This window comes from Mycobacterium sp. SMC-16, assembly GCF_046250085.1.
Classification (GTDB): domain Bacteria; phylum Actinomycetota; class Actinomycetes; order Mycobacteriales; family Mycobacteriaceae; genus Mycobacterium; species Mycobacterium phocaicum.
Map to the genome: position 1 here is coordinate 5,437,932 of NZ_CP176427.1, position 56,543 is coordinate 5,494,474.

At 67.5% G+C, this 56,543-nt stretch carries 55 protein-coding genes, 1 tRNA gene and 2 pseudogenes (1 of these 58 only partly in view); 28 read left to right on the forward strand and 30 right to left on the reverse strand.

The features are described from left to right. Positions 1-6: 6 nt before the first annotated feature. Positions 7-312, reverse strand: a complete 306-nt coding sequence (locus ACJEIK_RS26615) for a WhiB family transcriptional regulator (RefSeq protein WP_020100988.1) — start codon at positions 310-312, stop codon at positions 7-9. A 341-nt stretch (positions 313-653) separates the two neighbouring features. Here ACJEIK_RS26615 and ponA2 point away from each other — a divergent pair, with 341 nt between their 5' ends. The 4 genes from ponA2 (at position 654) to ACJEIK_RS26635 (ending at position 5,582) form a co-directional block, all read left to right on the forward strand. Further along, positions 654-3,089 carry a transglycosylase/D,D-transpeptidase PonA2 gene (gene ponA2, locus ACJEIK_RS26620; RefSeq protein WP_409430590.1) on the forward strand — a complete coding sequence of 812 codons (2,436 nt, stop codon included), beginning with the start codon at positions 654-656 and terminating at the stop codon, positions 3,087-3,089. Positions 3,090-3,191: 102 nt separating this feature from the next. Continuing rightward, a complete protein-coding gene (locus ACJEIK_RS26625) occupies positions 3,192-4,142 on the forward strand; it encodes a metallophosphoesterase (protein ID WP_409430591.1) in 951 nt (316 codons plus the stop codon). Beyond that, positions 4,139-5,212, forward strand: coding sequence for a PLP-dependent cysteine synthase family protein (locus ACJEIK_RS26630; RefSeq protein ID WP_060999414.1), 1,074 nt, complete (start codon positions 4,139-4,141; stop codon positions 5,210-5,212). Before ACJEIK_RS26625 ends, ACJEIK_RS26630 begins: the two co-directional genes overlap by 4 nt. A 296-nt stretch (positions 5,213-5,508) precedes the next feature. Beyond that, a tRNA-Pro gene (locus ACJEIK_RS26635) sits at positions 5,509-5,582 on the forward strand. A 49-nt stretch (positions 5,583-5,631) separates the two neighbouring features. Here the strand turns inward: ACJEIK_RS26635 and ACJEIK_RS26640 are convergent. Beyond that, the gene (locus ACJEIK_RS26640; RefSeq protein ID WP_234785346.1) at positions 5,632-6,066 is read right to left on the reverse strand and encodes a DUF4262 domain-containing protein; all 435 of its coding nucleotides are present in this window, start codon (positions 6,064-6,066) and stop codon (positions 5,632-5,634) included. A 181-nt stretch (positions 6,067-6,247) separates the two neighbouring features. Between ACJEIK_RS26640 and ACJEIK_RS26645 the strand changes: the two genes are divergently transcribed. Next, complete coding sequence (locus ACJEIK_RS26645) at positions 6,248-6,541, forward strand: transposase (protein WP_061001527.1); 294 nt, start codon at positions 6,248-6,250, stop codon at positions 6,539-6,541. 14 nt (positions 6,542-6,555) lie between these two features. Beyond that, a complete protein-coding gene (locus ACJEIK_RS26650) occupies positions 6,556-7,215 on the forward strand; it encodes an IS3 family transposase (RefSeq protein ID WP_409431765.1) in 660 nt (219 codons plus the stop codon). An 86-nt stretch (positions 7,216-7,301) separates the two neighbouring features. Here ACJEIK_RS26650 and ACJEIK_RS26655 read toward each other — a convergent pair whose 3' ends face one another. The 3 genes from ACJEIK_RS26655 to ACJEIK_RS26665 form a co-directional block, all read right to left on the reverse strand. After that, complete coding sequence (locus ACJEIK_RS26655) at positions 7,302-8,117, reverse strand: ExeA family protein (RefSeq protein WP_073694342.1); 816 nt, start codon at positions 8,115-8,117, stop codon at positions 7,302-7,304. Beyond that, positions 8,114-9,559 (reverse strand): DDE-type integrase/transposase/recombinase, encoded by a 1,446-nt coding sequence (locus ACJEIK_RS26660; RefSeq protein ID WP_409429946.1) that lies wholly within the window; start codon positions 9,557-9,559, stop codon positions 8,114-8,116. The genes ACJEIK_RS26655 and ACJEIK_RS26660 overlap by 4 nt, the downstream gene beginning before the upstream one ends. Before the next feature lie 107 nt (positions 9,560-9,666). Further along, positions 9,667-10,080, reverse strand: coding sequence for a hypothetical protein (locus tag ACJEIK_RS26665; RefSeq protein ID WP_064858326.1), 414 nt, complete (start codon positions 10,078-10,080; stop codon positions 9,667-9,669). Positions 10,081-10,211: 131 nt separating this feature from the next. On the opposite strand from ACJEIK_RS26665, the gene ACJEIK_RS26670 reads away from it, so the two are divergent. Then, the gene (locus tag ACJEIK_RS26670; protein ID WP_103850853.1) at positions 10,212-10,502 is read left to right on the forward strand and encodes a transposase; all 291 of its coding nucleotides are present in this window, start codon (positions 10,212-10,214) and stop codon (positions 10,500-10,502) included. After that, a complete protein-coding gene (locus tag ACJEIK_RS26675; RefSeq protein WP_103850854.1) occupies positions 10,499-11,434 on the forward strand; it encodes an IS3 family transposase in 936 nt (311 codons plus the stop codon). Before ACJEIK_RS26670 ends, ACJEIK_RS26675 begins: the two co-directional genes overlap by 4 nt. A gap of 32 nt (positions 11,435-11,466) precedes the next feature. On the opposite strand, the pseudogene ACJEIK_RS26680 reads toward ACJEIK_RS26675, so the two are convergent. Continuing rightward, positions 11,467-11,568, reverse strand: a pseudogene (locus ACJEIK_RS26680) (helix-turn-helix domain-containing protein); the annotation flags it as partial. 201 nt (positions 11,569-11,769) lie between these two features. Between ACJEIK_RS26680 and ACJEIK_RS26685 the strand changes: the two are divergent. The 3 genes and pseudogenes from ACJEIK_RS26685 to lfrA form a co-directional block, all read left to right on the forward strand. After that, a pseudogene (locus ACJEIK_RS26685) lies at positions 11,770-12,051 on the forward strand (integrase core domain-containing protein); the annotation flags it as partial. 291 nt (positions 12,052-12,342) lie between these two features. Then, entirely contained in the window at positions 12,343-12,918 is a 576-nt protein-coding gene (locus tag ACJEIK_RS26690) for a TetR/AcrR family transcriptional regulator (protein WP_409430592.1), read from the forward strand. A 44-nt stretch (positions 12,919-12,962) separates the two neighbouring features. Next, a complete protein-coding gene (gene lfrA, locus ACJEIK_RS26695; protein WP_064857711.1) occupies positions 12,963-14,483 on the forward strand; it encodes an efflux MFS transporter LfrA in 1,521 nt (506 codons plus the stop codon). 61 nt (positions 14,484-14,544) lie between these two features. Here the strand turns inward: lfrA and ACJEIK_RS26700 are convergent, their stop codons facing one another. Beyond that, complete coding sequence (locus ACJEIK_RS26700; protein ID WP_409430593.1) at positions 14,545-15,816, reverse strand: hypothetical protein; 1,272 nt, start codon at positions 15,814-15,816, stop codon at positions 14,545-14,547. Between the two features lie 492 nt (positions 15,817-16,308). Then, positions 16,309-17,454: a cation:proton antiporter gene (locus ACJEIK_RS26705; protein ID WP_409430594.1), complete on the reverse strand. Its 1,146-nt coding sequence runs from the start codon at positions 17,452-17,454 to the stop codon at positions 16,309-16,311. 195 nt (positions 17,455-17,649) lie between these two features. Between ACJEIK_RS26705 and ACJEIK_RS26710 the strand changes: the two genes are divergently transcribed. From ACJEIK_RS26710 to ACJEIK_RS26725, 4 genes are read left to right on the forward strand one after another with little or no spacing between them, the layout of a single operon-like run. Further along, positions 17,650-18,426: a PadR family transcriptional regulator gene (locus ACJEIK_RS26710; RefSeq protein ID WP_133426314.1), complete on the forward strand. Its 777-nt coding sequence runs from the start codon at positions 17,650-17,652 to the stop codon at positions 18,424-18,426. A 15-nt stretch (positions 18,427-18,441) separates the two neighbouring features. Then, the gene (locus ACJEIK_RS26715) at positions 18,442-19,311 is read left to right on the forward strand and encodes an oxidoreductase (RefSeq protein ID WP_133426313.1); all 870 of its coding nucleotides are present in this window, start codon (positions 18,442-18,444) and stop codon (positions 19,309-19,311) included. A 17-nt stretch (positions 19,312-19,328) separates the two neighbouring features. Beyond that, positions 19,329-20,054: a class I SAM-dependent methyltransferase gene (locus ACJEIK_RS26720; protein ID WP_133426469.1), complete on the forward strand. Its 726-nt coding sequence runs from the start codon at positions 19,329-19,331 to the stop codon at positions 20,052-20,054. A 9-nt stretch (positions 20,055-20,063) separates the two neighbouring features. Then, positions 20,064-20,759 carry a class I SAM-dependent methyltransferase gene (locus tag ACJEIK_RS26725; RefSeq protein WP_409430595.1) on the forward strand — a complete coding sequence of 232 codons (696 nt, stop codon included), beginning with the start codon at positions 20,064-20,066 and terminating at the stop codon, positions 20,757-20,759. A 3-nt stretch (positions 20,760-20,762) separates the two neighbouring features. On the opposite strand, the gene egtE is transcribed toward ACJEIK_RS26725, so the two are convergent. From egtE to ACJEIK_RS26775, 10 genes are all read right to left on the reverse strand, one after another. Beyond that, on the reverse strand, positions 20,763-21,896 hold the full coding sequence (gene egtE, locus ACJEIK_RS26730; RefSeq protein WP_409430596.1) for an ergothioneine biosynthesis PLP-dependent enzyme EgtE: 1,134 nt from the start codon (positions 21,894-21,896) through the stop codon (positions 20,763-20,765). Continuing rightward, the gene (egtD, locus tag ACJEIK_RS26735) at positions 21,893-22,888 is read right to left on the reverse strand and encodes an L-histidine N(alpha)-methyltransferase (RefSeq protein ID WP_409430597.1); all 996 of its coding nucleotides are present in this window, start codon (positions 22,886-22,888) and stop codon (positions 21,893-21,895) included. Before egtD ends, egtE begins: the two co-directional genes overlap by 4 nt. A gap of 14 nt (positions 22,889-22,902) precedes the next feature. Further along, the gene (gene egtC / locus ACJEIK_RS26740) at positions 22,903-23,586 is read right to left on the reverse strand and encodes an ergothioneine biosynthesis protein EgtC (RefSeq protein ID WP_226519936.1); all 684 of its coding nucleotides are present in this window, start codon (positions 23,584-23,586) and stop codon (positions 22,903-22,905) included. Then, positions 23,586-24,893 (reverse strand): ergothioneine biosynthesis protein EgtB, encoded by a 1,308-nt coding sequence (gene egtB / locus ACJEIK_RS26745; RefSeq protein ID WP_060998836.1) that lies wholly within the window; start codon positions 24,891-24,893, stop codon positions 23,586-23,588. The genes egtC and egtB overlap by 1 nt, the downstream gene beginning before the upstream one ends. Next, the gene (gene egtA / locus ACJEIK_RS26750) at positions 24,890-26,176 is read right to left on the reverse strand and encodes an ergothioneine biosynthesis glutamate--cysteine ligase EgtA (protein WP_409430598.1); all 1,287 of its coding nucleotides are present in this window, start codon (positions 26,174-26,176) and stop codon (positions 24,890-24,892) included. Before egtA ends, egtB begins: the two co-directional genes overlap by 4 nt. Before the next feature lie 174 nt (positions 26,177-26,350). Further along, on the reverse strand, positions 26,351-26,995 hold the full coding sequence (locus ACJEIK_RS26755; protein ID WP_409430599.1) for a sensor domain-containing protein: 645 nt from the start codon (positions 26,993-26,995) through the stop codon (positions 26,351-26,353). 31 nt (positions 26,996-27,026) lie between these two features. Continuing rightward, positions 27,027-27,863: a mycofactocin-coupled SDR family oxidoreductase gene (locus tag ACJEIK_RS26760; protein ID WP_064857723.1), complete on the reverse strand. Its 837-nt coding sequence runs from the start codon at positions 27,861-27,863 to the stop codon at positions 27,027-27,029. Positions 27,864-27,875: 12 nt separating this feature from the next. Then, entirely contained in the window at positions 27,876-29,048 is a 1,173-nt protein-coding gene (locus ACJEIK_RS26765) for an NADH:flavin oxidoreductase (RefSeq protein ID WP_409430600.1), read from the reverse strand. Between the two features lie 44 nt (positions 29,049-29,092). Beyond that, complete coding sequence (locus ACJEIK_RS26770) at positions 29,093-30,268, reverse strand: MCE family protein (RefSeq protein ID WP_409430601.1); 1,176 nt, start codon at positions 30,266-30,268, stop codon at positions 29,093-29,095. Beyond that, positions 30,261-31,286, reverse strand: coding sequence for an MCE family protein (locus ACJEIK_RS26775; protein ID WP_409430602.1), 1,026 nt, complete (start codon positions 31,284-31,286; stop codon positions 30,261-30,263). Before ACJEIK_RS26775 ends, ACJEIK_RS26770 begins: the two co-directional genes overlap by 8 nt. A gap of 92 nt (positions 31,287-31,378) precedes the next feature. Here ACJEIK_RS26775 and ACJEIK_RS26780 point away from each other — a divergent pair, with 92 nt between their 5' ends. After that, positions 31,379-31,996 (forward strand): TetR/AcrR family transcriptional regulator, encoded by a 618-nt coding sequence (locus ACJEIK_RS26780; protein ID WP_234785592.1) that lies wholly within the window; start codon positions 31,379-31,381, stop codon positions 31,994-31,996. 62 nt (positions 31,997-32,058) lie between these two features. Here the strand turns inward: ACJEIK_RS26780 and ACJEIK_RS26785 are convergent, their stop codons facing one another. Beyond that, positions 32,059-32,526 (reverse strand): hypothetical protein, encoded by a 468-nt coding sequence (locus tag ACJEIK_RS26785; protein ID WP_409430603.1) that lies wholly within the window; start codon positions 32,524-32,526, stop codon positions 32,059-32,061. A gap of 161 nt (positions 32,527-32,687) precedes the next feature. On the opposite strand from ACJEIK_RS26785, the gene ACJEIK_RS26790 reads away from it, so the two are divergent. After that, complete coding sequence (locus ACJEIK_RS26790) at positions 32,688-33,146, forward strand: ribonuclease domain-containing protein (protein ID WP_409430604.1); 459 nt, start codon at positions 32,688-32,690, stop codon at positions 33,144-33,146. Next, positions 33,143-33,418: a barstar family protein gene (locus tag ACJEIK_RS26795; RefSeq protein WP_135355496.1), complete on the forward strand. Its 276-nt coding sequence runs from the start codon at positions 33,143-33,145 to the stop codon at positions 33,416-33,418. Before ACJEIK_RS26790 ends, ACJEIK_RS26795 begins: the two co-directional genes overlap by 4 nt. A 9-nt stretch (positions 33,419-33,427) precedes the next feature. Here the strand turns inward: ACJEIK_RS26795 and ACJEIK_RS26800 are convergent, their stop codons facing one another. From ACJEIK_RS26800 to ACJEIK_RS26815, 4 genes are all read right to left on the reverse strand, one after another. Beyond that, positions 33,428-34,513 carry a DUF4185 domain-containing protein gene (locus tag ACJEIK_RS26800; protein WP_409431766.1) on the reverse strand — a complete coding sequence of 362 codons (1,086 nt, stop codon included), beginning with the start codon at positions 34,511-34,513 and terminating at the stop codon, positions 33,428-33,430. A gap of 35 nt (positions 34,514-34,548) precedes the next feature. Continuing rightward, the gene (locus ACJEIK_RS26805) at positions 34,549-35,586 is read right to left on the reverse strand and encodes an aspartate-semialdehyde dehydrogenase (RefSeq protein ID WP_409430605.1); all 1,038 of its coding nucleotides are present in this window, start codon (positions 35,584-35,586) and stop codon (positions 34,549-34,551) included. A 2-nt stretch (positions 35,587-35,588) separates the two neighbouring features. Next, entirely contained in the window at positions 35,589-36,854 is a 1,266-nt protein-coding gene (locus tag ACJEIK_RS26810; protein WP_061001435.1) for an aspartate kinase, read from the reverse strand. A 141-nt stretch (positions 36,855-36,995) separates the two neighbouring features. Beyond that, positions 36,996-37,496, reverse strand: coding sequence for a hypothetical protein (locus ACJEIK_RS26815; protein WP_409430606.1), 501 nt, complete (start codon positions 37,494-37,496; stop codon positions 36,996-36,998). 249 nt (positions 37,497-37,745) lie between these two features. On the opposite strand from ACJEIK_RS26815, the gene leuA reads away from it, so the two are divergent. Next, the gene (gene leuA, locus ACJEIK_RS26820; RefSeq protein ID WP_409430607.1) at positions 37,746-39,560 is read left to right on the forward strand and encodes a 2-isopropylmalate synthase; all 1,815 of its coding nucleotides are present in this window, start codon (positions 37,746-37,748) and stop codon (positions 39,558-39,560) included. A 6-nt stretch (positions 39,561-39,566) separates the two neighbouring features. Here leuA and ACJEIK_RS26825 read toward each other — a convergent pair whose 3' ends face one another. After that, a complete protein-coding gene (locus ACJEIK_RS26825; RefSeq protein ID WP_135355493.1) occupies positions 39,567-40,235 on the reverse strand; it encodes a TetR/AcrR family transcriptional regulator in 669 nt (222 codons plus the stop codon). 138 nt (positions 40,236-40,373) lie between these two features. Here ACJEIK_RS26825 and ACJEIK_RS26830 point away from each other — a divergent pair, with 138 nt between their 5' ends. From ACJEIK_RS26830 to ACJEIK_RS26850, 5 genes are all read left to right on the forward strand, one after another. After that, positions 40,374-42,209 carry a hypothetical protein gene (locus ACJEIK_RS26830; protein WP_409430608.1) on the forward strand — a complete coding sequence of 612 codons (1,836 nt, stop codon included), beginning with the start codon at positions 40,374-40,376 and terminating at the stop codon, positions 42,207-42,209. Beyond that, entirely contained in the window at positions 42,206-42,391 is a 186-nt protein-coding gene (locus ACJEIK_RS26835; protein WP_061001431.1) for a hypothetical protein, read from the forward strand. Before ACJEIK_RS26830 ends, ACJEIK_RS26835 begins: the two co-directional genes overlap by 4 nt. Continuing rightward, positions 42,388-42,798 carry a hypothetical protein gene (locus tag ACJEIK_RS26840; protein ID WP_409430609.1) on the forward strand — a complete coding sequence of 137 codons (411 nt, stop codon included), beginning with the start codon at positions 42,388-42,390 and terminating at the stop codon, positions 42,796-42,798. The genes ACJEIK_RS26835 and ACJEIK_RS26840 overlap by 4 nt, the downstream gene beginning before the upstream one ends. Before the next feature lie 20 nt (positions 42,799-42,818). Continuing rightward, positions 42,819-44,099: a hypothetical protein gene (locus ACJEIK_RS26845; protein WP_061001443.1), complete on the forward strand. Its 1,281-nt coding sequence runs from the start codon at positions 42,819-42,821 to the stop codon at positions 44,097-44,099. Between the two features lie 74 nt (positions 44,100-44,173). Beyond that, positions 44,174-45,625, forward strand: a complete 1,452-nt coding sequence (locus tag ACJEIK_RS26850; RefSeq protein WP_409430610.1) for a carotenoid oxygenase family protein — start codon at positions 44,174-44,176, stop codon at positions 45,623-45,625. Between the two features lie 70 nt (positions 45,626-45,695). Here the strand turns inward: ACJEIK_RS26850 and ACJEIK_RS26855 are convergent, their stop codons facing one another. The 3 genes from ACJEIK_RS26855 to ACJEIK_RS26865 form a co-directional block, all read right to left on the reverse strand. Then, a complete protein-coding gene (locus ACJEIK_RS26855) occupies positions 45,696-47,093 on the reverse strand; it encodes a DUF222 domain-containing protein (RefSeq protein WP_409430611.1) in 1,398 nt (465 codons plus the stop codon). 108 nt (positions 47,094-47,201) lie between these two features. Next, positions 47,202-48,200 carry a DEDDh family exonuclease gene (locus ACJEIK_RS26860; RefSeq protein ID WP_409430612.1) on the reverse strand — a complete coding sequence of 333 codons (999 nt, stop codon included), beginning with the start codon at positions 48,198-48,200 and terminating at the stop codon, positions 47,202-47,204. A 69-nt stretch (positions 48,201-48,269) separates the two neighbouring features. Beyond that, positions 48,270-48,875, reverse strand: coding sequence for a TetR/AcrR family transcriptional regulator (locus ACJEIK_RS26865; protein ID WP_409431767.1), 606 nt, complete (start codon positions 48,873-48,875; stop codon positions 48,270-48,272). Positions 48,876-48,960: 85 nt separating this feature from the next. Between ACJEIK_RS26865 and ACJEIK_RS26870 the strand changes: the two genes are divergently transcribed. The 4 genes from ACJEIK_RS26870 (at position 48,961) to ACJEIK_RS26885 (ending at position 52,997) form a co-directional block, all read left to right on the forward strand. Continuing rightward, positions 48,961-49,860, forward strand: a complete 900-nt coding sequence (locus ACJEIK_RS26870; RefSeq protein WP_409430613.1) for an alpha/beta hydrolase — start codon at positions 48,961-48,963, stop codon at positions 49,858-49,860. A gap of 70 nt (positions 49,861-49,930) precedes the next feature. Further along, positions 49,931-51,010, forward strand: a complete 1,080-nt coding sequence (locus tag ACJEIK_RS26875; RefSeq protein WP_207546853.1) for an aldehyde reductase — start codon at positions 49,931-49,933, stop codon at positions 51,008-51,010. 56 nt (positions 51,011-51,066) lie between these two features. Further along, positions 51,067-52,293 (forward strand): MurT ligase domain-containing protein, encoded by a 1,227-nt coding sequence (locus ACJEIK_RS26880; RefSeq protein ID WP_409430614.1) that lies wholly within the window; start codon positions 51,067-51,069, stop codon positions 52,291-52,293. Further along, positions 52,290-52,997 carry a type 1 glutamine amidotransferase gene (locus tag ACJEIK_RS26885; RefSeq protein ID WP_409430615.1) on the forward strand — a complete coding sequence of 236 codons (708 nt, stop codon included), beginning with the start codon at positions 52,290-52,292 and terminating at the stop codon, positions 52,995-52,997. Before ACJEIK_RS26880 ends, ACJEIK_RS26885 begins: the two co-directional genes overlap by 4 nt. On the opposite strand, the gene ACJEIK_RS26890 is transcribed toward ACJEIK_RS26885, so the two are convergent. The 3 genes in view from ACJEIK_RS26890 to ACJEIK_RS26900 are tightly spaced (at most 30 nt apart) and all read right to left on the reverse strand, a layout consistent with a single transcriptional unit that may run on beyond the window. Then, on the reverse strand, positions 52,994-53,734 hold the full coding sequence (locus tag ACJEIK_RS26890; RefSeq protein WP_409430616.1) for a GAP family protein: 741 nt from the start codon (positions 53,732-53,734) through the stop codon (positions 52,994-52,996). The genes ACJEIK_RS26885 and ACJEIK_RS26890 overlap by 4 nt on opposite strands. A gap of 30 nt (positions 53,735-53,764) precedes the next feature. Next, positions 53,765-55,648, reverse strand: coding sequence for a propionyl-CoA synthetase (locus ACJEIK_RS26895; protein ID WP_409430617.1), 1,884 nt, complete (start codon positions 55,646-55,648; stop codon positions 53,765-53,767). Continuing rightward, positions 55,645-56,543, reverse strand: partial view of an aspartate aminotransferase family protein gene (locus tag ACJEIK_RS26900; RefSeq protein WP_061000249.1) — the 3' portion only. The gene runs 427 nt beyond the window's last position; the window shows 899 of its 1,326 coding nt (coding positions 428-1,326); the start codon falls outside the window, past its right edge; the stop codon is at positions 55,645-55,647. Before ACJEIK_RS26900 ends, ACJEIK_RS26895 begins: the two co-directional genes overlap by 4 nt.

Consider the following 56,543-nt stretch of genomic DNA (forward strand, 5'->3'; position numbering starts at 1 on the left):
CGTCTGTCAGACCGCGTTGCGGTGCTTGCGCTGGGTCGCGAAGAACTCGGCCCAGGACACCACCTCGGGGTGCTGTTTGAGCAGGGCACGGCGCTGACGCTCGGTCATGCCGCCCCACACGCCGAACTCGACCCTGTTGTCGAGGGCGTCGGCACCGCATTCGACGATCACGGGGCAGTGCCGGCAGATGACCGCGGCCTTGCGCTGTGCGGCGCCGCGGACGAACAGTTCGTCCGGGTCGGCCTGTCGGCACCGGGCCTGGGACACCCAGGCGATGCGGGCTTCTGCTTCAGGTTGGACCACGCCCTGTATCGCGCCGTTTCCGGCCTGGGGAGCGATTGTCGTGCGAACTACTGGCTGTGTACCTGCCACCAGCGATCCCTTCGTCACACCGTCTCCCGACGGCCGAGTCCTCCCGAGTAGGTCGCTGATGCGATCTACGCCACATTGCGGCTAGTAGTGTTACCTAGATCGCATTGTGTGTTCAAGTTAGGTGGTCAGGGGCCTATTGCGCAATGGGTCTGGGGCCGCTTTTTTGGGACGTGTGTCCAAACGTTAATTTTTGCCCGTGTCGCAGCCCCCTAGATGCCCTAAGGACGTGGTAATCGACCAGCACTCAGCTGCTGGCCACCACGGTCGCTAGGCTGTACCCCATGCCCGAGCGACCGCAGAACCGTCCGCCGACCGCGGTCACCGTCATCAAGATGACGTGGTGCGTTCTGCTCGCCAGCGTGGTGCTCGCCGCGATGATGTTCCCGCTCATCGGGGGTGTCGGCCTGATGTCCAACCGGGCATCCGACGTCGTGGCCAACGGTTCGGCCCAGCTCGTCGAAGGTGACGCACCCGCCGTGTCCACCATGGTGGACGCCAAGGGCAACCCCATCGCGTGGCTGTATTCGCAGCGCCGTTTCGAGGTGCCGAGCGATCAGATCGCCAACACCATGAAGCTGGCCATCGTCTCGATCGAGGACAAACGGTTTGCCGAGCACAACGGGGTTGACTGGAAGGGCACCCTGACGGGCCTGTCCGGCTACATGTCGGGTTCGGCCGATACCCGCGGTGGATCCACCATCGAGCAGCAGTACGTGAAGAACTACCAGCTGCTCGTGGTCGCGCAGAGTGACGCCGAACGGCGGGCCGCCATCGAGACCACCCCAGCACGCAAGCTGCGCGAAATCCGCATGGCGCTGACCCTCGACAAGACGTTCACCAAGTCCGAGATCCTGACGCGCTACCTGAACCTGGTGTCGTTCGGCAACGGCGCGTTCGGCATCCAGGATGCCGCCCAGACGTACTTCGGCATCAACGCCAACCAGCTGAACTGGCAGCAGGCCGCACTGCTCGCCGGCATGGTGCAGTCGACCAGCGGACTGGATCCGTACGTCAACCCCGACGGCGCCCTGGCACGTCGAAACCTGGTGCTGGACACCATGATCCAGAACGTCCCGCAGGAAGCCGAGGCCCTGCGCGCCGCCAAGGCCGAGCCGCTCGGCATCCTACCGCAGCCCAACCAGCTGCCCCGCGGCTGCATCGCCGCCGGTGACCGCGCCTTCTTCTGCGACTACGTGCTCGACTATCTGTCGAAGGCCGGCATCAGCAAGGACCAGGTGGCCAAGGGCGGCTATCTGATCCGCACGACGATCGACCCGGACATCCAGAACGCGGTCAAGTCGTCGATCGACGGCATCGCCTCCCCCACCATCGACGGCATCGGCAGCGTCATGAGCGTCATCCGGCCCGGTAAGGACAACCACCAGGTGGTGGCGATGGCCAGCAACCGGACGTACGGCCTGAACACCGCGGCCGGGGAAACCATGCAGCCGCAACCGTTTTCACTGGTCGGTGACGGCGCCGGGTCCATCTTCAAGCTGTTCACCACGGCCGCAGCCCTGGACATGGGCATGGGCATCAATGCGCAGCTGGACGTGCCCGGACGGTTCGAGGCCAAGGGTCTGGGCAGCGGCGGCGCCAAGGGCTGCCCGAAGGACAAGTGGTGCGTCGAGAACGACGGCCGCTACAAGGGCAGCATGAACGTCACCGAAGCGCTGGCGTCGTCGCCGAACACCGGGTTCGCCAAGCTCATCTCGCAGATCGGCGTCCCGCGCACCGTCGACATGGCGGTCAAGCTGGGGCTGCGGTCCTACGCCGCGCCGGGCACCGCCCGCCCGTACGACCCGAACAGCAACGAGAGCCTGGCCGACTTCATCAAGCGCCAGAACATCGGCTCGTTCACCCTCGGCCCGTTCGAGGTCAATGCCCTCGAGCTGTCCAACGTCGCGGCCACGCTGGCGTCGGGCGGCACGTGGTGCCCACCGAATCCCGTGGACAAGGTGTTCGACCGGCACGGCAACGAGGTCTCGGTGACCACCCAGACCTGTGAGCAGGCCGTCCCCGAGGGCCTGGCCAACACCCTCGCCAACGCGATGAACAAGGACGCCATCAGTGGCACCGGTGCGGCGGCCGCGCAGTCGGTGGGCTGGAATCTCCCGGTCTCGGGCAAGACCGGAACCACCGAGGCCCACCGGTCGTCGGCGTTCCTGGGCTTCACGAGCGCCTACGCCGCCGCCAACTACATCTACGACGACTCGCCCACACCGTCCGACCTGTGCTCGTTCCCGCTGCGCCAGTGTGGCCGTGGTGACCTCTACGGCGGCCACGAGCCGGCCCGAACCTGGTTCACCGCCATGAAGCAGTTCACCCCGCCCAACGTCGTGATGCCGCCGACCGACCCGCGCTACGTCGACGGCGGGCCAGGGTCCAGGGTGCCGAGCGTCGCGGGCATGGACCTCGACCTGGCACAGAACCGCATCAAGGAAGCCGGCTTCCAGTTGTCCGCGCAGCCGTCGTGGGTCAACAGCACCGCGCCATCTGGTCAGGTGGTCGGAACCTCGCCGTCGGGACAGACCATCCCCGGTTCGATCATCACGATCCAGGTCAGCAACGGCATCGCGCCGCCGCCTCCGCCGCCACCGCCAGTGGGGATTCCGGGCCTCGACGGCTTGCCGCCGGTGCAGATCGGGTCGACGGTCGTGGAGATTCCGGGCCTGCCGCCCATCACCGTCCCGGTTCTCGGTCCCCCGCCCCCATAGGCCGGCCGAAACCTCAGAACGACCTAAGCCAACCCTGTGGGCTTTCTAACGATGACCAGCGACAACGGGCCAATTACTGCGCTGAGCAAGTAGGCTGCCTGCATGTCTGCCATCGCCCGCAACGCAGCCGTCACCGCCGCCGGAACACTGGCTGCGGGCCTCGCCTACGCGTCGCTCATCGAGCGCAACGCGTTCGTGGTCCGCGAGGTCACCATGCCGGTGCTGACGCCGGGATCGTCGCCGCTGCGGGTGCTGCATCTGAGCGATCTGCACATGATGCCGGCGCAGCGTCGCAAGCAGGCGTGGCTGCGCGAGCTGGCCCGCTGGGAGCCCGATCTGGTGGTCAACACCGGCGACAACCTCTCGCACCCCAAGTCGGTGCCGGCGGTGGTGCAGGCGATGGGCGATCTGCTGGCGGTGCCCGGCGTGTTCGTGTTCGGCAGCAACGACTACTTCGCGCCGAAGCCGAAGAACCCCGCCAACTACCTGTTCAGCAAGCACAAGCGGATCACCGGGCGGCCGCTGCCGTGGCAGGACCTGCGCGCGGCGTTCACCGAGCGCGGCTGGCTGGACATGACCCACACGCGGCGCGAGATCGAGGTCAACGGGCAGCTCATCGCCGTCGCCGGCGTCGACGATCCGCACCTCAACCGCGACCGCTACGACACCATCGCCGGACGGCCCAACCCGGCCGCCAACCTGTCGCTGGGCGTCACCCATGCGCCGTACACCCGCGTGCTGGACCGGTTCGCCGACGACGGCTACCAGCTGGTGCTGGCCGGCCACACGCACGGCGGGCAGCTGTGCGTGCCGTTCTACGGCGCGCTGGTGACCAACTGCGACATCGACACCTCCCGAGTGAAGGGCCCGTCACGCTGGGGCGCCCACACGCAGCTGCACGTGTCCGCCGGTCTGGGTACCTCGCCGTACACGCCGGTGCGCTTCTGCTGCCGGCCCGAGGTGACGCTGCTGACGCTGGTGGCCGCCCCGACCGGCGGCGGGCACGCCGGTATCGGCGCCGACGTGACGCAGCCGGCCATCTCGGCACGGTGAGCCGCGACTGGGTGGACAACGCGGTCCGCCTGATCGAGGCGGACGCCCGGCGCAGCGCCGACACTCATCTCCTGCGTTATCCCCTGCCGGCCGCGTGGAGCGCCGGCGTCGACGTCCAGCTCTATCTGAAGGACGAGAGCACCCACATCACCGGCAGCCTCAAACACCGGCTGGCCCGGTCGCTGTTCCTGTACGGGTTGTGCAACGGCTGGATCGGCCCGCAGACCACCGTCATCGAGGCGTCGTCGGGTTCGACGGCGGTGTCGGAGGCGTATTTCGCGGCGCTGCTGGGGTTGCCCTTCATCGCGGTGATGACGGCGTCGACGAGTCAGTCGAAGATCGCCCTGATCGAATCCCAAGGCGGCCGTTGCCATTTCGTCGAACAGTCGTCCCACGTGTACGACGAGGCGGAGCGCCTGGCGCGCGAGACCGGCGGCCACTACCTCGATCAGTTCACCAATGCCGAGCGGGCCACCGACTGGCGGGGCAACAACAACATCGCGGAGTCGATCTTCTCGCAGCTGCGCGACGAGACCCATCCGATTCCGGAGTGGATCGTGGTCGGCGCGGGCACCGGCGGCACGAGCGCCACGATCGGGCGGTTCCTGCGATATCGGCGCCATGCCACCCGGCTCTGCGTGGTGGATCCGGAGAATTCGGCGTTCTATCCGTCGTGGGCCACGGGCGACCGCGACGTCTTCACGGGTGCGTCATCGCGCATCGAGGGCATCGGCCGACCGCGCGTGGAGCCGTCGTTCCTGCCGGGCGTGGTGGACGCCATGGTGTGCGTGCCAGACGCCGCCTCGGTGGCCGCGGCGCGGCACGTGAGCAAGGTTCTGGGCCGACGGGTGGGTCCGTCCACGGGGACGAACATCTGGGGCGCGTTCGGGCTGCTGGCCGAGATGGTGGCGCAGGGCCGCAGCGGGTCGGTGGTGACGCTCCTGGCCGACAGCGGCGACCGCTACGCCGACACCTACTTCGACGACGAGTGGGTCAGCAGCCGCGGGCTGGAGTCCACCGAGGCCGTGGCGGCACTGGCGGAGTTCGAGCGGTCCGGACGCTGGGGCTGATCCTGGCGGCCCAACCAGGCCGCCCGGTAGTCGGAGGTCGCGAACAGCCACAGCGCCGCCAGTCCGAAGAATCCGCAGTAGAGCAGAGCTCCCAATCCGGTCATGATCTTTCCTCGCTTTCTGGCGTTCGGCTGTCGTTCATCAGAGTTACCCGGTTTAACGCACGTTGCACAAAAATCCATCCCCTGAATGGACGTGATCTTCGCCGCTAACCCCGTCTACCTGCCGCTACCTCTCCCCGTGAGGGCCGTTTGGCTTCTGAGGCCCCCGGTGCGATACGCTGTCGTGGCTTCACACGGGGTGTGGCGCAGCTTGGTAGCGCGCTTCGTTCGGGACGAAGAGGTCGTGGGTTCGAATCCCGCCACCCCGACAAGTGAGCAAGGCCCTGACCAGGGAAATCTGGTCAGGGCCTTCGTCTTTCACGAGGCTGCGTCGCCGTTCGGCTGAGTGCGGACACCAAGGACCGGTTGCCTGCGGCGACCGTGGCTCCAGCCTCTCTCCCACGGCCAGTGGCCACGCGCATCGGTCCACACGAGTTGGAACGCGCGGATTCGCGGGCTACAGAGTTCGACCGCGTACTTCAGATGCACGTCCGGATGTTCGACATCGATGACCTCGAACATGAACTCGCCCTGATAGTCGATATGCATGGCGGGCCGCAGAAACGTACCGTCGTCAACAATCTGATGTCCGAGTGAATTCAGCACCCGGCCGGCCGTCTGCGGCTGTAACCCCGTGACCAGCAGCTCAGGCAAACCCAGGTTGTGCAAACCGATTGTGTACGCGAATGGCCGGCGATTGTCTTCGACAAACTGGACGGCCCAGCCGTGGTCTTTCATGATCCCGCGCAACATGTCGAGGTACTCCTCAGTGGTGCCGTTTGGGTTATCGCATTTCCAGCACATACCCACCCCTTCCCGATTGGTTGGGCCCAGCCTCTACCCGCCCACCGACAAGTTCGGCCGCTGTGGGCTTGACCCCTGATGGTGGACACCTAACTGGTGGGACTGCTGGTCCTGCGGGAAGGATGTCCGTATGGCGGGCAAGCGTAAGAAGTACACCCCGGAGTTTCGGGAGCAGGCTGCCCGCCTGGTGATCGAGACGGGACGTCCGATCGCGCATGTGGCCGCGGAGATGAATCTGGGTGAGCAGTTGTTGGGTCGGTGGGTGCGCCAGGCCCGCGAGTCGGCCGGGGATACTGGCGGGGTGCTTGATGTTGATGAGCGCGCCGAGTTGGAGCGGCTGCGCAAGGAGAACGCTGAATTGCGTTTGGACCGTGAGTTTTTAAAAAAAGCGGCAGCCTTCTTCGCCTCCGAACAGAACCGGTAGATGCTTACCGGATCATCGAGGCGGAGAAGGCGAACTTCAGCATTGTGCGGATGTGCCGACTGCTGGTGGTATCGCGGTCGGGGTTCTACAAGTGGCGTGTGGCCGACGCTGCCGGTCCTACGCCGGCCCAGCAGCGCCGTAAGCGCCTCGACACCGCAGTTGCGGGGTTTCATGCCGACTCCGACGGGGTGAACGGCGCACCGCGCATCCTGGCCGATCTACGGGAGGATGGCTGGGTGGTCTCGTGCAAGACGGTGGCGGCATCACTGCGCCGCCAAGGTTTGTTCGGGATCAGTCCGCGCACTTTCGGTCCGCCGACCACCGTGGCGGACCCGGATGCCGAAGCGATCCCGGACCTGGTCAAACGTCGTTTCGATACCGGTGTGCTCAACGCGGTGTGGACCAGCGACATCACCTATCTGCGGACTGGGGAAGGCTGGTTGTATCTGGCGGCGGTACGGGACGGGCATTCGCGGCGGGTGATCGGTTGGGCGATCGCCGATACCCTGCATACCGATGTTGTCGAGTCGGCGTTGACGATGGCGATCGCGTTGCGTGGCCCGTTGCCGGAGAAGGTGATTTTCCATGCCGATCGGGGCTGTCAGTACACCTGTTGCTCGTCGCTGAGGGTGCAAAGGATGGCGTCATTCTCGTTGCCGGTGATGTCGAAGTGATGAAGGCCCTGCCCGCGTGAGCGGGCAGGGCCTTGGTCGGATCGGTGACGGCGTCGTCGGGTCGGTGACGTCGCGTGGTTAGTGATTCAGTCGTGGCCGGTTTCGGTGACGGCGATGCGAGCTGATTTCTCGTCGACGATCGCTGTCTTGGCGGCGAAGGCGGCGGTCAGGGCGTGTAGGGCGAGGTTGTTGACTGCGCGTGGGTATCCGCGTGCGGCGTTGTGGATCACGGTGATCGCGTCGTCGGAGAACAGCGGGTCGGTGCGGCCGGCGACCTTGGCGTGATGGCCGATGTAGTCGGCGGTATCGGCAGGTGTCATCCCGGCCAGGGCATAGCGCACGGCGATGCGTTGATCGAGTGCGGCCAGCACGCCCAGGCGTAGTCGTTGACGCAGGGTGGGTTGTCCGACCAGCAACGCGGCGAACGGTGACCCGCTGTCCATGTCGTGGTTGGTGAGCATGCGGATGGCTTCCATTTGCGCGTTGTCGAGCAGGTGAGCTTCATCGATGACCACGACCGGGGTTCGGCCGCGTTCGGCGTGCTCGGCGGCCAGCGCGTCGGCGGCTTGCGGGGCCAGGGTAGCGGTGTAGAAACTGGGCACCCGCCCCAGTGCTGTGACGATGTGGTGCAGCATGCCGCGTACTCCGACTGAGGGGTTGGGTAGGTAGATGATGACGTGGCGCGCCGGATCCAGGGCGGCGGTCGCGGCGCGGATCGCCACAGTCTTGCCGGCGCCGACTTCTCCGGTGATGACTCCGATAGCGTGCTGATCCACACACCAGGAGATCCGGGCGACGGCTTCGGCGTGGCCGGGGTGGCGGTGCAGCATCGCCGGGGCCAAACCCCGCCCGAACGGCATCCGGGTGAAGCCGTAATAGGATTGCAGCCGTTCGATACTCATGCTGATGCCTCGTCCTGGTCGTCGATGCCGGTGATGCTCGGTAGTTCGCAGGCTTTGGGGGTGTGGGCGCCGAAGAGAGCGTCGTAGCCGATGCGCCGATCGGCGCGGATCTGCTCATGATGAATAGCCGCGGTCAACTGCAGATAGTCGATCCCTGTCGCCGGCGGCGCAGCATTCTCGGGAGTTTCGGGCCGGGCCTTGGGATGGACGTGTCGAGTGATGTTGTGGGGCAGGGCTTTGCCGTAACTGGTGTCGTGGTAGCGCACTTCGACGGTTTCTAGGTCAAACGGGGAGAACACCAACTCCACTTTGCGTCCCACCAACCCTTGATCGACCTGGAAGGTGTTGCCGTGCAACGACACTGTCGCGGTCTTGGTCACCACCCGGTATTCCGACCACAGAAACGCCTCGGTCAGATCAGCTGCGGTCGGCATCGCCGGGGTCCGTCCCAGCCGGGACCATCCCTGCTGCCAGCGATCGGCTGGGGACTGCCCGGTCTCGGTATGAATCCGCTGGTGGTACTCGGTTTCTACCCACGCGGTCAGCAACCGGTTGAGCTCGATGAGCGCGGTGCGGGCCTCGAGGCCGGCCGCGGCCAGGTCCTCGGCGCTACTGTCGGTGATTTCGACGAGGAACTGCTCACGCACGGTGCGGAAGAACCGCTCGATCTTGCCCCGTCCTTGGGGCCGGTGCGGGGTGGAATGCACCAGCCGAATCCCCAGTTTCGCGCACGCCCGCAGCAGCCAGGTATCCACGAACGCCGAGCCGTTGTCGACATAGACACTGCCCGGGACTCCGCGGCTGGCCAGCGCCGGCTCGAGTGCAGCGCCGAGCCGCACAGCGTCTTCGGCGAACCCGAACCGATACCCACACAGCAGTCGGGAATGATCGTCGATGAAAGCGAACAGATACGTCTTGCGCCCGCCGATACGGGGGCCGTGCAGGGCGTCCCCGGTCCAGCGGTCATTGGGGTTTTCGGCTTCGAACCGGCCGAACACCGCCGGCTGTTCATCGAGGTTCGGGCCGATCAGCTCGCAGCGGCGGAAATGGCGTAGCAGCGTCGATTCCGAGGGCGCCCAACCCGCGCTGATCCGCAGGATCCGCGCGACTTGGGCGGCGGTGCGGGACGGGTTCTCCCGCTTGAGTGCAGCCGCCAACTCCAGGGTCGCGGCATCGGTACGCGGGGCCACCGACCGGGGCGAGGGAATCAACTCATCGAATCCGCCGGCCCGGTAGCGGCGAATCCAACGGTCCAGAGTGTCACGCGAGTAGCGCACCCGGGCCCCGAACGGATCGGTGTGCGCCCGCGCGGCGATCTGGCGGACCAGCCGACCCCGAGCCTTGGTCGATAGTCCGGGATCGAGCGCCGGGCAGATCAACTGATACCGGAACAACCCCACTGCCTGGGCACGTTCACGTCGCTTGGCCTCTTCGCTTGTCAATCCAACATCTCCTCAACAAGTGATGCCGCCCAAACCCGTTGCCGGGCAGCCATCCCCGCGACGATGAACCATTCCCACCGCGCGCGGCAGAGGCAGCTGGTGTTGCATCACCACGCCACCGACGCCGGTGGCCACCCCCGACAGAGCAGCCGAGCACCGCTACCAGCCACAGCCACCGCAGCAGCCGTCACCGCGCCGAGCAGCATCCCCGGCCCGAACCGTGTAGTGATCGCCTCGGTCGCCGTGCTGATCGCGGCCAACACATCCCCGCACCCTGAGCCGGTCGACTTCGGGATCGACACATCCACCCCCGCAGTGAGCGCGATCGTCACGAACCAGTGCCGCACCGCCTCGGCCCGAGCCGCGATGACCCGCAGCCACCCCCGCACCGTGCACGCCGGGACACCGAGTTTTGCCGCGATCCCGCGGTGCCCCACACCGGCAGCCTTGGCAGCCAACGCCTCCCAGATCACCTCCGCGGCATAAGCCCTACGCAGCAACAACGTCACCGGCAACAACACATGAGTCACCGCACACGTACGGCATCGAGACCGCCGCGGCCGCACCGACCCGGCCGTCCCGACCACCCGACGAGAACGGGCATAGTGACCTTCCCCCGAGACCGTGGAGGCATCAGCTATAAGGAGTAGCGATGTCAGAGAAGCGGAAGAAGTACGACCGGGAGTTCCGTGAGGGGGCTGTTCGGATCGTCGAGGAGACGGGTAAGTCGATCGCGGCGGTGGCTCGGGATCTGGGGGTGAACGAGGGCACCCTGGGCAACTGGGTGACCCGGGCGCGGGAAGCGCGGGAAGGTCGCGGTGAGCTGTCCAAGGACGATGTTGCCGAGCTCAAGCGCCTGCGTGCCGAGGTGGCTGAGTTGCGGATGGAGCGTGATGTCCTCAAGCGATCAGTGGTCCTGTGGGTGAAGGAGGCGACGAAGTGAGCGTGGCACGCTTCATCGCCGACCAGAGGACCAAATACCGTGTGCCCCATACGATCACGTGCGCGCTGTTGGGTGTTGGTGTGTCGTGGTTCTATAAGTGGCTTGGCCGGGCCGGCAACCATGATGGGGTGCACACCGACACCGACCGGCGCCGCGTGGCACTCGATGAGGCAGTCAGCACCGCATTTGTCAGAGCAAAGGGGTTGCATGGGTCGCCGCGGCTGGTCGCTGACCTGCGGGATCTGGGCTGGCAGGTGTCGGAGAACACGGTGGCCGATTCGATGCGCCGTCAGGGGTTGGTGGCCCGCAAGATCCGTCGCCGGGGTGGCCTGACCCGCCAGGACCAGACGGCACCGAAGTTCCCTGACCTGGTCAAACGGGACTTCACTGCGGCCGCGCCGAACTGTAAATGGGTGGGCGATATGACCGAGATTCCCACCGAGTGCGGGCAGAAGCTGTATCTGGCGACGGTGATCGACCTCTACAGTCGGCGGTTGTTGGGGGCGGCGATGGGACTGCACCCGGATGCCGAGTTGGCGTGCGCGGCAATCAACATGGCCGTAGCTGCCCGCGGTGGCCGCCAAGCGATCTGGCGCGATGAGGAGTCCGAACGGGTCATATTTCACACCGATCGCGGCAGCACTTATACCGCGAAGGTGTTCACCACGTTGTGCCGGACCTTGGGTATTCGGCAGTCGATGGGCCGTGTGGGGTCGTGTTTCGATAACGCCGCCGCGGAAGCGTTCTTCTCTTCATTGGAATGGGAAGTGTTGTCCCGCAATATGTTCCGTGATACCGTTCATGCGCAGGCTGTGGTGATCGATTGGTGTTACACCTTCTACAATCACCAGCGTCGGCACAGCGCCGCCGATGGGTTATCGCCGGTCAACTACGAGATCAGGGAATCCAACATCACGCCGGAAGCGGCATAAGGAACCCTCCACGATCTCGGGGGAACCACATAGCCCCACCCGGCCAGAACCCCGCCCACACACGACGGACACCGCAACTCCCCAGCGGCCAACCGTGACTCGACGCGCGCAGAATCGACCTCTACCGTGACCATCAGTGCCTTTCGCACTACGCACGGCGCCGCCGGAGAGATCTGCCAAGAATTCAGCGGTGGCGCCGTGCACCCATCAGTTCCTCGTCACACTGACGGTGCAGACCACCAAGATCAAACCCACCCCAAAGCCCGTCCCCGCATCGGCAGAATCAACGACGACTCCAAGCCTCATGGTCGTCACGCCCAGAGACGCTCAACAACACCTCGGCGCAGCTGGCTCGGTTCGCCCGGGAGAACAACCTGCTGCGGTCGGTGGGCCGTACCGGGGTGTGCTGGGATAACGCTGCGACTGAATCATTATGGGCGACACTGAAAGTCGAGTTTTACGACCGGCGGTTGTGGCCGACGAAAGCTGCCGCTAGGCTCGCCGTCGGTGACTGGATCGAGCGGGTCTACAACCGCCGCCGGCGTCACAGCGCACTGGGCATGATCAGCCCCGTCGAGTTTGAAAACCGGATCAATCAGACGGCACAAGCCGCCTGACCCTGTGTCCACCAAACAGGGTCAAGCCCAGCTGCCGCGAAGACAGCATTCCGGCGAGAAGTGCGTGGGTGCAGTCGTCGGCGCGATGCACGGGTGGTTTTTGCACTCTGGGACGTCTGGCGCCCGAAAGAAGTACCTGAGCTCAATCAGCAGAGCCCCGCGCACCTGGTGAGTGACGCTATGTACTCGGCGCCGACAAGGTCTTCCCACCGCTGCGGCGTGACCACTCTCACCGGCCTCATATTGAGACATCGCTGTCCCATTTTCGGGCAATCGTGCTACTTTTGACGCATGGCTGAGTTGAAATCGTTCGACACCGGTGTGCGGTCGCGCACCCGGAAGGCGATTCTCGACGCCGCCACCGGCGTCCTGGCGACCAATCCCGCGGCGTCGTTGAGCGACATCGCCACCGCCGCGAGCGTCGGCCGCAGCACCCTGCACCGGTACTTCCCCGAGCGTTCCGAGCTGATCCGCGCCGTCGCCCTGTACGTGCACGAGATGTGCAACGCCGCCATCGACAAAGCCGAGCCGGCCTGCGGTCCCCCGCTCGCCGCGCTGCGCCGGGTGGTCGAATCGCAGTTGGACCTCGGACCCATCGTGCCCTTCGTCTACAACGAGCCGACCATCCTGGCGGACCGCGAGCTTTCCGCCATTCTGGATACCGGCGACGAGGCGATAGCCGAAGTGCTGGCGCGGGTTTCGGCACGACCGCAGACCAGCCCACCGGAGTGGCCGCGCCTGGTTTTCTGGGCCCTGCTCGACGCCGGATATGAGGCGCTGCGCCGGAACATCGCGCCGCGGGTCGAGATCGTCGACGCCATCATGGCCAGCCTGACGGCCGGCACCATCACCCCGGATCAATCCTGATCCCCCCGAATTTGCTTTCACCGCAACAAGTTAGGTAATTCCCCATGTCCACCAGCCTCGTCACCAACGAGGTGACGAACCGGACCCCACAACGCCATTGGTGGGCGCTGGCAGTGCTGATGCTGCCGGTGCTGCTCGTCTCCATCGACAACACGGTGCTGGCCTTCGCGCTGCCCCGCATCGCCGAGGACTTCCGCCCGTCGGCCGCCACCCAGCTGTGGCTCGTCGACATCTATTCGCTCGTGCTGGCAACGCTTTTGGTGACGATGGGCAGCCTCGGCGACCGGCTCGGCCGGCGCCGCCTGTTGCTCATCGGCGCCGTCGGCTTCGCCACCATCTCGGCCGCCGCGGCGTTCGCGCCCAGCGCCGGGTACCTGGTCGCCGCACGCGCCGCGCTCGCCGTGTTCGGCGCCATGCTGATGCCCTCGACGTTGTCGCTGATCCGCAACATCTTCACCGAGGCCACCTCGCGCCGGCTCGCCATCGCCATCTGGGCGTCGTGCTTCGCGGCCGGTTCGGCGTTGGGCCCCATCGTCGGTGGCGTACTGCTCCAGCACTTCCACTGGGGTGCGGTCTTCATGATCGCCGTGCCGATCCTGCTGCCGTTGCTGGTGCTGGCGCCCAAGCTGGTGCCCGAATCGCGGGACCCGAACCCGGGCCCGGTCGACGCGCTGAGCGTACTGCTGTCGCTGGTGGCCATGCTGCCGGTGGTGTGGGCGATCAAGACCGCCGCGCACGACGGCATCTCGACACTGACGCTGGCGGCCGTCGCCCTGGGTATCGCCGCGGGCGTCTGGTTCGTGCGCCGGCAGAACCGCAGCGCCACACCGATTCTCGATATGCGGTTGTTCGGCCACGGCCCCTTCACGGCGTCGATCCTGGCCAACTTCCTGTCGATGGTGGGCCTCATCGGGTTCCTGTTCTTCGTCTCACAGCACCTGCAGCTGGTCCTGGGACTGGACCCGCTGACCGCCGCGCTGGTCATGCTGCCGGGTGCGGCGGCGTCGACGATCGCGGGCATCGCCGTGGTGCGGCTGACCAAACGGTTTGCGCCGCAGACGCTGATCGTCACCGGGCTGCTCCTGGTGGCGGCCGGCTTCCTGCTGATCCTGCTGTTCCGTCACGACCTGACGATGGTCGGGGTCATCGTGTCGTTCACCGTGCTCGAGCTGGGCGTCGGTGTGTCGCAGACGATCTCGAACGACACCATCGTGGCGTCGGTGCCACCGGAGAAGGCCGGCGCGGCCTCCGCGGTCTCGGAGACCGCCTACGAGTTGGGCGCGGTGATCGGCACCGCCGGGCTGGGCACCATGTTCACCGCGTTCTATCGCGCGAACGTCGAACTGCCGGGCGCACTTTCACCCGCACAGTCGGCCGACGCCGGGGAGAGCATCGGCGGCGCCATCTCGGTCGCCCGGACCCTGCCGGCCGAGCTCGGCAACCACCTCGTGGAATCGGCGCGCCTCGCGTTCGATTCAGGTATCGGCGCCACCGCCGCGACCGCGGCCGGACTCGCGCTGGTCGCCACCGCGATCGTGGCCGCCGCCTTCCGCAGCCGGCGATAGTCGCTGAACGCACTGTGGCCCCATCGCCTTTCGGCGGTGGGGCCACAGTTTCGCTGAGCGGCTACTTGCTGGCGGTCTTGCCCTTCGGCGCCTTCGGGGCGGCACCCTTGATCGCCTTGGCGATCGACTTCGCGACCTTCGACACCGGGTTCTGTGCCTTCTTGGTCTTGGTGGCCGTGTCCTTGGGCGTCGTCACGGTGTCGGCGTCCTTGGTGGCACCCTTGGTGTCGGTCGCCTTGGTGTCGGTCGCCTTGGTGTCGGTCGCCTTGGTGTCCGTCGCCTTGGTATCGGTCGCCTTGGCGTCGGCATCCTTGGTGTCAGCAGCCTTGGTGTCCGTCGCCGCCGTCTCGGTGGCAGCCTTCGTGTCGGCGGCCTTGGTGTCAGCAGCCTTCGTGGACGTATCCTTCGCCGCATCGGTCGACGGTGCCGCCTCGGTAGAGGTCGCCGCGGTTGCCGTGGCCGCCTTCTTCGTCGTCGTCACCGCGTCGGTCGAATCCGTCTTCGCGGTCTCGGCCGCCGGCGCCGCCGACAGAGCGGCGACCGTCGTCGCCGCAGCGGGGACGGTGACGCCGCCCGGTGCATTCGGGTTCACGTTCAGCGCCGTGATGATCCGGTTGACGATGTACGGAACGGTGCCGGTTTCAAAATCGGTGACGTTCTTCTGAATGTTCTGCACGAGGCTCACCACATTGTTGAGCACGCCGTTGTAGATGGTGCCCGGATTCAGGGTGAGCACCGACTGCAGAATTCCGGTCACGCTCTTGACCACCTGCTGCACCACCGGCGTCGTGCCGAGGCAGGCGCCGCAGCCGATTCCGACGGTCGAGATCGCCAGGCCGGCGACCAGCGCGGTGACCGAGTCCAGCACGGCGGGCACCATCGCCTCCGCCACGGCCAACGGTTGCTGCAGGATGTTCTGCACCGGGCCGTTGATGCCGGTGATCAACTGCAGGCCGCCCGGGAGCAGACCGCCCACCAACGAGTCGATGGCGCCGTTGACATTGAGCGTGCCGAGGTTGCCCAGCACGTTTGCGAGAGTGCCCGGCAGCGCACCACCGAGGGTGAACGTCGCGCCGGTGATGTTGCCGATCAACTGCATGCCCTGCTGGAGACCGTAGTTCGCATCGAGCACAACTTGGCGCACCAGCGGATTCACGCTGGTCTCCACCATGTAGCTGGTTTGCCCGACGGTCTCGGCCAGGGCGTTGTAGATGTCGCCGAGTGCCACGATCGGGTTGACCAGTGCGGTCAGGTGTACATCGGAAACCTGCACATGCGAAACCGCAGGCAAGTGGGTTTCGGTCTGTGGCACCACCGGCGCCACAGCAATCACACTCGCTCCCGCGAGGGCAACGCCCGCAGTGATATACGGCTTCATTGTGAGCTGCATTTGAGTCCTCCCAGTTATCGCGACACCCGTGTGGCCGAAAAATTTACCCCTTGTAGATGGCCATTTTTGACCAACCCACACATTTCCCAGCTAACCAAAATCGGATAGCCAGGAAATTGCCGATCGCGTTAGATTGCTATTCGAGCGGGCAAGTTAGCTTCGCTACAGAATCAGCAATTTGGCCAGCAGAACCGCCCAAATCTTGGCCACCCACACGACGGACCGTCCCCAACGCGACGAGACGCACGTCACACCGTGGAGTGCACAGCACGCCAAAAAGGCCATACGTCGAAAAATTGCAGTTTCAGCAAATTTCGCTACGCGTAACTTGCGCGTGCGTCAGTCGTAGCCGCGGTGGGGTCGCAGACAGCGCGCCCCACTGTGCGGGTGTCCACATGCTGAGACGGTGCGTCGAGCCTGGCTGCACGCCGCGAATCAGGACACCGGAGTTTGCCGGCGTCGGGCGATCCCGCCGGCCACGGACGTCGCCACGACGGTCAGCAGCGCGCCGAGAATCAGCGCCGACGGCTCGCCCGGACTCAGCAGCTGCTGCTGGGTCCCCAAAGTCGCGGCGGCCACCGGAACGCCCAATTGCGCGGCCGCCAGCACCCCAAGGGAAATCGGCTGCCCGAACAGCCGACCACTGAGATGAGCGAGCACGGCTCCCACACCCAGCGCCACACCCAGCCCGATCAGACCCGGATGCTCACCGAGTTCCCGCACCTGCAACGACGCGCCGAGCCAGACGAAGAACAACGGCGCGAAGAATCCCTCGGTGATGCCGAACAGCTGGCGCGCCAGCCGCCGCGGCTCGCCGATCGCCGAGAGGCACAGGCCAAGCGCAAAGCCCGCGAGCATGATCGACACGTGCGTCGATTTCGCCAGCGCCGCCAGGCCGAACAGCACGATCAGGCTGATCCTCAGTTCGAGCGCCAGGTGCCGACGGTGTGAGTACTTGTGCATCCGCTTGAGCCATCCGCGCTTTGCCTCGTACCGCAAGAAGAAGTACAGCAGGACCGCACAGGCGGCGATCGCCAGGACGCCCACCGCCGCCCGCGGAGCGCCTGCCGGATTGATGACCAACGGCAACAACACAATCGACGCGGCGTCGGCTATCGCGATCTGAGCGGTGACCGACAGCACCGGCGGTCCCGTCAGCCCCAGCGACTGGATTACCGGCAGCGCCAGCGCCGCCGAGGAGGAAGCCATGAGGACCGCATACAACGGGGCGTGGCCGGTGCCGAACAGCTGGGCGATGACCGCCCCCAGCACTGCGGCGAAGGCGCCCACCACGACCGCCCGCAGCAGCGATCTGGGCAGCTCACCGCGTAATGACCTGTCGCGCACCGGCACATGGGTCCCGACGATGAACATCACCAGCGCAAAGCCGATGTCCGCCAGCAGCACGAACGTGGGGTTATCCGCGTCGACGATGCCGAACCCGGTGCGCCCCACGACGATCCCGGCAGCGAGTTCGCCGACGATCAAAGGCACGCGCAGTTTGGGTACCGCCGCCAGCAGCGGCCCCACCAGGCCGATGACTGCCACCAGCGCCAGGGCGTGAAATCCGAAGTCGCGCACCGGTCAGCCGGCGGCCAGTCGGGCCGGATCATCCAGCCAGGTCGAAGTCATCGCCACACCCTAAACGCGGGCGCCCCATCGCGGGCCGCACGCAGCCGACTCTCAGCGGACTGTTGCATTCCGATAGTTTCCGATATATCGTTAATGCATCGGAGGCGCCACCAAGCGCCTCCCGCCGAAAGAGAGAACACATCTATGGAAACCCCATTCACCCCACCCGGCCACCCGTTCGACGGTGGCCCCTTCAACCGCCCCTCCCACGGAGGCGGCTTCGGTTTCACACCCGGCGACCGGTCACCGTTCGTCGGCCCCGCCGACCGGCGCGCTCGACATGACGAACGCCGTGCAGCCCGTCGGGAGATGCGCGAACAGTTCCGCGATCATGTGCGGGATCACCGCGGCGAGGGCGGTCTCGGATTCGGACCGGGATTCGGCTTCGGCCCCGGCTTCGGTCCGGGCTTCGGCGCCGGCCCCTTCGGACCGGGCGGTCCCCGCGGGCGGCGTCATGGCGGCCGCGGCCGCGGCAGTGGTCGCAGCCGGCGCGGCGATGTCCGTGCCGCCATCCTCAAGCTGCTCACCGAACGGCCCATGCACGGCTACGAGATGACGCAGGAGATCGCCGCGCGCAGCGACGGCCTGTGGAAGCCCAGCCCAGGTTCGATCTACCCCACCCTGCAGCTGCTGGAGGACGAGGGTCTCATCACGCCAGCCGAGAGTCAGGGCAGCAAGAAGACTTTCGAGCTGACCGAGGACGGCCGCACTGCCGCCGACGCGATCGAGACCGCGCCCTGGGACGAGATCGCCGAAGGCGCCGATCCTGCCGCCTTGAACCTGCGCAACGCGCTCGGTCAATTGTTCGGCGCCGTCGCGCAGTCGGTGCACTCCGCGAATGCCGAACAGCAGCAACGCATCCTGGACATCGTGAACAACGCCCGCCGCGAGATCTACCAGATTCTCGGCGAGTCCGACTAGCGTTAGCCTGGCTACATGACGACGCACGCGCTCGGCCAGTACCAGGTCCACCGGATCGGATTCGGCGCCATGCAGCTGCCCGGGCCCGGCGTTTTCGGCCCGCCCCGCGACCGCGACCAGGCGCTCGCCGTGTTGCGACGCGCGGTGGAGCTCGGCGTCAACCACATCGACACCGCGCAGTTCTATGGCCCCGACGTGGCCAACCAGCTGATCCGCGAGGCCCTGCATCCTTATCCGCAGGGCCTCGCGCTCGTCAGCAAGGTCGGTGCCCGCCGGGACCAGACCGGCGCCTGGCTGCCGGCACAGCAGCCCGCCGAACTGCGGGCCGCCATCGAGCAGAACCTGGAAACCCTCGGCACCGACCGGCTCGCGGCGGTGAACCTGCGCGTGATGGGCCCCGACGGCGATGCCAGCGCCCCGGGCGAGGTCGACCGCGAACTGTTCGACCGCCAGCTCACCACGATGATCGAGGCCCGCGACGAGGGGCTGATCGGCGGCATCGGCCTGAGCAGCATCTCCCTCGAGCATCTCGAGATCGCGCTGCAGCGCACCGACATCGCGTGCGTCCAGAACGCCTACAACCTCCTCGACCGGTCCTCGCAGCCCGTGCTGGACGCGTGCACCGCACGCGGCATCGCGTTCGTCCCGTTCTTCCCGCTGGGGTCGGCGTTCAATCCGGAGAACCCGGTGCTCGGCCACCCTGAAATCCGCAAGGCGGCAGGCGAACTCGGCCGGACATCGGCACAGGTCGCGCTGGCCTGGACCCTGGCCGCGGCACCCAATATGCTGCTGATCCCCGGTACGTCGTCCGTCGCGCATCTCGAGGAGAACCTCGCGGTGGCCGACATCGAGGTGCCCGCCGCTCTGACCGAGGCACTCGGTTGAGCGCAGACATCGATCGCATGCCGCGCGGCGGTCCCCGCGCCTCGTGCCTCGATCGCGCGCTGCAGACCGATCAGCCCGAATACCTCGACCGCGACGACGTCGATCCCGCCGTCAAGCGCAGCGTCGTGCGCGCGCTGGAGCTCACCGGCAATTGGTTCGGCCTCCACGAGCGTTTCGCCTACATCGTCATGGACGAAGTCGCCGACGTTCCCGACCCGCGCATCCTCGAATTGGGAGCCGGCCACGGCGGGCTGTCGAAAAAAGTGCTGGAGATGCACCCCACGGCGACGCTGACGGTCACCGACCTGGAGCCCGACTCGGTCGCGGCCATCACCGCCGGTGACCTGGGTTCCGATCCGCGGGTGACGGTGCGCGGCATGGACGCGACGGCCATCGACGCGGCCGACAGTGCTTATGCCCTGGCCGTTTTCGCGTTGTCGTTCCACCATCTGCCCCCGTCCGCCGCCGTGCGGGTGCTCGCGGAGTGCACCCGCGTGGCGGACAAGCTGCTCATCATCGACCTGCCTCGGCCGCCGTCGCCGCTGCACCTGATGCGGCTCGCCGCCATGCTGCCGCTCGCCCCGTTCGTGCCGTTCGTGCACGACGGCGTCATCAGCTCACTGCGGGCCTACAGCCCGTCCGCACTGCGGGCCTTGGCCGACGCAGCCGGCGTCGACATCGAGTTGCGCAGCGGCCTGTATTCGCCGCAGATAGCCGTCGCCACCCGGCGGCCGCCCGCGTAGGTTGGACGCATGACCGACTCGTCGAATGAAGTGATGGATTGGGACAGCGTCTATCGGCAGGAGGGCGGGTTCGACGGTCCGCCGCCGTGGAACATCGGGGAGCCACAGCCCGAACTGGCTGCCTTGATCGACGCCGGTCAGGTCACCGGCGAGGTCCTCGACGCGGGCTGTGGCCACGCGGAGCTGGCCCTCGCGCTGGCCGCGGCGGGCCACAACGTGGTGGGTATCGAACTGTCCCCCACCGCGGTCGCGGCCGCGAAACAGGCTGCCGCCGAACGCAATCTGACCAACGCGACATTCGTCGAAGACGACATCACCTCGTTCACCGGATTCGACGGACGCTTCGACACGATCATGGACTCGACGTTGTTCCACTCGATTCCGGTCGAGGCGCGCGACGGCTACCAGCAGGCCGTGTTCCGCGCGGCCGCGCCGGGCGCCAAGTACTTCATCCTGGTGTTCGCCAAGGGCGCGTTTCCGGCCGAGGCCGAGATGAAGCCGAACGAGGTCACCGAGGACGAGCTGCGTGAGGCCGTCGGAAAGTACTGGGCCATCGACGAGATCCGACCGGCGTTCATCCACGCCGGCATGGTCGCGCCGCCGTCGCTGCCGGGGCAGCCCCCGCTCGAGATGCCTCCGCACGCCCTCGACGAGAAGGGCCGGCTGAAGATGCCGGCGTTCCTGCTCACGGCACACAAGGCCTGACGGTCAGGTCGACGCGGCAGTCAGCGCACCGGCGAAAGACTCCAGTTCTTCGCCGGTGACATCGACGTGCGGCGAAACCCGCAGCACCGGAATCTTCATCTCGAACGGCGCCCGCTCGATGCCGGCCACCGTCGTGACGACGTGGTGTTCGGTAATCAGCTTGGTGCGCACGGAGTTCGGGTCGGCGCCACGAGTCGGCTCCAGCGTGGTGATGGCCGTGGGCTCATCGACGTCCTCGACCACTCGCCACCCGGGCAATCCCGCGAGCGCGGTGCGTGTCAGGCGTCCCACCTCGGCCAGCCGCGCCCGCACCAGTTCCGGCCCGGCCACCAGATGTTCTTCGAGGGCCTTCGAAAAGGCCACGCGCGCAGCCACATTGGCCTCACCGAGGTCAAGCCGTTTCAGCACCGGTAGCGGCGTCCCCCATTCCGGCAGCGGGATGCGCGGCCGAAGCCGGTGCGACACAGACGAACTGATGGCCAGCACGCCGACCCCGCGCGGCCCGGCCAGCCATTTCCGCGACGACGCGTAGATGACGTCGGGAGCCACCGCACAGTCCAGGTGGCCCAGCGCCTGAGCGGCGTCCACCGCCACCGGCACCCCGATCGCATGGCACGCCGCCACGAACTCCGACAACGGCTGGGCCACCCCACGGTGACTGCCGAGCGCCGTCAAATGGGCCAGCGCCGGCGGGTCACCCTGCATCAGCGCGACCGCCACCTCGACGTCGACGCGGCCCTGACCGTCGACCGGCAGCTCCCGGACGGTGAATCCATTGGCTTCCATCACCACCAGATTGGGGCCGTACTCGCCCGGCAGGCACGCCACGGTCTTCTCGCCGTCCCAACTGCTGAGCAGGAGGTTGAGTGCGTTGTTGGAGCCGGTCGTGAAAACCACGTCACCGGCAGCCATCCCGGTCAGCGCGGCCACCGCGGCACGCCCGCCGTCCAAAACGGGTTCGGCGGATTCGGCTGCCACATAACCGCCAACCTGCGCTTCCAGCCGGGCGTGCTGGGTCGCGGCGTCGATGACGGCGAAGCTCTGCCGCGAGCAGGCGGCGTTGTCGAAATGCAGGCCCAGCGGTCTGGGCCGGGCAGCGCGCCACAGGCGCGCGACGGCGGAGTCGGCCCCGGTCACGTCCGCTGGTCCGGCTTGACCGCCAGCGACAGCCCGAAGTCCCCGGCGGGATCGGTCCACCAGTCGGTCTGCCGCAGTCCGGCGGCCGCCAATTCGGCCGCGACGCCCTCGGGGCGGAACTTGCACGACACCTCGGTCAACATCTCCTCACCCGCCTCGAACTCCACCGACAGATCCAGCTCACGTATCTGAATCCGTTGCGCGACAACAGACCTCAGCCACATCTCGATACGCTCATGTTCGGTGTTCCATCGTGCCACATGTTCGAAGCGGTCGAGATCGAAATCGGCATCCAGCTCCCGGTTCACCACCGCCAGCACATTGCGGTTGAACTGCGCGGTGACCCCGGCGCTGTCGTCGTACGCCGCCACCAGCCGGGTGGTGTCCTTGACCAGGTCGGTGCCGAGCAGCAGCGTGTCGCCCGGTCGCATCGCCGCCGCCAGGCTCGCGAGGAACTCCGCCCGCGGACCGGCCGTCAGGTTGCCGATCGTCGACCCGAGGAACACGATCAGCCGACGGCCCACGACGGGCAGCTCACCCAGGTGCTGCTCGAAATCGCCTCGCACCCCGCTGATCTCGACGCCGTCGTACTCGTCGGACAACTGGGTGAGCGCGGCACTGAGCACGTTCTCGTCGACGTCGAACGCCACGAACCGGCGCAGCGCCGCGGCGTCCCGGAACGCGTCGAGCAGGATACGTGTCTTCTCCGACGTGCCGCTGCCGAGCTCGACGAGAGTGTCCGCGCCGGAGGCCGCCACGATCGCGCCGGCCGCCTCATGCAGGATGTGCGCCTCGGTGCGCGTCGGGTAATACTCGGGCAGCCGGGTGATCTGATCGAACAGGTCACTGCCGACGGCATCGTAGAACCACTTGGGCGGCAACGATTTCGGCGACTGCGCCAGGCCCTCCCGGACATCGCGCCGCAACGCGCGGGGCGCCCAGTCGGCGGCGAGATGGTTGGTCAGCAGCGGTGCCGTCTTGCTCGGTGTCATCGTGGTCCTCTTCTTCAGGTCAGTGGCGTCAGCACGACGCCGGCGGCCGTCACCTCGACGAGGTGACGGTCTGGAATGTCCTGCCAGTCGGGGTGGTCGTCGTAGGGCTCGCTGGCCAGCACCACGCCGTCGGGCCGCCGCAGTATCGACAGCGTGTCGCCCCACACGGTGGCCAGCATGCGGGAACCGTTGGCGGCTAGGATGTTCAGCCGCGCCGACGGGTCGGACTCCCCGACCCTGCGCACGGTGTCCCCCAGGTTGTCCAGGCCCTCGGTGAAGATGTGGGCGGCCAGGATCGCGCTGTCGACCGTCGATTCGGCGGTCCGGGACACCGGTAGCACCCCGCGGTCGACGACGCCGTTGTGCGACAACAGCCAGTCTCCGTCGGTGAACGGCGCCGATGCCGACGGCTCGATGGGCATCCCGACGGTGGCCGACCGGACAGCGGCCACCACACACTCACTGCGCAGCGCCGGCGCCACCGACGCCAGCGACGCGTCACCCCACAACGGCGCGGCGCTGCGCCAGCGGCGCGGTGTCGCACCGTCGAAGAACCCGACGCCCCAGCCATCGGCGTTGAGCAATCCATGCTTCTGCCGTCGGGGCGAATACGACTGCACCAGAAGCCCGTTCGCGGGTTCCAGGATCAGCGACGACACCGAGACCGGGGCGCCGAGCCAGCCCAGATGACGACACATCAGCCGCGCTCCTCGTCACACGACCAGGCCAGGCGAACCCCGGAGAAAATCTGGCGACGGATCGGGTGATCCCAATTGCGGAAGCTGGGTCGCAGGATATCGCCCGCCACGGCCCAGGAACCGCCGCGCAACACCCGGTAGTCGCCGCTGCCGGTGCCCTCGAAGAACGGCTGCGAATAGCGGTCGTAGATCATCGGCGTGAATCCCGGCCACGGCCGCAGCGGGGAGGTGGTCCACTCCCAGACGTCGCCGAGCAGCTGCTCGACGCCGTAGGCCGAGGCACCCTCCGGATACGCCCCGACCGGCGCCGGGCGCAGCGCATCTCCACCGAGATTGGCACGGTTCGCGTCGGGTTCGGCTGCACCCCAAGGGTATCGGCGCCGGGCTCCGGCCGCGGGATCCCAGGTGCAGGCCTTCTCCCACTCGACCTCGGTGGGCAGCCGCGCGCCGGCCCAGGCCGCGTACGCCTCGGCTTCGTAGAAGCTGACGTGCTGCACCGGTTCGTCGGGCGGCAGGTCCTCGACATGACCGAACCGGACCCGGGTGGTGCCGTCGGCACTCCAGAACTGCGGCGCCACCAGACCCGCCTGTTTCCGATGCTCCCAGCCCGCCGCAGACCACCACCGGGGCTGCCGGTAGCCACCGTCGGCGATGAACTCACGCCATTCGGCGTTGGTGACCGGTACCCGGCCGATCCGGAACGACGGCACGTCGACGACATGCGCGGGACTCTCGTTGTCGAGTGCGAAAGGCTCGTCGGCCGCATCGACACCGAGCACGAACGGCCCGCCGGGCACCAGCACCGAGGTACCGGCGACCCCGGCACGCCCCGGCGGCAGGACGGCGCCCGGCCCCAACAACGGCGGACCGCTGCGCAAGTTCAGGGCCTGAAGCATGGTCTCGTCGTGCTGGTTCTCGTGACTGATCACGAGGGCGAACGGGAACTGGGCTGCAGCCTCGTCGGGCGCCCGGTCAAGGGCGTCAAGGGCTTTGGACCGGATGGTCCGACAGAATGCGCGCGCATCGGTCGGCGGCAACAGCGGCAGCGACACCCGGCTGGCGCGAGAATGCACGAACGCGTCGTACAGGCTGTCGACGTCCGGCGGCAGCAGGCCGGGACGGCCCAGATCACCGCCGCGCAGCAGCCACAGTTCTTCCTGCTGGCCGATATGCGCGAGGTCCCACACCAGCGGGCTCATCAGCGGGTCGTACTGGCGCAGCAGTTCGGCATCGTCGAACTCGACCAGGGCCAGCGTCCGGTCCCGGGCCCTGGTCAGCCCTCGGGCCAACAGCTCGCGCGTACTCACGCCCCACCTTTCAGCCGGTCATCAGATGCCAACCCGGCGATGGCCGCATCAATTCCGTGCGCGACGACCCGGTCCGCGAAATCGTCGGCCGCACTGCGGCCCCGGGTCACCTGGCGCAGCAGCCGGTCCATCGAATCCGCCACATCGGCGGGCGCGACGTCGGCGGCCGCTTGCACGCACCGCACCGCCGCCTCGCGCAGCCGCGGATCGGCCAGTCCCACCCGTGCCGCCTGATCCCATGCCGTGGCGACCGATTCCGTTGCCTCCCAGGCTATCTGCGACAGGCGGGCGTCGTCCAGCAGCGTCACCAGGGTGAACACCACAGCCGGCCACAGGTCGTCGGACACGGCGTCGAGGTAGCGGATTTCCAGCCAGCGCCGCGGCCGGACCGGCGGGAACAGCGTCGTCAGGTGGTAGTCCAGGTCGGCCTCGGTGGGCCGGCGGCCGCCGAGCAGCGTCCGCCCGTCCGCCCAGTCGGCGAACGGCACCCATTCGGTGACCGGCTCTGCCTCCGGAGTGTGCACCAGCATGACCGGCGCCTTGAGGGCGTAGCGCGCCCAGTCGTTGGCCGGATCGTCACCGCTGGCACCGAGAACCGGACCGCAGCGGGCGGTGTCCAACTGGCCCCAGATCCGCTGACGTGTGCTCTGCCAGCCGGTGAACTCGCCGCCCAGCATCGGTGAACTCGCCGACACCGCGATCATGGTGGGGCCCAGCGCGTGGGCCAGGCGAACGCGGTCGGCCCAACCGTCACGCGGGCCGGCATCGACATTGATCTGCAGGGAGGCGGTCGACGTCATCATCGCGGCCCCGGCGGCACCGGTCCCGCCGGCCGCGAAGAACGCCTCCATGGCCCGATACCGACCGCCAGGATTCACCCGGGCCTGCGGCCGCAGCGGATCCACACCGACCTGCAGCAGCCCCAGGCCGCGGCGTCGCAACGACTCCCGCAGCACGGCCTGATCGGCCTGCATCGCCGCGATCGCGGGCCCGGCACCGTCCAGCGGTGGGCCCGACAGTTCGATGGCGCCGCCGGGCTCCATGGTGATCGCGCTGCCGCCGGGCAGTTGCGGTACGGCCTCGACGGCTTCGGTCAGTTCATCCCAGCCGGGTCGCCGCGTCAGGTCGGACAGGTCGAAGCAGTGCGCCTCGAGTTCGAGCCCGACGCGACCCACCGGCCCGTCGCGCAGGCACCCGCCGCCGGCCAGCAGGGCGGCGCCGTACGCGCTCGACAACTCGGGGTATTCGGCGTGCGGCCGGCGCACGGCGGTAGCGGTGCCCATCTGAACATCCCCTTCCGAGATTCGGGGCCGGTCCCCGCATCCGTTGGTTGGTGTTCCCGGACCAGGCCTAGTTGAGACTCGTCCCGAGCAATACGTGTTCGTCCGACGATGCCATGAGGCACCGACAAAAATCTGCGCAATATATGTGCGATGCCTGACGCATCCCGGGCCCCGTCATTGCCCCAACGCGTTCTGCATGGCGCCGGCCAGCACGTTGACGGCGAGGCCGGCGTTGCCGGACTGACAGACTTTCGCCTGCAGCAGAACGTTCTCGCGTAGCCGGGTCTGCGCGAAACAGCGCCGATCGGTGCCCGCTTCCTGCTTGACCCACGCCTCGTCCGTCGGGCCGGCCTGGGCACCCGCGAAGCTCCAGACCTCGGTCCGGCCGTCCTCGAGGTGCAGCGCGGTGGTCTGCCCCGAGCACCCGGCAGTCCGGTCGACGACGCGGTGGAACGCACGCGACGCGGCGTCGGCGGTGGCGAAGACGCCCACCACCTGCTTGGCCGCGTGACTGTCATCGGTCGCCGACGTCTGCGCCACGGCGCCATTGAACGACGCCAGGTCCGGATCGCCGTACACCTCGGGCAGGCCGATGTCGCCCCAGTTGTTGCACGCCGGGAGGTCGACGAAGAAGCCCTGGAACGGCGCGGTGAAGGTGGACTCCCAGCCCATCGGAGCGCCGACCACATTGCCGACCGATCCCTTGCCCAGGACCGCGTACGACACCACACCCGGGTCCGACGGCCTGGCGGCCGCGGTCGGCGCCAGGGCGAGGGCCGCGGTGACGCAGGCTGTGAACCAGATCGGACGCGCAATCATGGCTTCGATGATGCCAGTTGCGGCGCTCGCGTCAGCCGGTGAACCGGGCGGTGGCGCCCGCATCGACCGGCAGGACCGTCCCGGTGATGTGGGTGCTGCCCGGGTGCGCCAAAAACATGACCGCGCGCGTGATTTCCGCCGGCTTCAGGAAGGGCACCGGCTGCAGGTGCAACGACGCGAACACCGATTCCACGTCGGCGAGCGTCGGCTGATCCAGATCGGGGCGCATGGCGCCGAACAACGCGTCGTTGAAGGTCATCGGGGTTTCGACGTTGCCGGGCGCCACCGCGTTGACGGTGATTCCGTGTCCGGCCAGGTCGTGCGCGGCGACCTTGGTCAATCCGATGACGCCCCACTTCGAGGCGGCATACGCGGCCTGCGCGAAATTTCCGCTGCGGCCCAGCATCGAGGACACCGTGACGATCCGGCCGAATCCGCGTGTGATCATGCCCGGCGCCACCGCGGCGATCGTGTTGAACGTGCCGGTGAGGTTGGACCCGATCACTTCATCCCACTGTGCCGACGGGACGTCGGGCAGCATCGCGATCGCGCTGACGCCGGCATTGGTGACGGCGATGTCCAGGCGCCCGAACTCCGATTCGACGCGAGCGACGAACTGCTCCAGCGCACCACGGTCGGCCGTCGAGAGTTTCGCTGTGAGACAACGTCTTCCGGTTGCCTCGACCATCTCGGCGGTGGTGGCCAGATCCGCTTCGGTCGCCAATGGATAGGCGATCTGGTCGTTGTTCTCGCAGCGGTCGCAGATGGCGATATCCGCACCTGCCTCGGCAAGTGCCACCGCGTGCGATCGGCCCATTCCCCTTGCCCCGCCGGTGATCAGCGCAACGAGGCCGTCAAAGTCGCCCATACAGCTCCTATCTCAGTTCGGTTTGCCCGTGACCACGCAGTGGGTCCGGGTGTAGATGGTGGGCATGCACAGATTGCAGTGTGTGCAGCCTGATTTCGTGGTGTTGTCGGCCTGGATGCGGTTCAGCAGGTCAGGTTCGGCCAGCAGGGCCCGGCCCATCGCCACGAACTCGAAACCTTCGGCCATCGCCAAATCCATGGTGTCGCGGTTGGTGATGCCGCCCAGCAGGATCAGCGGCATCGACAGTTCGGCGCGGAACTGGCGGGCCTGCTCGAGCAGGAACGCCTCCCGGTACGGGTATTCGCGGAAGAACTTGTGTCCGCTCATCCGGATGCCCCACCGCAGCGGTGGCTTGAAGTTGGCGGCGAACTCTTTGACCGGGGCATCGCCGCGGAACAGGTACATCGGGTTCACGAGCGAGCTGCCCGCGGTGAGCTCGAGGGCATCGAGGTTGCCGTCTTCTTGCAGCCACTGGGCGGTTTGCAGGGACTCCTCGAGGGGGATGCCGCCGCGCACGCCGTCGGTCATGGTGAGTTTGGCGATCACCGCGATCTGATTCCCCACGGCCTCGCGTACGGCGGCCACGGTGCCGCGGGCCACCTTGGCCCGGTTGGCCAGCGAGCCGCCGAACTCGTCGCGGCGCTTATTGATCAACGGGCTCAAAAAGGAGCTGGCGAAGTAGTTGTGGCCCAAATGGACTTCCACGGCGTCGAACCCGGCTTCGATCGCGAGTGTGGCGGCGTTCGCGTGCGCGGCCATCACCGCGTCGATGTCGGCGCGGGTGGCTTTCTTGGCGAAGCGCATCGACAGCGGGTTGAAGAACCGCACCGGGGCCAGGGCGTGGGCTTTGTTGGTGCGGGGGTTGGCGACCGGGCCGGCGTGCCCGATCTGCGCGCTGATCGCCGCCCCCTCGCCGTGCACCGCATCAGTGAGTCTGCGCAGCCCGGGCACGGCCTCGGGACGCATCCACAACTGCCACCCATCGGTACGCCCACCCGGGGACACCGCGCAATAGGCGACCGTGGTCATCCCCACCCCACCGGCGGCCGGCAGCCGGTGATACCGGATCAGATCATCGGTGACCAGCGCATCCGGGGTCGCCGCCTCGAACGTCGCGGCCTTGATCACCCGATTCCGCAACGTGATCGGACCGAGCTTGGCCGGCTGGAATGGGTCGGGTGTCATGCTTTCGGTAATCCTCTCGGCAAATCTCGATGCGACAACATCTTTCACGGCTTCGCTCCGTGCTGCGTGGCGGTTCCCGGTGGAATCTGGAACGGGTCGGCGGCTTGCCCCGACAGGTTGGAGAGTGCGCCCATCAGGAAATCCGGTGGATCGACGATCTCGGACAAGCGCGGCATGTTGGGGTCGAGTCGCGATGTGGTGAGCAGGTTTTCGCCGAGCCGCCGGAGGGTGAGGTCGAACGTCGAGAAGACGTTGAGATAGTCGCCGCGAACGGCGTTGCGCAGGTACTTCTGGGCGAACGGGAACGTGGGCAGGATTTCCAGATCGTGGATGAAGTCGTCGGCGTTGTCGTTGAGGGCTTTGATGAGTGGGTAGGTGTCCCTGAGGTCGGCGGCGAGGTCTACTTTTGTCTGCGACACAACGCGTTCGGCGGTCGAGGCGAGTCTGCGCAGTGCCTCGAACGCCGCGACGATGTTGGTGCGATTTCGGTTCAGCACGTCGAGTGCGGCGGGCAGCGTCTGCAGCGTCCGCCCCAGTGCGTCGGCGCCCCGCGCCAATGCGGCCGCCGTGCGGTCGATACCTTCCGCCACCGAGATGATGGTGGACGTCTGCGCATCGAGGAACCTGGTCAGTTCGGCCAGCTTCGCCACCAATCCGGGGAACGTCGCCGCGTGTCCAACCACTGCGGCATACGCCGCGTCTGTAATGTCCTGCAGGGAGCCGAGATTGCCGTTGTTAACGATGACGCCGAGCGCGCCCAGGACCTCTTCGGTGGTGGGAAAGTGACCCGTCCGACCGAGTCGGATGTGGGCGCCATCCGCCAGTCTGGCGGGCGCCGGCCGGTCAGTCGGACGTATCAGTTCGACGTGCTGGGAACCCAGCAGCGACGTTTGTCCCACTGCCGCCGAGACGTTCGCGGGTAGTTCCACCTGGCGGTCCAGCGAAAGACGAACGGCCGCATACACCGTGCTGCCGGCCCGTTGCATGACGGCGACCCCGGAGACGCTTCCCACGGTGACGTCCCCGACCTTGACCGGCGAATTCTGCGGTAGGCCGACGACGTTGTCCAGCTCGACGGTCACCTCGAACGACCCGGGGCCGTGCCCGGCCGTGCCCGGCAACGCAAGCGAATTCAGACCGTCGAACTGACAGCCCGATACGACAACGGCAAGGCAGGCCAGGATCGCGACGCCGCGCAACCCAAGGCGTCGGTCACCCATTCTCCGAGCACCGCCCCTTCGATGGATCGGGCGCTCCGCCGATGGGAATGATGATGTCGCTGCCGGCCGGGCCGCTGAGCTTGATCTTGCTGGAGCAGAAGAAGATGTTGAAGAACGCACCATATGCGCCAAGTGAATTGAGCCGCAGGTAGCTGTCGGCGAGAGGCTCGATGGCGGCGTTGACTTCGGCCTTGCGCGCGTAGACCCGCTGCGCGAAGGGACGCACATTTTCGATGACACCCTGGACCGGTCGCCGCGAACGGTCGAGCATCTGGGTCAGTTCGTCCGATGATGCGGCCAGTGGCGCGATGGCGCCGGCTAGGGTGTCGCGGTCCTGCGCCAGACCCGTCAGCAGGTTCTGCAGTGTGTCGACGCTGGTGCTGAACTGCCGGCTCTTCGAATCCACGGTGCCGAGAACGGTGTCGAGGTTGCCGACGACATCACCGATGAGCTGATCACGCCCGGAGACGTTCTGCGTGAAGTTGCCTGTCGTCGAAAGCAGTTGCGACACAGTACCGCCCTGGCCCTGCAGCAGATCGATGACGGCGGCGGTAATGGCGTTGATCTTTTCTCCGTCGAGGCCCTTGAGCACGGGGCGCAGTCCGCCGAGGAGCGCGTCGAGGTCGACCGCGGGCTGGGTATTGCTCAGCGGGATGGTCGCCCCGGCCGCCAGCACATGCAATTCCCCTGCGGCAAAGGCCAATTCGAGATAACGGTCGCCCGTCAGGTTCAGGTAGCGGATGACGGCCCTGGTCGACGTGTACAGGCGGTAGCGCGAATCAACGCTGAACAGGACGTCGACGGTGTTGTCGGGGCGCAGCGACACCCGGTCGACCTTGCCCACCGGCAACCCGGCCATCCGCACGTCCTGCCCGGCTTTCAGGCGTGAGGCATCGGCGAATTGGGCGTGATACCGCTCGCCCGCCCCGAACCGGAACTGGCCGAACACCACCACGAGCGCGGCGGCGACCAACAGCATCACCACGGTGAACGCAGTCACCTTCGCCCCGGCAGTCATCGCAACTCCTTAATTAGTGATCCAGTGGTACACTAATTACCGGGGTCGCGTCAATGACATCGCCGAGGATCGGGTGCTGTGATGATGGACCCGTGAGCAGTCAGTCAGGTCCGGGTCGGCCGCGGGACGCGAGTATCGACGACCGCGTACTCACCGCGACCCGGGAGCTCCTGTCGGAGGTCGGGTTTCAGGCATTGAGCATGCGGCTCGTCGCGCAACGCTCCGGCGTCACACGCGCCAGCCTGGCGCGACGCTGGCCGTCGAAGGCCGCGTTGGTCATCGATGCGGTGATGGGCGTGGCACCCGACCTGACGCCGTTTGATGGAACCGATGTCTACGGCTGGATAGATTTCGTCGTCCGGGGCAGCCGTGCCCTGTTCAACCGCCCCGATATGAAGGCTGCGGCACCCGACCTGACCCAGGCTCTGGTCGAAGACAAACAACTGGGGCGATCGCTGTGGAATCGGTTCACGGGACCGGCGGTCGAACTGTTCGCCGACGACGTCGGAGCGCAGACCGCCGAGGAGCGGCGCAGTGCGGAACTGGACGCGCGCGCCGTCCTGATCATGGCGGCGGGTGCCGCTATGTACGTGTCGACCATCGCCGCCGACGACGACTCCACCGAGCTCGAGGAACGGATCGTCGAACTGCTGACCACGGGCTATCGAGCAGTGGCCGCGAACCGCCTGGCGCCCGACGGACAGGCATAGCGCAGACGACAGGCCGCACCCTGAGCGGGCGCGGCCTGTCGTGTGATGCGGGACTGTTTGGGTCAGCGACCCGGCTGGGTGGGGCCAGGCTGGCCCGGCGCTTGCGGTCCGGGACCACCCGGACCCTGACCACCGGGGCCACCCGGGCCCTGTCCGCCGGGGCCCTGCCAACCGGGACCGTTGGGTCCCTGCCAGCCCGGACCACCCGGGAACATCGGGTGCCACATGCCGCCGCCGCGCGGTCCGTGACCCTCGCGGAACTCGGCGGTGTCCTGCCCGCGGTGGTGCTTGTGCCAGCCGTGGTGACCGCCGCCGGAATGCGCGCCGAGGACGAAGCCCGAGAAGAAGATCGTCGCGACGATGAAGACGATGCCCGCGACGATGCCGACCCAGGCCAGCACCTTGTTCAGCGTGCTGGGCTTGCGCTCGGCGGGCGGCGCAGCCACTGCGGTGGCCGTTGCTACGGGCGGGAACGAGTCCGTCGGGGTGTCCGGCGTCTCTGGCGTTTGGTTAGGGGTTTCCTCACTCATGTCATCGATGATCCGTCCATCAACCACTGCGGTGGCTAGGTTGCGCGTAAGAATCAGCTATGAGGCGCGCGGCGCGGTAGCGTGGCCTGTGTAGCGGAGCATCGGCCGGGCTTTGGGGGCCGGCCGACGCTCCGATATCAGAACGCGGCAGAAAAGGTGAGATGTCCAGAACCACCCTGCGCGCCGCGGTCCTCGCGTGCGGCACCGCGTTGCTGCTGACCCTCACCCCGGGGTGCGCGAAGAACTCCACCACGCTCACCGGGCCGGCTCCGACCGCATCACCGACCGCCCACGCGCCGTCACCAACGCGCCAGAACAAGTCCGGGCTACCCGTCTGCCAACTGTCGTCGCTGCCGACCGAGGCGGCCACCACCGTCAACCTCATCCACCGCGGCGGGCCGTTCCCCTATTCGCGGGACGGCATCGTGTTCGGCAACTTCGAACGCCGACTACCGAACCAGCAGCGCGGCTACTACCACGAGTACACGGTGCCCACGCCCGGCGCGAAGACCCGTGGCACGCGACGGGTCATCACCGGCGGCGAGCCACCGACCGACCCACCCGAGTTCTATTACACCGGCGACCACTACGAGACGTTCTGCCAGATCGGAGGAGCGTGAAGACGTTCACCGTGCGGGGTGCGCGGATCCATTCCCGCGCAGACCTTTTCACCGAGCTGGGCCACGCGGTCAACGGCGCCGGCGGCTACTTCGGCAGTAATCTGGACGCCCTGGCCGACTGCCTCGGCGGCGGCTTCGGCACGCCGGACGACGAGCCGTTCCGCTTTGTCCTGACCGACAGCTCAAAAGCCAAGAAGGCCTTGGATTCTCACACCTGGACGGGGCTGCTCGACGTTTTCGACAGCGCCGGGATCGACCTGGTGCTGCGCTGACAACAGCGCCTAGGGCTTCACCGGATTCACCGCGAACTGGATGACGCGGTACGGCGCGGTATCGCGCGGCGTGGTGTTCCACTGGCTGACGAGGATGCGCAGTTCGTCGAGCGTCGAGCCCGGCGAGATGTAGCCGCCATACGGCTGCGCCAGCTGATTGTCCTGCGGCTCAGGCAGTTCGTCGGCCTGCTCCGGCCAGCCGCCGGCCACGACGACGGTCGTCACGGGAGCGGTGCCGAGTTCCGTCGGCGTATTCGCGACGCGGACCTCCATGTTGCCGGTGCTGCTGTTGAAGTAGGACAGCACCGTCTTGCCGTCGACCTGCTTCATGCTCATCTCACCGATCAGGTCGCCCCACAACGGAGTCGGCGGTTTGCCCCAGCCGCCGTGCGCCGACCAGCCCTGCCAACTGGACCTGTCGGTGAACGCCTGCGGCGTGGCCCGGTAGAGGTAGGCCGGGCTGCTGCGGTCGAAGTTGTTGGCGACCAGGTAAACCCAGCCACGCGGCGAGTCTGCGGTGGGCACCGGGTCGTAGTAACCCGTGATCTGACTCTGTGCTCCCCCGGCATAGCCGGCGGGCCGCGCAGAGCCCGGCACGGTCGGCCAGGCCGCGCGCGCCGGGTCGGCCTTGACCAGTCGGGAGCTCGCCGGTTTCAGGTCGCGCGTGGTGGTGATCAACAGATAGTTCTCCCGGTTGATGCTCACCACGCCGGCCGGGAGTTGGGAGGTGCCAGGCGTTTTGGCGTCGGCCAACAACGGCTTGTCGACGCCCATGACACCGCGGTACCGCAGGCCGTCCGGAGAGTTGATGGAGTCGGTCTCGACGTGCAGCGCGACGGGCGCGTACCAGCCCCCGAATCCGACGCCCTGCCCCGCGAAGCTGTCGCCGCAGATCTGCAGGATGCCGCTCGGGAACTCCATGAACTCGCAGAGGTCCGTCGCGCCGATGCCGTAATCGGCTGTCGGCGTGCCGGTTCCAGCCACCGGACCGATGCGTGTCACCTGCCCGACGGCCAGCGGTTTCAGCACCGGAGTCGGTACCGGCGCAGGCGGATCAGCCTGCGCTGCGGGCACCGACGACACGACGACAGCCATCAGCGCCGCGATCGACGCTGCCCCCGCCCGCAAGATCAGCGCGTGGCGAGCAGTTCGGCGATCTGAACAGTGTTGAGCGCCGCGCCCTTTCGCAGGTTGTCACCCGAGACGAACAGGGCCAGACCACGACCATCGGGCACGCCCGGGTCCTGGCGGATGCGGCCCACCAGCGAGTCGTCGGCGCCGGCGGCAGCCAGCGGCGTCGGCACGTCGACGAGCGACACCCCGGCCGCGACGGCCAGCAGCTCGCGGGCCCGCTGCACCGAAATCGGCTCCGCGAATTCGGCATTGATCGACAGCGAGTGCCCGGTGAACACCGGAACCCGCACGCAGGTACCGCTCACGGCCAGCTCCGGGATGCCGAGGATCTTGCGGCTCTCGTTGCGCAGCTTCTGGTCCTCATCGGTCTCGCCCGAGTCGTCGTCGACGAGCGAACCGGCCAGCGGGATGACGTTGAAGGCAATGGGCGCAACGTATTTCACGGGCGCCGGGAACTCCAGCGCCGATCCGTCGTGCACCAGCTGCTCGGCGCCGCCGATGACTGCGCGGGCCTGCGAGGCCAGCTCGTCGACCCCGGCGAGTCCGGAACCGGACACCGCCTGGTAGCTCGACACGATGAGCCGGGTCAGGCCGGCCTCGTCGTGCAGCGGCTTGAGCACCGGCATGGCGGCCATGGTGGTGCAGTTCGGATTGGCGATGATGCCCTTGGCAAGTTGCTTGCCGCGGACGTCGCGGTCGAAGTTGACCTCTGAAACCACCAGCGGCACATCAGGATCCTTGCGCCACGCCGACGAGTTGTCGACGACGATGGCGCCGGCCGCGGCGAAGCGCGGCGCCTGCACGCGCGACATGGTCGCGCCGGCGGAGAACAGCGCGATGTCCAGACCCGAAGGGTCGGCGGTCTCGCTGTTCTCGACCTCGATCTCCTGGCCGCGGAACGTCAGCTTCTTGCCCTCGGACCGCGCCGAGGCGAAGAACCGCACGGAACTCGCCGGGAAGTCGCGCTCCTCGAGGAGCTTGCGCATGACCTGGCCGACCTGACCGGTCGCACCCACCACACCGATGTTCACCATGACTAGCGCCCCGTCCCGCCGTATACGACTGCGGCCTCTTCGCTCGCGAAACCGAAGGCCTCGTGCAGCGCCGAGACGGCCGTGTCCAGCTCGGTGTCCTTGACCAGCACCGAGATCCGAATCTCGGAGGTCGAGATCAGGTCGATGTTGACGCCGACCTCGGCCAGCGTCTCGCAGAACTTGGCGGTGACGCCGGGGTGGCTGCGCATACCGGCGCCCACCAGCGACACCTTGCCGATGTGATCGTCGTACAGCACCTGCGAGAAACCGATCTCGTCCTTGAGGGACGTCAGCTTCTCGACGGCGCCCGGGCCGTTCTCGCGCGAACAGGTGAAGGTGATGTCGGTCTTGCCGTCCTCCACCTTCGAGATGTTCTGCAGCACCATGTCGATGTTCACGTCGGCGTCGGCGACCGCGCGGAACACCTTGGCGGCGTAGCCCGGAACGTCGGGAACGCCGACGACGGTGACCTTCGCCTCGCTGCGGTCGTGCGCGACTCCGGTGAGGATGGCGTCTTCCATGGGGATGTCCTCGATCGATCCTTTGACGATGGTGCCGGTCTTGTTGGAGTACGAGGACCGGACGTGAATCGGAACGTTGTAGCGGCGGGCGTATTCCACGCAGCGCAGCATCAACACTTTGGCTCCGCAGGCCGCCATCTCCAGCATCTCCTCGAAGGAGACGGTGTCCAGGTGACGGGCGTTGGGCACGATGCGCGGATCGGCGGTGAAGATGCCGTCCACGTCGGTGTAAATCTCACAGACGTCGGCGTTCAGCGCGGCGGCCAGCGCCACGGCGGTGGTGTCCGAGCCGCCACGACCCAGCGTGGTGACGTCCTTGCTGTCCTGGCTGACGCCCTGGAAGCCGGCGACCAGCACGATCAGGCCCTCGTCGAGGGCGTCGCGCAGGCGGCCCGGGGTGACGTCGATGATCTTGGCGTTGCCGTGCGTGCCGGTGGTGATCACGCCGGCCTGCGAGCCGGTGAACGACCGGGCCTGCGCGCCGAGGGACTCGATGGCCATGGCGACCAGCGCGTTCGAGATGCGCTCACCTGCGGTGAGCAGCATGTCCATCTCGCGGGCGGGCGGCGCCGGGGACACCTGGCGAGCGAGATCGAGCAGATCATCGGTGGTGTCGCCCATGGCCGAGACCACGACGACGACGTCATTGCCGGCCTTCTTGGTTTCGACGATTCGCTCGGCGACTCGGCGGATCCGCTCGGCGTCAGACACCGAGGATCCGCCGTACTTCTGGACGACGAGCGCCACTGTTCGCGTTCCTTCTCTGAATTGGCAGCAAGCATTCGCATCAATGCTGCCCACAAGGATAAGGGAGGGACGAAGCCGTTTTTGTTGCCCGGTCGCCTGCCCGACCTGCAACGCGCGAGACCTTCGTCACTCTCGCCCGGGTCAGAAGATGTCGGTGAGCTTCCGCTGCGCCGGGCAGGCGTCGGTCAGCGCCTTCATCTGTTCGGTGATCTGCACGTTGATCGCCGACAACTGGTAGGCCTCTGTCGGTGCGGGGGCGCCGGGCGCCCGGCCCTGGGCGGCGATCCGGTAGGCGTCCAGCGCTGACGTGAACTGCGAGGCCAGGGCCGCCAGCTGCACGGCGTTGGCGGCGACCTTGTCACCGGTCACCTTCTGCGCGCGTTCTGCCATGCCGTCGGCCCACGCCCGGTAGGCCGTCTCCTCGGCGATGGTCGGGACGCCGCCCGCGTTCTTGTCGATCTTCGACTCGATCTGCGCGGCCTGCGCCTTGTTGTAGTCGAGCATGTCGCGCACCGGCTTGCACTCCGGTGTCGGCCCGCGGAACTCGGTCTGCCACACCACGAGGCCGATGACGACGGCGAGCGCGACCGCGATGCCGATCTTCCAGCTGCGGTCCAGGCTCAACAACCATCTCGTCAACACGGTCGAACTGTATCGGCACAGTGAGGGCGCTGCCCATTACACCTGGCCAGCAGGTTGTCTCGGGTCAACGTGACCGGGTTTTGGGGAACTACTGGACGGGAGTAAACTGACCGGTGATGTATAGCGCGCGGGTGCTCCTCCTCGGACGCCGCGACGGGGTCTGATCCGACCGGCCTCCCGTCGCGGGGGTTTGAGATGCGCCGGTCCTGACCTTCTAGGTCCCATCCAGACAGACCGGAGCAAAAAACCGTGACCACCTACTCTCCCGATTCTTCTGCCGACTCGTTCTCGTCGGTACGCGCCATCACCACCCCGTCCGGCCCGCGCCGCGAGGGCCAGCCGTCCTGGAACACCCAGCGCAACTCCGCGATGCCGGTCAACCGGTACCGCAGCTTCGGCGCCGAGGTCGAGAACATCTCTCTGCCCGACCGCACGTGGCCCGACAAGGTCGCCACCGTCGCGCCCGGCTGGTGTGCGGTCGACCTGCGCGACGGCAACCAGGCCCTGATCGATCCGATGAGCCCCGAGCGCAAGCGCCGGATGTTCGACCTGCTGGTCCGCATGGGCTACAAGGAGATCGAGGTCGGCTTCCCGTCGGCCAGCCAGACCGACTTCGACTTCGTCCGCGAGATCATCGAGCAGGGCGCGATCCCCGACGACGTCACCATCCAGGTGCTGACGCAGTGCCGGCCCGAGCTGATCGAGCGCACCTTCGAGGCCTGCAACGGCGCACCGCGCGTCATCGTGCACTTCTACAACTCGACGTCCATCCTGCAGCGCCGCGTCGTGTTCCGCGCGGACCGCGAGGCCGTCAAGAAGATCGCCACCGACGGCGCGAAGCTGTGCGTCGAGGAGGCCAAGAAGTACCCGGGCACGCTGTGGCGGTTCGAGTACTCGCCCGAGTCCTACACCGGCACCGAGCTGGAGTACGCCGTCGAGGTGTGCAACGCGGTCGCCGAGATCGTGCAGCCGACGCCGGACTGGCCGCTGATCGTCAACCTGCCGGCGACCGTCGAGATGGCGACGCCCAACGTCTACGCCGACTCGATCGAGTGGATGAACCGGCACCTGGCGCCGCGTGACTCGATCATCCTGAGCCTGCACCCGCACAACGACCGCGGCGAGGGCGTCGCGGCCGCCGAGCTGGGTTATCTGGCCGGCGCCGACCGCATCGAGGGCTGCCTGTTCGGCAACGGTGAGCGCACCGGCAACGTCTGTCTGGTGACACTGGGCCTGAACCTGTTCAGCCGCGGCGTCGACCCGCAGATCGATTTCTCCAACATCGACGAGATCCGCCGCACGGTCGAGTACTGCAACCAGCTGCCCGTCGCCGAGCGCCACCCCTACGGCGGCGACCTGGTCTACACGGCGTTCTCCGGCAGCCACCAGGACGCCATCAACAAGGGCCTGGACCAGATGAAGGTGGATGCCGACGAGGCCGATCAGGACGTCGACGACATCCTGTGGCAGGTGCCCTACCTGCCCATCGACCCGAAGGATGTCGGCCGCACGTACGAGGCCGTCATTCGCGTGAACTCGCAGTCCGGCAAGGGCGGCGTCGCCTACATCATGAAGGCCGACCACGGGCTGGTCCTGCCGCGCCGGCTGCAGATGGAGTTCAGCCAGGCCATCCAGAAGATCACCGACGGTGAGGGCGGCGAGGTCTCCCCCAAGGAGATGTGGGACGTCTTCAACGAGGAGTACCTGGCGCCCATCACCCCGCTGGAGCGCATGCGGCAGCGGGTCGACGCGGCCGAAGAGGATGGCGGCACCGACACCATCACCGCCATCGTGAAGATCGACGGTGAAGAGCGCGAGATCGTCGGCGCCGGTAACGGTCCGCTGGCCGCGTTCACCGACGCGCTGGGCGCCGTCGGCTTCCACGTCAACGTGCTGGACTACTCCGAGCACGCCATGTCGGCCGGCGAGGAAGCACAGGCCGCGGCCTACGTCGAGGCCTCGATCGGCGGCAAGACGGTCTGGGGCGTCGGCATCGCGCCGTCGATCACCACGGCGTCGCTGCGGGCCGTCGTCTCGGCGGTGAACCGGGCCGCGCGCGGCTAACCGAAGTCACCAGCCCGGCGCGCCCGGGTCCTCCGACACCCGGAGGACCCGGGCGCACCAGCCGACGGCCTGCTCGGCAAAGTCTTGTGCGGTAACGGCTTTCGACTCGTTGAGCAACCGTTCGTTGATCAGGGTGGCCACCCCGCCGACGCAGAACAGGGCCGCGTCGAAGCTCTCCTGATCGGCGTCGCGGTCGGGCTGCAGCAGCGCCAGGATGGCGGCGGCCACCCGGTGCTGCGCGATGCGGATGTGCTCGGAGACCGATTCGATGTGCCGGGCGTCGGTCAGGAAGATCTGGACGGCCAGCGGGTCGCTCTCGGCATGCTCGATGAACCCGGCCAGGCCCATCGTCAGCCGGGTCTTGACCGTCGCCGACTCGGGCGCGCTGCCGCCGGCCAGCATTGCGGCGAAGGGCCCCTCCAACACGTCGTCGATGACGGCGCCGATCAGCGCACCGAGGCCGGCAAACTGCTCGTAGAAGTAGCGATCGGTGAGTTTGGCGCGGGCCGAGACCGCGCGGACGCTCAGTGCCGACAGTCCGCCTTCGCGCCACAGCGCCTCGGCCGCATCCAGCAGCAGGCGCCGCCGATCGGCCCGTCGCTCCTCCGCTGACCTGCCGGAGTACCGGCGCTGCGGCGCGGCACCTGAACCGGCGCCCGATCCGTCGTCAGCCATCTGGCGCAACCCCTCCCTCCGACTGCCACATGATGTCAAAATCCGAAGAAGGAAGACGGACTCCCGTTTCAAACGCGGTCTTCTGGCAATATTACCGACGAGTAAGGTTCAGGGTTCATCTACATAGTGGGGTGGAACATGGCAGCACAGCTCGCCGAGCAGGTCACCGTGGTGGCCGCGGCCGGAACCGAAGGCGGGGGCGCCGCCCTCGACCAGGTTCTCGGGATGTCCATCGCAACCGGCATCATCACCGCCGGCCTGTTGTGGATCGGCTATCTGCACCGGCAACGCCGCATCACCTGGTTGCAGAACCTGGCCGACAAGGCCGGCCGCAAGATGAACCGGCCCAGCTGGGTCGCCCTGCCGTCGCTGCTGTTCATCTCGACGATCATCTGCGCGATGTTCGGCTTCATCTGGGACGTCAGCCTGCACATCGGCAAGGGCCGCGACGCCGGCCCGCTGGCCAACCCGGCGCACTACTTCATCCTGGTCGGTCTGTTCCTGCTGTTCATCGCGGGCTCGCTGTCGATCATCCTGCCGTATGACAAGCCCGGTCCGGCCGCCATCAAGATCACCAAGACCTGGTACGCGCCCGTCGGCGGCGTGCTGATGGCCGGTTGCGGGCTGTACGCGCTCATCGGCTTTCCACTCGACGACATCTGGCACCGGATCTTCGGTCAGGACGTCACGCTCTGGGGCCCAACACATTTGATGCTCATCGGCGGCGCCGGTCTGTCGCTTGTCGCCACGCTGCTCCTGGAGCGCGAAGGCGATATCGCGATGGGCGCCGACGCCCCGCCCGCCCGCAGCAAGGTGCTGCCGTACCTGGCCTTCGGTGGTCTGGTGATCGGCCTGTCGGTGTTCCCGGTCGAATACGACTTCGGCGTCGAACAGTTCCGGCTGGTGCTCCACCCCATGCTGATCGCCGCCGCGGCGGCGATGTCGCTGGTGGCCACCCGACTCACGCTGGGCCGCTTCTCCACCTTCGGGGCCATCGCCTTCGCGTTGTTCATCCGCGGACTCGTCGCACTGGCCGTCGGGCCCATCCTGGGTTCGTCCTACAGCTGGTGTGCGCTGTACCTGGGCTCCGCGATCGTCGTCGAGCTGATCGGCCTGACCCCGCTCGTCAACCGCCCCATCCTGTTCGGCGCGGTGGCCGGGCTGGGCGTGGGCACCGTCGGCATGTGGCTGGAATCGTTCTGGGTCGACGCGCTGTTCCGCACCCCGTGGCCCAGCAGCATGTGGGGCGAGGCGCTGACGATGTCGACGCCCGTTGCCATCGGCATGGGAATGTGCGGCGCCCTGCTGGCCATCGTCCTGGCGGGCCAGCGCCTGCCCGCGCGTCCGATCGGCATCGGCATCGTGGTCGCCACGGTCCTGGTGATCGGCGCAGCCGTGGCCAACGGGCTGAACGTCACGGTGCCGGAGCACGCCCGCGCGCAGATCACCCTCACCGAGGCACCGAGCCCGGCCGGGCAGCGGTTGGTCAACGCCGACATCCAGGTCACACCGACCAATCTGATCAGTGACGACCCGGAATGGGTCACCCTGATGGCGTGGCAGGGCAAGCTCGAACATGAGCGCGGCCTGGTGGTCGACCACCTGCAGCAGGTTGGCCCCGGGCACTACCGGTCGACCCGGCCGATCCCGGTGTGGGGCACGTGGAAGACGGTGCTGCGCGTGCAGGATGGCCGCACCATGGCGGCCGTCCCGGTCTACCTGCCTGCCGATCCTGGCATCGGCGCGGAGGAGACGCCGGCGATCTCGACAACCCGTGACTTCATGGAGGAGACCAAGGTTCTGCAGCGCGAACGCAACCTCGACGTGCCGTCGTGGCTGTACCCGGCCGCCTCGCTGATCGTGCTGGTGTGCTCGCTGATCCTGATCGCGTTGCTGAGTTGGGGTGCGGGACGGATCAATTCGCGCGAGCAGTTCAGCACCACGGAGACCAGGGAACCCGTCGGACAGCCGTGACCTATCTGGCCGATCACTCGCTATTGTTGGCGCTGCCGGCGTTCGCCCCGGCGTTCGTCGTCGCCGGGGTCGTGGCCTGGGTGGCCATGAAGGACCGGCGGGCAGCTGACAGCTCCACCTCCGACGGCGATGAAACCGATTCGGAGACACCAGGTTCAACCGATGAGGATGGTTCGACGTGACCTTTGTGAAGACCTTCGCCGTGGCCGGCGTCGTTGCGCTGGCGCTCGCCGGCTGCAGCAAGACCGAGTCGACGCCCAGCAGTTCGTCGAGCGCCTCCGCAACGGGCACAACGCAACTGAGCAACCCCCAGGCCCCGCCGTCGCGCGTGTACATCGACGTGACCATCGCGGGCGGCACCGCGACGCCGATCAACCAGCAGGTGCAGGCGAAGCTCGGCCAGCCGATCATCGTCCGCGTCAACAGTGACGCCGCCGACCAGCTGCACGTGCACTCGAGCCCCGAGCACACCTTCGACATCAAGCCGGAGAAGGGTCAGGAGTTCCAGTTCACGGTGGACGTGCCAGGCAAGGTCGACGTCGAGCTGCACCACTTGGACAAGACCGTCGCCACCATCACGGTGCAGTAAGCACTGTGCGTCCCGACGCCGTGACCTCGACCGTCCTGGCACACGGGCTTGGCGGGTCCAGTGATCTTCCGATCCCGCTGACCTACGCGCTGATCGGCGCCGCGTGGGCCTTGACCTTCACCTTCGCGGTGGTGGCACTGGCCTGGCGCAAGCCGCGGTTCGATCCGGAGGCGCCGGGACGGCCATTGCCGCGCTGGGTGACGACGGCCGTCGACGCGCCTGCGACGCGGTGGGCGGTCGCACTGCTGGCGCTGGCGTTCGCCGGGTGGGTCGCGGTGGCGTCCGTCGCCGGGCCGTCCGGGTCCGGCAACCCGTTGCCAGGCGTGTTCTACGTGCTGCTGTGGGTCGGAATCGTCGCGCTGTCAGTGCTTTTCGGCCCGGTGTGGCGGGTGCTGTCGCCGGTGCGGACCATTGCCCGGTTGCTGCGGCTGGGCCGCGATGCGTATCCCGCGCAGCTCGGCTACTGGCCCGCGGCCGCCGGGCTGTTCGCGTTCGTCTGGCTCGAGTTGGCCAGCCCCGACCCGGGTTCTGTTGGCGCTGTGCGGATCTGGCTGCTGATCTACCTGTGCGTGACGCTGGCCGGGGCCGCGGCGTGCGGCACCCGCTGGTGCTCGCACGCCGACCCGTTCGAGGTGTACAGCGTGGTTGCCTCGCGGTGTGCCCCGGTGCGGCGCAACGCCGATGGCCAGATCGCCGTCGGCAATCCGTTCAATCACCTGCCCACATTGCCGATCCGGCCTGGCACGGTGACGGTGCTCGCGGTGTTGCTGGGCTCGACGGCCTTCGACAGCTTCTCGGCGACGCCGACGTGGCGGGGATTCGTCGAAGCGCATGCGCACGGCGGGTGGCAGGTCACCGCGATGAAAACCGTTGGACTGGCGGTGTTTGTCACGACATTCGCGGTGTCGTTCAGCCTCGCCGCCCGCGCCACCGGCGGGGTGGACCGCGCACGGCGCCGGCAGCTGCCCGGATTGATGGCGCACTCCCTCATCCCGATCGTCATCGGCTATGTGTTCGCGCACTACCTGACCTATCTCGTCGAAAAGGGGCAGCAGACCGTCTTCCAGCTGTTGGGCCTGCACGACGCACACGTGTACTACCTGCTGTCGATGCACCCTTCGGTGCTGGCCACGACCAAGGTGCTGTTCGTGGTGGCCGGGCACATCGCGGGCGTCGTCGCCGCACACGACTGCGCGCTGCGCGTGCTGCCCAAGCGCCATCAGCTCACCGGTCAGCTGGCGATGATGCTGGTGATGGTCGGCTACACCTTCACGGGGCTGTACCTGCTGTTCGGCGGTTAGCTCGTCACGCCACCCCTTGACATCGCCGGGCTCGGCCTCAAAACTGAGGACATCTGTCCTCAGATGGAGGTTGTATGACAACCACAGTGCCCGCAGAACCGACACTCAAGCAGCTCCACGGCCGCGCGTTCGCGTCCCTGTACGACGAGATGGACTACCAGGTCGCCCGCATCGACGGCACGTTGCCGCCCGAGCTGACCGGCACGCTGTTCCGCATCGGCCCCGGCAAGTTCGAGGTCGGCGACACCGTGCTCAAGACGATGTTCGACGCCGACGGCATGGTGTCCCGGTTCGTCCTCGACGGTCAGGGCGTCCGTTTCACCAACCGGTATGTCCGCACGAAGCAGTACCGCGGCGGTGACGTGATGAGCCAGCGCGGCATCACCACCAACGCCCCGACGCTGCGCGGCAATCTGCTCCCGCCGGCCAATACCGGCAACACCAACATGGCCACCATCTGCGGCGACCTGCTGGCCATGTGGGAGGGCGGCCCGCCATACAAGATCGACCCGGACTCACTGGACACGTTGGGCTACAAGCACTTTGACGGCGATCGCCTCGGCTATCTCGGTTCCTTCTCCGCCCATCCCAAGTGGGATCCGCACACCGGCGACGTCTACAACTTCGGTCTCGATCTGCTGCCCACGCCACGGCTGCGGTGCTTCAGGGCGGACCGGGCCGGCCGGAGCCACCAGATCAGCTCGCTCAAGTTGTGGGACATGGTGTGGAACCACGACTTCGCGCTCACCGAGAACCACATGGTGTTCGTCCTGGATCCCTTGCGGCCCAACATCCCGACGCTGTTGCGCACCCGATCACTGGCGAAAGCCCTGGAATACCAGACCCGCAACGGGTCGACGCGGTTCGCCCTGGTGCCGCGCGACGGGTCCAAGCCGCGCATCATCGAGCACGAGGCGCTCACGCACATCCACGTCACCAACGCCTTCGAAGACGGTTCGGACACCGTGGTGGAGTTCTTCCGGTTCGAGGACTCGGACATCTTCGGCAAGCTCGGTAAGGCGTGGCAGGACCCGTCGGACCCCACCGACCCCCGCGCGCATCTGACCATCGACGAGTGGCCCCGCGGGCACCTGTCGCGGTTCCGCATCAGCAAGTCCGGCCGGATCACCGAGACGGTGCTATCGGCAACGGCCCCAATGGAATTCCCGCAGTACGACTGGCGCCGATCGACACTGGAGCACAACGTCACCTACGCAGCCAAGGCCACCGAGGACGTGGGCCACTACAACGCGGTGACGCGCATCGACCACCGCACCGGGGATCAGACCACGTTCGATTTCGGCCTGGCCCAGACGGGTGAGCCGTTGTTCGTACCCCGCTCCCGCACCGCAGCCGAGGACGACGGCTGGCTGCTGGTGCTCAATCACGATCTGCGGAGCCACCGCTCACAGCTGGTGATCTTCGACGCCCGCACCATCGAGGACGGGCCGCTGGCCACCGCGCATCTCGAACACCATCTGCCGATCGGGTTCCACGGAACGTTCAGCCGCCGCATCGCCGGCTGAACGCTTACTTCGCGCGCCGGGCACCCGCGTGCCACGCCGCACCCGGTCGGCCGGTCGCTGCGATGTCGAATCAGTTTGTCGGACTGTCGCTTTCGCCGCCATCGCCCTCGGTGGGGTAGAGCTGGGGGTGCCAGTATTGGTTGGTGCGAGGTTGTCCGGTGTCCAGTAGGGGTGGTGGGGTCCAGTGGGGGCGGCCGTTTTTCATGGTGGTGGTCCAGCCGGTGGTGTCTTCGAGTCGGTTGTCGCCGCCACAGGCCAGGGCCATGGTAGTGACGTCGGTCTGACCGTCGCGTGTCCAGCCGGGGATGTGATGGGCCTGGCAGCCCGCGGCCGGGACAGTGCAGTCGGGGCGGGTGCAGCCCAAGTCCCGGGTGAACAGGGCCAGGCGTTGTCCGGTGGTGGCGGTGCGCCGCGCCCGCCCCAGATACAACGGCACATCACCATGGTTGTCGAACACCGTGAGATAGCAACTTGCCCCGGTGCGGGCAGCCAGGTTGAGCAGGTCCTTGACCGGCAGTGTGCTGCCGGTGTGCGTCACGGCGACCCCGGCCCGGTCCTCGAGCTGCTCGAGGGTGCAGGTCGCCACGATGGTGACCGGGAACCCGTTGCGTTCCCCCAAATCCCCGGAGAGCAGCAGCAGGCCGATGGTTTCCCAGGCGTCATGCTGACGCTGCGCCAGGGTGCGCCGGTCATTGTCGATCTGCTCCTGAGTCGGCGTTCCGGAGGTGCAGGGCACCGGGTCGGCGGGGTTGCACATGCCGGGCGCGGCGTATTTGACCATCAACGCTTCGTAGGTGGCCCGCGCTGTCGGGGTAAGGCGGCCGCGCAGCTCGCTGCTGCCGTCGGGGCGCTGCTTGGACAACACCAGCGCCCGGTCGCGAGCACAGTCCGGTTCCCGGTCATCGGGTGGCGGCCCGTCCTGATCCAACTCGTAGAGCTTGCGCCGGACCACCGACCGCAGCGCCTCGGGGGTGAGATTGCGGGCGGCGGCGACCAGCGCCTGCTCGCACTCGTCGAGGGTGGTCAGGTCGGCCCAGGTGGGCAGTTTGGTGAAGAACGATTCGATGACATCAACATGATCACCGTTGATCGCCCCCTCGGCGACCGCGGCGGCGACATGCGGCCGCAGCGGCGGCAACGGTTCCCCGGTCAACGACCACCGCGGCCCCAACAACTCGGCGTGCCGCACCCGGCGGCGGGATTCCTCCAGGCTGAGCCGGTCCCGGGTGCGCATCGCGTCTGCCCAGTTTTTCGCCCCGATGTCTTTCGCCGTGGTCTGGGCCGCCAGCGCGGCCTGGATGTGGTGATCGACCGCCGCCGCGGCACACGTCCACCGTTCCCGCTCCGATTGCAGCGCCAGGAGTTCGGGCACCGAGAGGGTGCTGTAGTCCAGGGATGCGGCCCGGCCCAGCACCGAGCCGAGGTCGCGGCAGACGGCCTCGGCAGTGTCCAGGTCGGTAACGGTCATATTCGAACACTAGTACGAACCACCGACAAAAATCGTCGACCGCGTGACGCTAATTACCTACCGTGATCAAAGAACCAAAGTGACCAAAGTTGTTGGGCGGAAGCGACCTCAGAACAACATGAACTGATCGCCGGCCGGCGTGCGGTCGACGAACTCTTCGACGTCCGAACCGCCGACGACGTGGCCCAGCAGCGCCATGAATTCAGCGTCGGAGACCAGCGGGACGCCGAGCTCCCTGGCCTGGTAGCCCTTGCCCTGAGCGGGCGCCGGGTCGTTGCAGATGACCAGCGAGGTATGGGCGTCGACGCTGTCGGAGTAGGACAGTCCGACGTGCACGATGCGCTCGATGACTTCTTCGTGCGTGCGCTGCATCTCGCCCGACAGCGCCACCCGCATGCCCTGCACCAACGGCTGGCCGGCGACGAACCGGCCGGGGTTGGCGTACGCACACGGCAGTCGGGACGCCAGGACTTTCAGCGGCCGGAGTTCGTCGTGCGTGATGGCGCCGCTCGGCCAGCGCTTGCGGCCCACGTTGCGGATGGGCAGCCAGCGCCGGTGCTCGCGCGCCGCGGCCAGTGCCGGTTTGAGGATCTGGGCCAGCACCATGGCGTCGTCGAGGGCATCGTGCGGACGGATCTGCGTCGCACCGTAGTGCGTCGCGAGGGTCTCCAGCCGCAGGTTCTCGGTGCCCAGGTTGAGCCGGCGGGTCAGTTCGACGGTGCACATGACGCTGTCGACGGGCAGGACCGCGCCGACGCGCTCGCACTCGGCGGCCAGGAATGCGTAGTCGAAACCGGCGTTGTGGGCGACCAGCGTGCGACCGGACAGCACGGCGGCCAGGTCGCCGACGACCTCACCGAAGGTCGGCTGGCCCGCCAGCATCTCGGAGGTCAAACCGTGCACGTGCGTGGGGCCGGGATCGACTCCGGGATTCAGCAGGCTGCTGAACGAGTGCTCCACATTGCCGTCGTCTCCGAGGGCCAGCGCCGCGACGCTGATGACCCGGGCGTGCCCGGGGTCGAATCCCGATGTCTCGACGTCGACGACAGCCCAACCCGCCCCGGCCTCAGTGGCCGGTCGGCCCCAGCCGCGGTTGGTTTCGTCCACGTGGCAAGGATGGCACGGACCCCCGACAGATTTGGCGGGCAGCGCAGCGTGTCGCCGATCGGAGCCGGATCAGACCCGCACACGCAGACCGTCTGCGACCGTGGCCAGGTATGCCGCGAGCAGTCGGTCGATTTCTTCCGGACCGGACCGCAGCGCTCCCGGACGCCACGACAGGGCCAGCAGACCATTGAAGGTCGCCCAGAACATCGTCGCGAGGTCGTCGGGGTCGAGAGCGGGATTCACCAACCCCGCCTCGATACCGGTGCGCAGCACGGCCGCGAGTTTCGCGTTCTGGGTACGGATCAGCTCGGCGATGCGGTCGACCGCGTCCGGGACGTCCGGCGGTTCGACGAGGATCTGGAATTCGTGCGGACGTTCGCGGGCAAAGCGGGCATACGCGTCGGCCGCCAGCATTATTCGCTCTTCCACCGTGCCGTCGGCCGCGTACGCCGCGTCCATGTAGGCCCGGTTCTCCTCCATCGCCTGCTCGGCGACTGCGGTGAGCAATGCAGCCCGCCCGCCGACGCGGTTGTAGACGGTCTGCAGTGCGACGTCGGCCCGCTCGGCGACGGCCTCGAGATTCAGCCCGTGCACACCTTCGGTCGCGATGATCTCGCGGGCAGCGTCGACGACGGCGCGACGGTTGGCCTCGGCCCGTCGCTGCGTTCTGGTCATCCCGGGATCGGCCACGCCCAGAGTGTAACCGGTACCACTTTTATAGGTACTTACAAATTTGGAGACACTTACATATTCTCGCTTCATGACCCGCACCGATGTGACTTTCCCGTCGGGCGACGCCACCTGCGCCGCCTGGCTGTACACGCCCACAACCCCCGCCACCGGAAAGCGGCCGATCATCGTGATGGCCCACGGTCTCGGCGGCGTCAAGGAAATGCGCCTCGACGCCTTTGCCGAGCGCTTCACCGCCGCCGGCTACGCCTGCCTCGTCTTCGACTACCGGCACTTCGGCGCCAGCACGGGCGAACCGCGCCAGCTGCTCGATATCGACAGGCAACTCGAAGACTGGCGCAGCGCCATCGCGTACGCCCGCACCCTCGAGGGCGTCGATCCCGACCGCGTCGTGGTCTGGGGAACCTCGTTCGGCGGCGGGCACGTGATCGTCACGGCCGCGCAGGACAAGCGGCTTGCCGCGGCAATCGCGCAGTGCCCGTTCACCGACGGCTTCGCGTCGTCGTTCGCCATCCCGCCGTCGACGTCGGCCAAGGTCACCGCCCTCGCGGTGCGCGACCAGATCGGCGCCCTCCTCGGCCGCGATCCCGTCATGGTTCCGACGTACGGACCGCCCGGGTCGACGGCGCTGATGACCTCACCCGATTCGGTCGCGGGGATCCAGAACCTCTTGCCACCGGACGCCGAAATCGAACGCGACGTCGCAGCGCGCTTCGCCCTGCAGATCGTGCGCCACTTCCCCGGCCGCCGGGCCCGCAACGTCACCTGCCCGATCTTCTTCGCCATCTGCGAGCAGGACGCCGTCGCCCCGCCGGGGCCGACCCGGAAGTACGCCGCGCAGGCACCCCGGGGCGAGATCAAGCTCTACGACACCGGCCATTTCGACATCTACGTCGGCGAGGAGTTCGAACGCAACGTCACCGACCAGCTCGACTTCCTGTCGCGCCACGTTCCGGCGGCCACATCGTGACCGGCGGCAACAAATCTGGATTGTGGGAGATGAACCCCTCGGCGAGGTGCTCGACGCTATCGTCACGGGCATGACCACGATCGACCCCGACGCCCCCGTCCTCGTCACCGGCGCCAGCGGGTATATCGGCAGCTGGATCGTCCGCTACCTCCTCGAAGCCGGGCATACCGTGCACGGCACGGTGCGCAACCCGCAGAAGCCGACGGGCCTCGAGCACCTGCACAAGCTGTCGGCCGACCATCCCGGCAAGCTCACGCTCTTCAAGGCGGATCTGCTCGACATCGGCAGCTTCGACGAGGCGATGGCCGGCTGCGAGCTCGTCATGCACACCGCGTCACCGTTCCTGCTGCAGGGCGTCACCGACGCGCAGGAGTCGCTCGTGCGCCCCGCGCTGGAAGGCACCCGCAACGTGCTGGATTCGGTCAACCGCACCGAGAGCGTCAAGCGCGTGGTGCTGACCAGCAGCGTGGTGGCCATCTACGGCGACGCCCGGGAATCGCGCGACGTCCCCGGCGGCGTGTTCACCGAAGACCAGTGGAACACCACCAGCAGCGTCGACCACCAGCCCTATTCGTATTCGAAGACAGTGGCCGAGCAGGAGGCCTGGCGCTATCAGAAGGCGCAGAACCGCTGGGACCTGGTCACCATCCACCCGGGCCTGGTGCTCGGCCCGTCCCTGACGAGCGCCAGCGACTCGGCCAGCCTGGCCACCATGAAGCAGTTCGCCGACGGCACCATGCTGACCGGTGCCCCGGAGCTGACCTCGGGCATCGTCGATGTGCGTGACGTCGCCGACGCCCACGTGCGCGCCGGCTACACGCCCGACGCACACGACCGCTACCTGGTCAACGCCGCCTCGCTGAGCCTGCTGGAGATCGGCCAGATCCTGCGCGCCAAGTTCGGCGTGCTGTACCCGTTCCCATGGCTCAACGTCCCCAAGGTCGCCGTGAAGGCCGTCGCGCCGGTCATCGGGCTGACGCGCGAGTTCGTCGACACCAACGTCGGATACCCGCTGGTCTTCGACGCGAGCCGCAGCCAGAGCGAGCTCGGTTTGGTGTATCGCCCCATCGAGCAGACCGTCACCGATCACTTCCAGCAGATGCTCGACGACGGCATCGTGCGCAAGCGGCCGAGCATCCGGCTGCCGTAAGTGGGCACCCTCACACGTGTCGTCACATTTGCGGCGGCCCTCCTAGACTTCCGGGGATGATCACCGCACGAGGACGCGTCGCGCTCGGCGCGGGCGCAGCCGCCCGCTGGGCGTCGCGCGTGACGGGCCGCGGTGCCGGCGCCATGATCGGCGGGCTCGTCGCCATGAAGCTGGACCCCTCGATCCTGGGTCAGCTGGGCTCCGGACGGCGTTCGGTCGTCGTCACCGGAACCAACGGCAAGTCCACGACGACGCGGATGACGGCTGCGGCGCTCGCGACTCTCGGGCCGGTGGCGTCCAACATCGAGGGCGCCAACATGGACGCCGGGCTGATCGCCGCGTTGGCTGGGTCCCGTAAGGCGACACTGGCCGCCCTCGAAGTCGACGAGATGCACGTACCGCACGTTTCCGACGCGGTCGACCCGTCGGTGATCGTGTTGCTCAACCTGTCCCGTGACCAGCTGGACCGCGTCGGCGAGATCAACCACATCGAGCGCACCCTGCGGGCCGGACTGGCGCGCCACCCCAAGGCCGTCGTGGTGGCCAACTGCGACGACGTCCTGGTGACCTCGGCGGCGTACGACAGCCCCGACGTGGTCTGGGTCGCCGCCGGCGGCGGCTGGTCCAACGACTCGGTCAGCTGTCCGCGCAGCGGTGAGGTCATCGTCCGCGAGAACGGGCACTGGCATTCGACCGGCACCGACTTCTCACGCCCTCAGCCCCAGTGGTGGTACGACGAGACGAACATCTATGGGCCGGAAGGCTTTACCGCGCCCATGACGCTGGGCCTGCCCGGCACGGTGAACCGCGGCAACGCGACACAGGCCGTGGCCGCCGCGGTCGCGCTGGGCGCGTCGCCTGCCGCCGCGGTGGCCGCGGTGTCGACGGTCGACGAGGTCGCCGGCCGGTACCGGACCCTGCAGGTCGGTGAGCACAGCGTGCGCATGCTGCTGGCCAAGAATCCCGCCGGGTGGCAGGAGGCGCTGTCGATGGTCTCCAGTGATGTTGCGGGAGCGGTCATTTCGGTGAACGGCCAGGTTCCCGACGGCGAAGACCTGTCCTGGCTGTGGGACGTGAACTTCGAGCATTTCGTGGACTTCCCGGCACCCATCGTGTCGGCCGGCGAGCGCGGCACCGATCTCGCGGTGCGGCTCGGCTATGCGGGCGTCGAGCACACGCTGGTGCACGACACGCTGGCCGCCATCAAGTCCTGTCCGCCCGGGCACGTCGAGGTGATCGCGAACTACACCGCGTTCCTGCAGTTGAGTCGGGAGCTGGCATGACGGTTCAGATCGGCCTTGTCCTGCCCGACGTCATGGGCACCTACGGCGACGGCGGTAATGCCGTCGTCCTGCGACAGCGTTTGCGGCTCAGGGGAATTGACGCCGAGATCGTCGAGATCACCCTTGACGACCCGGTGCCGGATTCGATGGACCTCTACACACTCGGCGGCGCCGAGGACTACGCGCAGCGGCTCGCGACGCGCCACCTGCTGCAGCACCCCGGTCTGCAGCGCGCTGCCGAACGTGGCGCCCCGGTGCTGGCCATCTGCGCCGCCATCCAGGTACTCGGGCACTGGTACGAAACGTCGTCGGGCGAGCGCGTCGACGGCGTCGGCCTGCTCGACGTCACGACGTCGCCGCAGCCCGAGCGCACCATCGGTGAGGTGACGTCGACACCCGTGATCGAGGGCCTCACCCAGAAGCTCACGGGCTTCGAAAACCACCGTGGTGGAACCGATCTCGGCCCGCTGGCCAAGCCATTGGCGCGTGTCGAGAAGGGGGCCGGCAACCGTGCGGGCTCCGGATACGACGGTGTCGTGCAAGGCAGCGTGGTCGCGACCTACCTGCACGGACCGTGCCTGGCCCGGAACCCGGAGCTGGCAGACCATCTGCTGTCACAGGTCGTCGGTGACCTGCCGCCGCTGGAACTGCCCGAGGTCGACCTGCTCCGCACCGAGCGCCTCGCCGCACCGCGCCGGGCCTAGGACAGCAACCCCGTCCCCTGCGCGATGAACGCCAGGCCGACCAGCGTCACGATCGCCACCACGATCTGCTGCCGGTAGCCGCCGACCCAGTCGTGCACTTTCCGCAGTGCCGCTTGGGTTTTCACCGGGCAGACGACGTTGCAGAGCAGCACCACTTCCACGACGGCGAGGCTCACCACGATGAAAACCAGTGCGACGCCGATCTGCGTGCCGATCGCGGCGCCCGACGCCAGGATCGTCGTCAGAGCGAACAGCACCAGCGACGGGTTGGGGCCGGCCCAGAAGCCGATCACCGCCGCGACCCACAGCGCCCCGCTCTCCCAGGCTCGTTGCGCCCGTCCCAGCAATCCGCCCCGTGGCGGCGCGTCGGGATCGCGCTGCAACAGTTTCGAGATGGGTGAGGCGTCCGTGTCCGGTGCGCGCCGGCGCGTCACCATCCGCATTGCCGTCACCGCCGCGATGACCAGCAGCAGCACGCCGACGAACACCTGGGCATGCCGCATGGTCGCGCTCGCCGTGGTGCGGGGATTGGCCAGATCGTGCACCCACGCCAGATCGGTGAAATGCAGCGCCAGCAGCGGGAGCAACAGCAGCATGACGCTCGCGGTCACACATCCGACCCAGTACACCAGCAGATTCTGCGCCGGACGAGGCCGGGAGATCAGCAACAGGTTGACCCCGAGACGCACCGGATCGAACGCGATCGGCAGCGCCAGCACCGCCACAGAACCCCACATTGCCGCCAACTTACCGGTCGTGGCGCAAAGCTAGCTGGGCCGCAGCACCGGAATCAGCGCGTCGATCACCGAACTGTCCTCGATGGTCGACGGGACGACGTAGTCGACGCCTTCGGCGATCTGCCGCATGGTCTTTCGCAGAATCTTCCCCGAGCGTGTCTTGGGCAGCGCGCCCACGACCGTGACGTCGCGGAAGGTGGCGACGGCGCCGATCTGGTCCCGCACCATCGCCGCGAGTTCCTGTTGCAGCACCGCGCCGTCGACGTCCGCGCCCGCCTTCAGCACGACATAGCCGCTGGGGCGCTGCCCCTTGAGGTCGTCGTGGATGCCGATGACGGCGCACTCCGCGACGGCCGGATGGCCGGCGATCACGGCTTCGATGCTTCCGGTCGAAAGCCGGTGTCCCGCAACGTTGATCACGTCGTCGGTGCGGCCCAGCACGGTCAGGTAGCCGTCGTCGTCGACGTAGCCGAAGTCACCCGTCAGGTAGTAGCCGGGGAACGCGGATAGGTACGACTGCACGAAGCCCTTGTCGTTCTGCCACAGCCCGGCGAGCGTGCCGGGCGGCAGCGGCAGCTTGATGACGATGTTGCCTTCGACGCCGGGCGCGACCGGGTTGCCCGAGGCATCGACGATGCTGACACGGTAGCCGGGCACGGGCACGGTCGGGGATCCGGCTTTGATGGGCATGGGTTCGAGCCCGCGCAGGTTCGCGCAGATGGCCCAGCCGGTTTCGGTCTGCCACCAGTGGTCGACGACGGGGCAGTGCAACTTCTCCGATGCCCATTCGTAGGTGTCGGGGTCCAGCCGTTCGCCGGCGACGAACAGCGTGCGCAGCGTCGAAATGTCATGTCCGGCAAGCATCGACGCGTCGGGATCGGCTTTGCGGATGGCGCGCAGTGCGGTCGGCGCGGTGAACAGCGCCTGCACCCCGTGCTGTTCGATGACGCGCCAGAACGCGCCGGCGTCGGGGGTGCCGACGGGCTTACCTTCATAGAGCACCGTGGTGGCGCCGGCGATCAGCGGCCCGTACACGATGTACGAGCTGCCGACGACCCACCCGATGTCCGAGGCGGTCCACATCACCTCGCCGGCACTGATGTCATAGACGTTCTTCATCGACCAGGCCAGCGCGACGGCGTGCCCACCGTTGTCACGCACGACGCCCTTGGGCCGGCCGGTCGTGCCGGAGGTGTAGAGGATGTAGAGCGGGTCGGTGGCGGCCACCGGCACCGGAGCGACGGGCTCGGCGCCGGCCACCAGCTCGTCCCAGTCGAGGTAGCCCGGGTAGTCGGTGGCCTCGCCTGCGATCTCGCCGCGGTTCTTGACGATCACCGTGGCCGGCGCGGCAGCGGTCAGCGTCAGCGCCTTGGCGACGACGGGTAGGTATTCGACGGTGCGTCCGGGTTCCAGACCTCCGGATGCGGTCAGCAGGGCCACCGGATGTGCGTCGTCGATGCGCGCGGCGAGTTCGTTGGCGGCGAACCCGCCGAAGACCACCGAATGCACGGCGCCGATGCGGGCGCACGCGAGCATCGCGACGACGGCTTCGGGGATCATCGGCATGTAGATCACGACGCGGTCGCCCTTGGTGACGCCTTGTGCGGCAAGCACTCCGGCGAAGCGCGCCACGCGGTCGAGCAGGTCGACATACGTGAAGGACTGCTGCACGCCGACCATCGCCGAGTCGTAGATCAGCGCGGTGCGGTCGCCGTTGCCGGCCTCGACGTGCCGGTCGAGGGCGTTGTAGCAGGTGTTGAGCTGCCCGTCGGGGAACCAGCGGTAGTGCGGCGCCGCCGAGTCGTCGAGCGCGCGGGTCGGCGCGACGGTCCAGTCGATGGCCTGCGCGGCCGTCAGCCAGAAGTCGTCGGGCCGCTCGGCGGCAGCCTCGAACGCCTCACGATAAGCACTCACGCGAGCTCCTTGACGACGGCAGAGAACACCGTCATGAACCAGTCGAGGTCCGACATCGAGAACACCAGAGGGGGTCGCACTTTGAGGATGTTGCCATGTCCGCCGCACACAGAGATCAGAACGCGGTTATCCCGCATCATGTCGACGATGCGCTGCGCTGTGCCCCTGTCGTGTTCCTTGGTGTCGGGGTCGGTGACGATCTCGATTCCGGTGTACAGGCCCGTGCCGCGGATGTCGCCGAGCAGCGGGTACTCCTTGGCGAGGACGCGGAGTTCGGCCCGCCACTGATCGCCCACGGCGACGGCATGTTCGGCGAGCCCGTCGCCGACGATGACGTCGAGGACGGCCTGCGCCGCGGCCATCGACACCGGGTTGCCGCCAAAGGTGTTGAAGTACGGGGTTTCCCGCGCGAAGACGTCGAGAATATCCGGGCGGGCGGCCATCGCGGCGACGGGAATGCCGTTGCCCATGGGCTTGCCCATCGTCACCAGGTCGGGCACCACGCCGTGCCGCTGGAATCCCCACATGGCCTCACCGGTCCGCGAGAACCCCGGCTGCACCTCGTCGGCGATGAACACGCCACCGGCGCGGTGGACGACCTCGACGGCCGGCCCCAGCACCGAGGGGTCCACATAGATGCCGTCGGAGGAGAAGATCGAATCCAGCAGCAGCGCACTGAACTTGTGGCCGTGCCGCTCGAGATCGGCGATCGCGGCGCTGATCTGGTCGGCGAACCAGGTGCCGAGAACGGCCGGATCGATGCGGTAGGAGTCCGGGGCCGGCACCGTACGGACATTGGTGCCCAGTGGCACTCCGACGCCCAGCGACGGCGACATCGCCGAGATCAGCGCGCTGTTGCCGTGGTAGGCCTCCTCGGTGACGATGACGCCGGTGC

Coding starts and splice junctions, on each gene's coding strand:
- ponA2 (WP_409430590.1), top strand. CDS start 654: ATGCCCGAGCGACCGCAGAACCGTCCGCCGACCGCGGTCACCGTCATC.
- ACJEIK_RS26625 (WP_409430591.1), top strand. CDS start 3,192: ATGTCTGCCATCGCCCGCAACGCAGCCGTCACCGCCGCCGGAACACTG.
- ACJEIK_RS26640 (WP_234785346.1), bottom strand. CDS start 6,066: ATGTTGCGCGGGATCATGAAAGACCACGGCTGGGCCGTCCAGTTTGTC.
- ACJEIK_RS26645 (WP_061001527.1), top strand. CDS start 6,248: ATGGCGGGCAAGCGTAAGAAGTACACCCCGGAGTTTCGGGAGCAGGCT.
- ACJEIK_RS26655 (WP_073694342.1), bottom strand. CDS start 8,117: ATGAGTATCGAACGGCTGCAATCCTATTACGGCTTCACCCGGATGCCG.
- ACJEIK_RS26670 (WP_103850853.1), top strand. CDS start 10,212: ATGTCAGAGAAGCGGAAGAAGTACGACCGGGAGTTCCGTGAGGGGGCT.
- ACJEIK_RS26690 (WP_409430592.1), top strand. CDS start 12,343: ATGGCTGAGTTGAAATCGTTCGACACCGGTGTGCGGTCGCGCACCCGG.
- lfrA (WP_064857711.1), top strand. CDS start 12,963: ATGTCCACCAGCCTCGTCACCAACGAGGTGACGAACCGGACCCCACAA.
- ACJEIK_RS26710 (WP_133426314.1), top strand. CDS start 17,650: ATGGAAACCCCATTCACCCCACCCGGCCACCCGTTCGACGGTGGCCCC.
- ACJEIK_RS26715 (WP_133426313.1), top strand. CDS start 18,442: ATGACGACGCACGCGCTCGGCCAGTACCAGGTCCACCGGATCGGATTC.
- ACJEIK_RS26720 (WP_133426469.1), top strand. CDS start 19,329: ATGCCGCGCGGCGGTCCCCGCGCCTCGTGCCTCGATCGCGCGCTGCAG.
- ACJEIK_RS26725 (WP_409430595.1), top strand. CDS start 20,064: ATGACCGACTCGTCGAATGAAGTGATGGATTGGGACAGCGTCTATCGG.
- egtD (WP_409430597.1), bottom strand. CDS start 22,888: ATGACACCGAGCAAGACGGCACCGCTGCTGACCAACCATCTCGCCGCC.
- egtC (WP_226519936.1), bottom strand. CDS start 23,586: ATGTGTCGTCATCTGGGCTGGCTCGGCGCCCCGGTCTCGGTGTCGTCG.
- egtA (WP_409430598.1), bottom strand. CDS start 26,176: ATGGGCACCGCTACCGCCGTGCGCCGGCCGCACGCCGAATACCCCGAG.
- ACJEIK_RS26755 (WP_409430599.1), bottom strand. CDS start 26,995: ATGATTGCGCGTCCGATCTGGTTCACAGCCTGCGTCACCGCGGCCCTC.
- ACJEIK_RS26760 (WP_064857723.1), bottom strand. CDS start 27,863: ATGGGCGACTTTGACGGCCTCGTTGCGCTGATCACCGGCGGGGCAAGG.
- ACJEIK_RS26765 (WP_409430600.1), bottom strand. CDS start 29,048: ATGACACCCGACCCATTCCAGCCGGCCAAGCTCGGTCCGATCACGTTG.
- ACJEIK_RS26770 (WP_409430601.1), bottom strand. CDS start 30,268: ATGGGTGACCGACGCCTTGGGTTGCGCGGCGTCGCGATCCTGGCCTGC.
- ACJEIK_RS26775 (WP_409430602.1), bottom strand. CDS start 31,286: ATGACTGCCGGGGCGAAGGTGACTGCGTTCACCGTGGTGATGCTGTTG.
- ACJEIK_RS26785 (WP_409430603.1), bottom strand. CDS start 32,526: ATGAGTGAGGAAACCCCTAACCAAACGCCAGAGACGCCGGACACCCCG.
- ACJEIK_RS26790 (WP_409430604.1), top strand. CDS start 32,688: ATGTCCAGAACCACCCTGCGCGCCGCGGTCCTCGCGTGCGGCACCGCG.
- ACJEIK_RS26800 (WP_409431766.1), bottom strand. CDS start 34,513: ATGGCTGTCGTCGTGTCGTCGGTGCCCGCAGCGCAGGCTGATCCGCCT.
- ACJEIK_RS26805 (WP_409430605.1), bottom strand. CDS start 35,586: ATGGTGAACATCGGTGTGGTGGGTGCGACCGGTCAGGTCGGCCAGGTC.
- ACJEIK_RS26825 (WP_135355493.1), bottom strand. CDS start 40,235: ATGGCTGACGACGGATCGGGCGCCGGTTCAGGTGCCGCGCCGCAGCGC.
- ACJEIK_RS26830 (WP_409430608.1), top strand. CDS start 40,374: ATGGCAGCACAGCTCGCCGAGCAGGTCACCGTGGTGGCCGCGGCCGGA.
- ACJEIK_RS26850 (WP_409430610.1), top strand. CDS start 44,174: ATGACAACCACAGTGCCCGCAGAACCGACACTCAAGCAGCTCCACGGC.
- ACJEIK_RS26855 (WP_409430611.1), bottom strand. CDS start 47,093: ATGACCGTTACCGACCTGGACACTGCCGAGGCCGTCTGCCGCGACCTC.
- ACJEIK_RS26865 (WP_409431767.1), bottom strand. CDS start 48,875: ATGACCAGAACGCAGCGACGGGCCGAGGCCAACCGTCGCGCCGTCGTC.
- ACJEIK_RS26870 (WP_409430613.1), top strand. CDS start 48,961: ATGACCCGCACCGATGTGACTTTCCCGTCGGGCGACGCCACCTGCGCC.
- ACJEIK_RS26875 (WP_207546853.1), top strand. CDS start 49,931: ATGACCACGATCGACCCCGACGCCCCCGTCCTCGTCACCGGCGCCAGC.
- ACJEIK_RS26880 (WP_409430614.1), top strand. CDS start 51,067: ATGATCACCGCACGAGGACGCGTCGCGCTCGGCGCGGGCGCAGCCGCC.
- ACJEIK_RS26885 (WP_409430615.1), top strand. CDS start 52,290: ATGACGGTTCAGATCGGCCTTGTCCTGCCCGACGTCATGGGCACCTAC.
- ACJEIK_RS26890 (WP_409430616.1), bottom strand. CDS start 53,734: ATGTGGGGTTCTGTGGCGGTGCTGGCGCTGCCGATCGCGTTCGATCCG.